Below are 55,780 nucleotides of genomic sequence, written 5' to 3' on the forward strand. Positions count from 1 at the left end.
AAGACGTTCGAGAACGAGAGCGGCGCGACGCTGCAGAAGTACGTCGACGAGGGCACGGTGAAGATCGCCTACCACCCGGTGGCCTATCTCGACCGCTTCTCGTCCGGCACGAAGTACTCCAGCCGGTCGTCGGCGGCGTCCGGGTGCGCGTCCGACGCCGGGAAGTTCCCCGAGTTCCTCACCGCGCTCTACGCGAACCAGCCCGAGGAGGGCGGCACCGGCCTGACCGACGCCACGATGGTGAGCCTCGCGACGAAAGCCGGCATCACCGGGGACACGTTCGAGAAGTGCGTCGACGACCAGAAGTACGCCGACTGGACGAAGTCGGTGACCGATGAGGCGTCCAAGGCCGGCGTCAACGGCACCCCGACCGTGAAGGTGAACGGAACCGCGCTCGAGAACCCGTCGAAGGCCGCGCTGACCGCGGCCATCGACGCCGCGAAGCGCTAGAGCGCCACCGACGGGTTGAAGCCGTAGGGCAGTTCGAGCCGGTGCTCGCGCATCAGCTCGGCGTCCATCAGGAGCTGCGGGGTGGGGGCGTCGGCGACGATGACCCCACCGTCCATCAGCACCGAGCGCGGGCAGAGTTCCAGCGCGTACGGCAGGTCGTGGGTGACCATCAGCAGCGTCACGTCGAGGCTCTGCAGGATCTGGGCGAGCTCCCGGCGGCTGGCCGGGTCGAGGTTGCTGGAGGGCTCGTCGAGCACGAGGATCTCCGGGCGCATCGCGAGCACGGTGGCCACGGCGACGCGTCGGCGCTGGCCGAAGCTCAGGTGATGGGGTGCGCGGTCGGCGAACTCCTGCATGCCGACGGCGGTGAGCGCCTCGGTGACGCGCTCGTGGAGCGCGGCGCCGCGCAGGCCCAGGTTCGCCGGCCCGAACGCCACGTCCTCGGCGACGGAGGGCATGAACAGCTGGTCGTCGGGGTCCTGGAAGACGATCCCGACGCGGCGGCGGATCTCGGTCAGGTTCTCCTTCGCCACCGGCAGTCCGGCGACCGTGACGCTGCCCGCTCCGGCCAGGTGAATGCCGTTCAGGTGCAGCACCAGCGTCGTTTTGCCGGCGCCGTTGGGGCCGAGCAGCGCGACGCGCTCGCCTCGCTTCAGGGTCAGGTCGACGCCGAACAAGGCTTGCCTGCCGTCGGGATACGCGAAGGCCACGCCTTCCACTGCCAGCGTTACGTCGTCAGCCACGCCGTAACGCTAACCGCCGCGGCCGCGGCCGGGATCGTCAGCGCGGTGGCCCACTGCCGGGCCGGTGGCCGCGCGGTGGCGCCCATCGGCAGCGCGCCGGTGTACCCCCGCGACAGCATCGCGACGTAGACCCGTTCGCCGCGTTCGTACGACCGCAGGAACAGGCTGCCGATCGACGTGGCGAACGCACGCACCTGCCAGAGGAACCGCGGGTCGTGGCAGCGGGAGAGGCGGGCGATACGCATCGCCCTGGCGTTGCCGATGATCACGTCGGCGTAGCGGAGCATGAACGTGGCGATCTGCACGATCGGGGCCGGCGTACGCAGGCGTTGGAGCCCGAGCAGGAGGTCGCGTCCGTTCGTCGTGGCGGCGAGCAGCAGCGACGCGAAAACGCCGAGCGTGCCCTTCGCGACGATGTTCCAGCCCGCCCAGAGGCCCGGTTCGCTGAGGCTCAGCCCCGCGACGTGGACGTGTGGGCCGCCCTCGAGGAACGGCAGCACCACGGCGAGGACGACGAACGGCGTCTCGATGAGGCCGCGCGTGGCCAGCCAACCGGCCGGGACCCGCGCGGTGGCGGCCACCCCGGCGAGCAGCAGGGCGTAGAGCCCGAACGCCCAGATCGCCTCCCGCGGGGTGGCGACGACGCTCACCACGAACGCCAGCGCCGCGACGATCTTCACCTCGGAGGGCATCCGGTGCAGCGGGGACGCCCCGGGGAGGTGCAGTGGATGGCTGTGCCCGGCTCCCACGTCTAGTCCTTCGTGGCCGGGTCGCGGCGGCGGAGCACCCAGAAGAGGCCGCCGCCGATCCCGGCGACGAGCAGCACCCCGGCGACACCGGACAGCCCGGTCGAGACGACCGGGTTGTCGATGCCGCGGATGCCGTAGTCGGCGAGCGGCGAGTCGGCGAGGTCGTGGTCCTCGGCCGACTTCGCCAGGCAGTCCCCGCCGGTGATCTCGTCGTCGGCGTTGAACGTGCAGCCCTCCCTGGCGGTGGCGTCCAGCCCGTCCGGCTTCGACGACGCCGCCGAGCTGACGACGCCGGCCAGCAGCAACGCCACCAGCAGCCCGAGCGCGAGGAAGACGGCCAACCGCACGCGTTTCATGTGTTACTCCCCGCGGTGATCAGGAGCGGCTTCTCGCGGTACCGGCGCAGTGCGTAGACCAGGTCGGGGCGCACCGCCGCGACGGTCGCGACCGTGGTCGCGGTGATCAGTCCCTCGCCGATGCCGATCAGCAGGTGGACGCCGGCCATCGTGGCCGAGATCGGCCCGAGCGCCTTGTCCACCTCGCCGCCGAGCGCGTACTCGAACACGAAGCCCTGCGACGCCACGACCACCGAGATCGTCGCGGCCAGGAACGACGCCACCACGATGCCGACCCGGCTCTTCGGCAGCACCCGCAGCGCCAGCGCGACGACCCCGTACGCGACGAGCGTCGTGATGATCGCCATGTTCGTGATGTTGAGGCCCAGCGCGGAGAGCCCGCCGTCGGCGAAGAGCAGTGCCTGCACCAACAGCACGGTGGCGACGCAGAGCGCGCCCACCCACGGCCCGACCAGGATCACCGCGAGCGCACCGCCGAGCAGGTGCCCGCTGACCCCCGGCAGCACCGGGAAGTTGAGCATCTGCACCGCGAAGATGAACGCGGCCACCAGACCGGCCATCGGCGCCAGCCGGTCGTCGAGGTCACGGCGGGCTCTGACCAGGCATAACGCGATCCAGCCCACGGCGACGACGCCGAAGAGCGCCGATACCGGCAAGTTGACGATGCCGTCGGAGACGTGCATCGCGACGGGTGTGCCCGCTGGCTCCACCGCTCCCCCTCGCTTGACCGATACAACTCATCACGCATCATCCCCGCTCTTGCAACTAACCTGCAATAGCCAACGCCGAGCGCCGCGCGCCCGGGGTGGGCACGGCTTAGGCTCTGGGCATGACTGCCGCGCCCCGCCTCGCCCCTGGCGACCCCGCCCCCGACTTCGAGCTCACCGACGACCACGGCAACCCGGTGCACCTCGCCGACCTGCGCGGTCAGCGCGTGATCCTGTACGCCTACCCGTCAGCGATGACGCCCGGCTGCACCAAGCAGGCCTGCGACTTCCGCGACTCGCTCGACTCGCTGAAGGCCGCCGGCCTCGCGGTCATCGGCATCTCCCCCGACAAGCCGGAGAAGCTCGCCAAGTTCCGCGAGAAGGAGTCGCTCACGTTCCCGCTGGTGTCCGACCCGGACAAGAGCGTCCTGAGCTCCTACGGCGCCTTCGGCGAGAAGACGATGTACGGCAAGACCGTCACCGGCGTCATCCGCTCGACGTTCGTGATCGACGCCGACGGCAAGATCGAGAAGGCGCAGTACAACGTGAAGGCCACCGGCCACGTGGCGAAGCTCCGCCGCGACCTCGGCCTGGACTGACGGGTCGGCCGGGCTCGACGTGCCCGCACCCGGCGGCGTGCGTACGATGTCAGCCGAGCGGGAGTGGCGGAAAGGCTAGACGCGCCGGGTTTAGGTCCCGGTGTCCGCAAGGACATGTGGGTTCGACTCCCACCTCCCGCACCGTCACCGTTCCGCGCCGCCGGCGACCAGTTCCTCCTCGACGAACGTGGGTCGGGCCAGCGTGACCGCCGGGACGGCCGCGACCAGGGCGACCGCGAGCAGGAACAGCAGCGGCAGGGTCCAGCCGTCGCTCGCGTCGTGCAGCAGCCCCACCACCAGCGGGCCGAGCGCGCCGAGCGCGTACGCGACCCCCTGGGCGAAGCCGCTCAGCGCGACCGTGCCGCCCTGGGTGCGGGTGCGGACGTTGAAGAGCACGAGGCTCACCGGGAACAGGATCGAACCGGAGCCGACGAGCAGCACCCAGAGCAGCGTGAGCGTCGCGGGCGCGAGCAGCAGGCCGAGGTAGCCGAGCACGAAGCTCGCGACGCCGGTGGCGATCAGCCAGCCGACGTTGAGCCGCGCGACGAGCAGGGGCGCGACGAGCGCACCCGGCAGGCTGACGAGGCCGGTGACGGCGAGCAGCACACCGGCCTCGGTCGGCGTCGAACCGGCGACGTCGCCGAGGATCTCGGGCAGCCACGCGAACGCCGCATAGGTGCAGATCGTGCTGGTGGAGAACACGACTGTGATCGAGCGGGCCACGCGTGAGCGCCACAGGCGCGCGACCAGGGCGGTCGGCGCGGACTCCGCGTCCGGGACGGGCTGCCTGCGTGTGCGCGCGAGCAGGACGAGCCACGGAACGAGCGCGACCACCGAGGTCGCCGACCAGACGCCGAGCGAGAACCGCCAGCCGATCCGCTCGGCGACCGGAGCGGCGAGCGCCGCGGGCACGGCCGTGCTGACGCCGACGATGCAGACGTAGACGGCGGTGAGCAGCGCCACCCGGTCGGGGAAGTAGCGCCGCACGATCGGCGGCAGCAGCACGTTGCCGACGCCGGTGCCGGCGAGCGCGACGACACTGCCGCCGAGCAGCACCGCGAAGCTCGGGGCGAACGCGCGCACGAGGTGGCCCAGGGTCATGAGCACCAGCGCGAGCACGATGCCACCGTCGAGCCCGATGCCGCGGGCGATCCGCGGCGCGACGAACCCGGACACCGCGAGCAGGATCGGCGGCAACGTACCGAGCAGCCCGACGCCGATGTCGGAGATCGGGACCTCCACCCGGATGTCGCCGAGGATCGGCGAGATCGCCGCGACCGCCAGCCGCAGAGTGAACGCGACGAGCACGATGCCCAGCAGCGCGGCCACGCGCCCCGCCCACAGCGGGAGAGCGCGGGGCTCGCTCAGCGCTTGCGCTTACTCGAGTACGTCACGGCCGCGATGATGCCGGCGACACCGCCGCCCAGCACGAGTAAGCAGCACAGCAACGAGAGAACGTGCCACGGCTTGATTCCACCCATGGATCGAGAACCTACTCGGGCGGGTGGGGCCAGATGAAAGCGATGGCCGCCACCGTGACGCCCGCCGCCAACAGCAGGATGGCCAGCGACGTCACGCGCCACGGTGTCGTCTCCTGCACGCGTCCTCGGAAAGCGCCCTGGAGCAGCGCTAACACCAGCAGCGCCAGGCCTCCCACCGCCATGCCGGCGCTGAGCCAGTACAGCACCGTCCGCAGGCCGTCCGACATCGGGTCTCCCTCCGCAGCCGGTGCCATTGTGACCGCTGGGCATGGAGAGCAAACGGGCGCCCTCCGGTGAGTCAGGTGTCCTCGGAGCGGCCGGCGAAGGCGGCGCTGCGTTCGCGTCCGTCGGCGGAGCCGCTGAAGACCCGGGCGTCGTCGGGCGCGTCGGCGACCGCGCCGGGCCCGAGTTCCCGCCCGTTGAGGTTCTCGACCTTGTCGATGCGCACACCCGGGATCCCGGTGACGTCCGCACGCGTCCGCGGCAGCGCCTGCGGGTGGTTCTCGCGCAGCCACTGCACCAACCGCTCACGCACGTGGCAGCGCAGGTCGAACAGCGTGGGCGCGTCCCGCGCGGTCACCAGCGCACGGACGCGGACCAGGCCGCCGATCGCGTCGGTCACCTGGAACACGCAGGCGCGCCCGTCCCACAGGTCGGTGCCCTCGCAGACGTGTCGCAGCTCGCGACGCATGTCCTCGGTGGGCACGGCCCAGTCGACGTCGATCTCGACCGCGCCGAGCAGCGCGGACTCGTTGCGGGTCCAGTTCTGGAACGGCTTGGTGGTGAAGTACGAGGTCGGCAACGTCAGCCGCCGGTCGTCCCAGAGATGCAGCACGACGTAGCTGAGCGTGATGTCCTCGACGCGGCCCCACTCGCCCTCCACGACCACGACGTCGTCGATGCGCAGCTCGTCGCTGAAGGCCAGCTGCACACCGGCGAACACGTTGCCGAGCACCGACTGGGCGGCCAGCGCCGCGACGACACCGGCGATACCGGCGGAGGCCAGCAGCGACGCGCCGGCGGCCCGCGCGGTCGGGAACGTCACCAGCACGGCGCCGAGCGCGACGACGACCACCACCGCGACCGTGACCCGCCGCACGACCATGATCTGGGTGTGCACGCGGCGGTTGCGTTTGTTGTTCTCCACGTCGGTGCGGAACCGCGACAGCGCCGCGTCCTCCAGGATCACCAGCAGCGCGCCGACGACCCAGGCGACCGACGCGATCACCAGCACCGTGACCGCGTGCAGCAGCGGCCCGCGCCAGTCACCGCCGGTGGTGGTGGCGTGCAGCGAAGCCTGCACGGCGAGCACGGCCGCCAGGCACTGCACCGGCCGGTGCAGCCGGGCGGCGATCTGCTCGAACAACTGCGCACGCCGGCCCAGCCGGCGCGCCACGACGTGAAGGATCTGGACGACGACGAGCGCGACAAGCACGCTCACGGCCGCGGTCACCAGGGTGACGACGGCATCGGGCAGCTCGTCGAACACGAACGAACTCCAATCGGGGTCGACTACTCCCCTGAGTAACCCCGATCGGAATTGCTGAAAAGTGACGAACGCGTCAAGCCGAGGTCAACGAGGTGGCGAGCACCTCGGCCAGGGCCCGGAACGCCTTTCCCCGGTGGCTGATCGCGTCCTTGTCGGCCGGCGTCATCTCGGCGCTGGTCAGCACCGACCCCGACGGAACGAAGATCGGGTCGTACCCGAACCCGTTGGTTCCCCGCGGCTGGCGGATCAGCGAGCCTTCCATGCGCCCCTCGACGACGTGTTCCTCGCCACCGGGCAGCACGAGCGCGGCCGCGCACACGAACGCCGCGCCCAGCCTCGTGTCGGGCAGGTCCTCGACCTGCTCCAGCACCAGCCGCAGGTTCCGCTCGTCGCTCTTGGGCTTGCCGGCCCAGCGCGCCGAGAGCACGCCGGGCATTCCGTTGAGCGCGTCGACCGCGATGCCCGAGTCGTCGGCGATCGCCGGCAGGCCCGACACCTCGGCCGCCTCGCGCGCCTTGAGCAGGGCGTTCTCCGCGAACGTGGCGCCGTCCTCGACGGTCTCCGGATAGGGCGGCACCTCGTCGAGGCCGACGACCTCGACCTGCGGTACCGCCACCGCGAGAATCCGCCGCAGCTCCGCGATCTTCTTCGCGTTGCGGCTGGCCAGCACCACTCGCGTCAGGCTCACGAATCCAACGCCTTCTGCTGCAGCGCGGCCAGCTCGGCGCACCCCGCCATCGCGAGGTCGAGCAGCGCGTCCAGCTGGTCCCGGCCGAACGTGATCGCCTCGCCGGTGCCCTGCACCTCGACGAACTCACCGGAGCCGGTGCAGACCACGTTCATGTCGACGCCGGCCTTGACGTCCTCGTCGTAGTTGAGGTCGAGGCGGGGCTCGCCGTCGATGATGCCGACGCTGACCGCCGAGACCGAGTTCTTCAACGCCTTCTTGGGCGAGGCCGCCAGCGCGTGCCGCGACGCCAGCCACTGCACCGCGTCGGCCAGGGCCACGTACGCGCCGGTGATGGCCGCGGTGCGGGTGCCGCCGTCGGCCTGCAGCACGTCGCAGTCGAGCGTGATCGTGTTCTCGCCCAGCGCCTTGAGGTCGAGGCAGGCCCGCAAGGACCGCCCGATCAGCCGGGAGATCTCGTGGGTGCGGCCGCCGATGCGGCCCTTCACCGATTCGCGGTCGCCGCGGGTGTGGGTGGCCCGCGGGAGCATCGCGTACTCGGCGGTGACCCAGCCCAGGCCGCTGCCCTTGCGCCAGCGCGGCACGCCCTCGACCACGCTCGCCGTGCAGAGCACCCGGGTACGGCCGAACTCGACGAGCACCGAGCCCTCGGCATGGTCGGACCAACCACGTTCGAACGAGACCGGGCGGAGCGCGTCGGCGACGCGACCGTCGGGCCGGTTGCCGATCGTGAACACGGTGGAGGAGTCCGTCATGGGCGGCAGCCTATCCCCCGTTCGGGTACCCCGGCTCGCCCCCGTCACGGCGACGCGAACGCACCGCCGAGAAGAACTCGCGCGCCGCCAGGCCGAGCAGATGGGGCACCAGGTCCGTGCCCCGGTCGATCACCCACCCGGTGCCCTTGGTGGCCAGCCACCAGACGTGCTCGAACGGCCGGGTGGGCCGCCCGCCGCCCGGCTCCGCGGACGGCATCCGCTCCACCGGAACGCCACGGGCGATCAACGCACCGGCGAATTCACGCGCCACCACCCGGTGTCCGCGCTCGTTCGGGTGCAGCCGGTCCACGTGCCAGGCCGCCCGGTCGGCGACCGCCGGGTGGTCGGCCAGGTCGACGTGGACCGTGCGGTGGCGTTCGGCCACGGACTGCACCGCGGCGTTGAGTTCGAGCGTGCGCCGGCCGAGCGGGCGGCGCAGCGCCCCGGGTAACCGCAGCATCCGGCCCGGGTCGGGCATCCGCGCGGTCAGCACGACGGCGCCGGACGCGCACAGCGACCCGACGACGCGGTCGAGCCGGGCCTCGATCGCGCCGGCGTCGAACCCGGGCCGCAGCACGTCGTTCACGCCGACCACCACGCTCGCGACGGTCGGCCGGAACGCCAGCGCCGAGGGCAACTGCTCGTCGAGCACCCGGGCCGTCGTGGCCCCGCTGGCGGCGTAGTTGACGAACGCCGAGGAGGACCAGCCCTCGGCGAGCAACGCCGCCCACCCACGCCACCCGCCGCCGGGCAGCGGATCACCCAAGCCCTCGGTCACCGAGTCGCCGAGGGCCGCGAAGCGAACGTCGGCGACCACGACTCCACACCCCCTTCCAGCCCGTGGGCGGCGAGCATTCCGCTCACCGCCGTCGGCCAGTCGAAGCGCTGCGCCCGGAACCGCGCGGCGGCCCGCCGATCAGCCTCCGGGCGGGCGGCCAGCTCCAGCACCGCCTCGGCGAAGCGGACGCCGGTGCCGTTGGGGACCGCCACCCCGGCGTCGCCGACGACCTCGCCGAGCGCACCGTCCCCGGCCGCGACGACCGGTGTCCCGCAGGCCATCGCCTCCAGCGCCGCCAGGCCGAACGTCTCCGCGGGGCCGGGCGCCAGCACGGCGTCGGCGGTGGCCAGCAGCCGCGCGACGAAGTCCCGGTCGGGCACGAACCCGAGGAAGTTCACCGGCAGGCCACGGGCGCGCCGCTCCAGCGCTGGCCGTCGCGGCCCGTCCCCCACCACGACCAGCACCGCGGGGACGCCACGCGCACGCAGCGCCGCCAGCGCGTCCACCGAGTGCTCGACTTTCTTCTCCGGCGACAGGCGCCCACAGTGGACCAGCAGCAGCTCGCCGGGGCGGGCCAGCGTGGCCCGCAGCGACACCGAGCGCAGGTCGGGCCGGAACCGCTCCAGATCGACGCCGAGCGGCACCGTGACCAGGCTGGTCGCGCCGATCCGACGGAACTCGGCGGCCGCGAACCCGGTGGTGGCGACCACGGTGTCGTAGGTGGTGACGGTGCGCTCGTTCAACGCGTCGGCGATCCGGCGCACCGGGGCCCACCGCGGCAGGGCCATGCCGAGCAACGCGGTCGCGTTCTCGTGCGACACCATCAGCGACGGCACGCCGCGCCGCCGGGCCCAGGCACCGGTCCAGCGCAGCGTCGTGCGGTCGGAGACCTCGAGGCGGTCCGGGCGCAGGTCGTCGAGCACCGCGACCAGGCGTCGCCGCCCCAGGACGACGCGGTAGCCCCCCATCCACGGCACGGTCGGACCGGGCAGCGTGATCACCCGGCCCTGCGGGGTGTCCTCGTCGGTGAAGCGTGGCCCCGGCACGATCAGCACCGGGTCGTGGCCCTCGGCCCGGTACCCCCGGCCGAGTTCGTAGAGCGCGGTTCGCAGTCCACCCGACCGCGGTCCGACAAAATTCGCCAGTCGGACGATCCTCACGCGGCGCGCTCCACCGGGGCGGTCGCCGACGAACCCCGCACGACGTCCCGGTAGTGGCCGATCAGCGCGTCGCCGACCGCGGCCCAGCTGCGACCGGCCACCGCCGCCCGCCCGGCCGCCCCGAACTCCCGGCGCAGCGACGCGTCCGCGACCAGCTCGCGGACCGCGGCCAGGAACGCACCGGGGTCGTCCGGCGTCACCAGGTAGCCGGTCACGCCCGAGCGCACCAGGTCCACCGGCCCACCGGCGGCGGGCGCCACCACCGGCACACCGGAGGCCATCGCCTCCTGCACGGTCTGGCAGAACGTCTCGTGGGCGCCCGTGTGCACGAACACGTCGAGGCCGGCGAACGCGGTCGCCAGGTCCTCGCCCACGACCTCGCCGAGGAAGTGCGCGTGCGGGAGCTGCCGCTCCAGCGCGGCACGCGCCGGCCCGTCGCCGATGATCACGACCTTCACGCCCGGCAACTGCGAGACCGGCTCCAGCAGATCCACCCGCTTCTCCGGCGCCAACCGCCCCACGTAGCCGACGACGACCTCGTCGGTGCCGAACCGGCCGGGCGCCCGCTTCGCCGGGTCGAAGCGCACCGCGTCCACGCCCCGGGGCCAGAGCTGCACCGGACCGATGCCGTGGGCGGCGAGCTCGGTCGCGGTGGCGCTGGAGGGCGCGAGCGTCCGCGCGGTCACCCCGTGCACCCGGCGCAACCACCGCCACGCGGCCGCGCGTCCGGCTCCGAGCTTGTAGAAACCGGCGAAGCCGGGCACGTCGGTCTGGTAGATCGCCACGGCCGGCAAGCCCAGCCGGGCCGCGGCGAACGCACCCTGCGCGGCCAGCGCGAACGGCGACGCCAGGTGGACGACGTCCGGCCGGAAGCGGCGCAGCGCGGCGGTCACCCGCCGGGTGGGCAACCCGACCCGGAAACTCGGGTAGCCGGGCAGCCCGACGCTCGGCACCCGGACGACGGGGATGTCGGGCAGGGCCGCGTGTGGCTCGCCCAGCGAGGTGGGTGCCACGACCATCGGCTCGTGCCCACGGGCGAGCAGATGCTCGACCGTGCGCAGCACCGAGTGGGCGACCCCGTTGACGTCCGGCGGATACGACTCCGTGATGATCGCGACACGCATGCAAGTCAGGGTGGGGAGCGTGGCTTTTCCCCTGGTCACCTCCGGATGGCCGGGAGGGGAACTACCGGCCAAAGGTGTCCTCCGACGACCAAGTCGGCTACCTTCTGTGCGCTACGACCGGCGACGAGGCAGGATGGCTCCCACCGGGTTGTCGCTGTGATCGCCCGGACAGCGGAGGTGACGTGCCAACCGACACGCTCAGGTTGGGTGCCGACCTGACGGTGACTACCTTGTGTGACGCCGCCGGAACGTTCCCCGAACCACTCGAGGACGCTTTCCCCGACGCGGGGAACACCGGCCGGTGGCCCATGCATGTGCATTGCCATCTGGTCCGCACACCGACCAGGACGGTGCTCGTCGACGCCGGAATCGGCCCGGACTGGGCTCCGGCCGGCGAATGGTTCGGCCGGCCCGGGCGCCTGCCCGAGGAGCTGGCCGCTCTCGGCGTGGAGCCGGAGGAGATCACCGACGTGATCCTCACCCACCTCCACCCCGACCACATCGGCTGGGTGGTGGCCGACGAGGACGACCCGAAGCCGTACTTCGTCAACGCGCGCCACGTCGTGCAGAACGCGGAGCTGAAGTGGCTGCGTGACTCCGGCGAGGAGTACGAGGACCTGTACGACTCGCACATCAAGCCGCTCGTCGACGCCCAGTTGCTGGTCGAGGTGACCGGCGCGGCGACGCTCGACGAGCGTCTGGACCTGGTGCTCGCGCCCGGGCACACGCCCGGTCACCAGTGCCTGCTGGTCGACGCGCCCGACCGGCCGCTGCTGATCACCGGGGACGCGTTCGTGCACCGCGGGCAGATGACCACCGCCGGGCTGGCCTACCGCTACGAGGAAGCCACCGACGACGCCGCGAAGACGCGCCGCCGGCTGCTCTCGGTGGCCGCCGAGCGTGGTGTGCTGCTGGCCCCGTGCCACCTCGACGAAGGTGTCGTGCTGGTCGAGTCGGCCAGCGAGGACTCGTTCCGCACGACCGCGATGGCCCGCTGCCCGAATTCCGTGGCGTAGCCGCCGCCGAATTCGGGCGATGCCCGCTGCCCCCATTTCGGCAAGTCGCACAGCCCCTGCGGGCGCGGAGTTCAGATCTCGTACTCCGCGCCCGCGTAGGCCAGTTCGATCGGGCCCGCGAACGACCGCCGGGCCTCTTCCAGCGACTGCTGCGGGTCGCCCCAGGCCTTCACGAAGTGCGTGAGCACCAGCCGCCGCGCGTGCGCCTGAGTGGCGTACTCGCCGGCTTCGAAGCCGGTCAGGTGCAGGTCCGGCGGGTGCGGCTTGTCTTCTAAATAGGACGCCTCGCAGAGGAACAGGTCGACGTCGCGGGCCAGCTTGACCAGCGCGTCGGTGCGACCGGTGTCGGCCGAGTACGCCATCGCGGTGTCGCCGTGCTCGATGCGTACGCCGAACGTCTCCACCGGGTGGTTGACGCGGGCGACCTCCACCGTGAACGGGCCGACCGCGAACCGCCCCGGCTGGAGCGTCTTCACGTCGTAGACGTCCTCGACGCTGCCGCCGACGCCCTCCTCCGGGCCGTAGATCGCCGCGATCCGCTCCCCGGCGCCGGCCGGGCCGTAGAGGGGCAGCGGCGGGTGCTTGCCGTCCGGGTCGTACCGGCGGACCACCATGTACACGCAGGCGTCCGTGATGTGGTCGCAGTGCAGGTGCGACAGCACGATCGCGTCGATGCCGTGCAGGCCGGCCGGGTGCCGCTGGAGCGCGCCCATCGCCCCGTTGCCGAAGTCGAGCAGCAACCGGAAACCGTCGGCTTCGACGATGTACGACGAGCACGGTGAATCCGGGCCGGGAAAGCTGCCCGCACAGCCAAGGACGGAAATCTTCATCCGGCCACCTCCAACGATGCGGCTGCAGGCAGCGTAAGGGACGACACCACGGAGGCTTCCGGCCCCAGGAACCGGCGGCCGAGGCGCGCGAACGGCTCGGGATCACCGGTCGCCAGGAACCGGTGGCGGGGCGGCCCCGCGTCGTCACCGCGGAGCAGGTCGTGTTCGGTGAGGGCCCGGTACACGTCCTTCGCGGTCTCGTCCGCGCTCGACACCAGCGTGACTCCGTCCCCCATCACCAGACTGATCACTCCGGTCAACAACGGGTAGTGTGTGCACCCCAGCACGAGCGTGTCGACCTCGGCACGCTGCAGCGGTTCCAAATACGCCTGCGCGAGGCCGAGCAGTTGCCGCCCGCTGGTGACACCGCGCTCGACGAACGAGACGAACTCCGGGCAGGCGACGCCGGTGACGGTGACCCCGGGCGCCGCCGCGAACATGTCCTGGTACGCGCCGCTGGTGATCGTCGCTCGGGTGCCGATCACGCCCACCCGGCCGTTGCGGGTGGCCGCGGCCGCCCGCCGTACCGCGGGCAGCACGACCTCCACCACCGGCACGCGGTAGCGCTCCCGAGCATCGCGCAGGCAGGCCGCCGACGCACTGTTGCACGCGATGACCAGCATCTTCACGTCCTGCTCGACCAGGTGGTCGAGCACTTCCAACGCGAACCGGCGTACCTGCGCGATCGGACGCGGCCCGTACGGCACGTGCGCGGTGTCGCCGACGTAGACCAGCTGCTCGTTCGGCAGCTGGTCGAGCACCGCACGCGCCACCGTGAGTCCGCCGACCCCTGAGTCGAAAATCCCGATTGGCGCGTCTGTCACGTCGGCGAGACTAACCGGCAGGGGTGGTGGTCTGTCTGTCCGGAAGCTAACTCGACAGCCGATGTCGTGACTCTCACGTACCGAGAGCGACGACGGTCACCGTGCGGTGGCCAGACTCAGCCCGAACAGACCGTCGTCGTCGGTCCACCAGCGGGTGAGCCCGAAACCGGCGGCGTCGAGTTCGGCCGCCACCCGCTCGCGGCGGAACTTGGCCGAGATCTCGGTGCGGATCTCCTCCCCGCGGTCGAGGTCGACGGTCAGGTCGAGGGCCGGGATGCGCACCCGCATCGCCTCCTGCGCCCGCAGCCGCATCTCGATGCGTTCGAGCTCGGCGTCCCAGCGGGCGACGTGATCGAACGCCTCCGGCCGGAAGTCGGCCCCGAGCTCGGTGTTGAGGACGTTCAGCACGTTCCGGTTGAACTCCGCGGTGACGCCCCGCGCGTCGTCGTAGGCGGGCACCAGCACGTCCGGGGACTTCACCAGGTCGGTGCCGAGCAGCAGGGTCTCCCCCGGGCGCAGGGCCGCCCGGACTTCGGCCAGGAACGCGGCCGGGTCCAGGTTGCCGATCGTGCCGCCGAGCAGCGCGAACATCCGGTGCCCGGCGCGGGGCAGCAGGCCGAGGTGCCGGTTGAAGTCGGCCACGACCGCGTGCACGGCCAGGCCGGGGTACTCCCACAGCAGGTTCGCGCTGGCGGTGCGCAGCGCGCCGTCGGAGACGTCGACCGGAACGTAGGTCCGCAGCGAACCGGTCGCGCGCAGGGCGTCGACCAGGAGGTGCGTTTTTTCGGCCGAGCCGGCGCCGAGTTCGACCAGGCTCGTCGCCGCCGAGACCTCGGCGATCTCGGCGGCCCTGGCCCGCAGGATCGAGCGCTCGGCCCGCGTCGGGTAGTACTCCGGCAGGCGGGTGATCTCGTCGAACAGCACGCTGCCCCGGTCGTCGTAGAACCAGCGCGGCGGCAGCCACTTCGGCGCCGCGGTCAGTCCGGTGACGACGTCCTGGCGCAGCGTGCGGGCGATGAAGTCGGCGGGCAGGTGGTTCTCGACGGTGAGAGTGGCAGCGACCATCAGGCGACCTCCACGGCTAGTTCTTCGATGGTGACGGCATCGGACGTGGCGACGAGCAGGGAGTTGTCCGGCACGTGGTGCCAGCCGGGTTCGTCGTCGGTGGGCTCGGACGCGACCAGCACCCCGGCCGGCGACGCCCGGCGCCAGCTCAGCGTGTCGCCCCGGACCGTGGCCGCGATCGTGGTGCCGTCGGTGGCCAGCAGGTTCAACCGGGCGCCCTGGACGTCGACCGCGGCGGCCGTCTCGGCCAGCGCGACCGGCAGCGGCACGCCGGACGCCAGCCGGAACCGGGCGTAGGCCCAGAGCAGGGCCGAGTCGGTGGGCGCCTCCAGACCGACCAGGTACTCGGGCGGGAGTGCCGCCGCGAGCCGGTGCAGCGACCCCGGCCATCCGGGTACCGCGCCGTTGTGGCTGAACAACCACGTGTCCGACGCGAAGGGCGCGGCCGCGGCCTCGGCGAACCCCATCCCCTCGGTGCCGGAGCGCACGGCCGCGAGCACCGCGCCGGACCGGACGACCCGGGCGAGGTCCAGCAGGTTCGGATCACCCCAGATCGGCCGGTCCCGGCGGTAGCGGGCCGGGACCGGGTCGCCGGGCGCGTACCAGCCGACGCCGAAACCGTCGGCGTTGACGGTTCCGTGCCGCTGCCGCCGGGGCGCCCAGGACTGGCGGTACAGGCCGTGTTCCGGGGCGATCAGCAGGTCGTGGAGCGTGCGGGCGGGGCCGAGGTAGGCGAGGTGCCTACACATCGCGTGCGCACCGGAAGCCGGCGAAGATCTGCCGACGGATCGGGTAGTCCCAGTTGCGGAACGTGGCCCTGACCGCGGTCTGGTCGGCGGCCCACGACCCGCCACGCAGCACCTTGTACTCCGGGCCGAAGAACACCTCGGAGTACTCGGGGTACGGGAACATCGTGAACCCGGGGTACGGGGTGAAGTCGCTCGACGTCCACTCCCAGACGTCACCCATCAGGCCGCGGACGCCGAGCGGCGACGTGCCCTTCGGGTAGGCCCCGACCGGCGCCGGCTGGAGGTACGTGCCGCCGAGGTTCGCGTGCTCGGGCCGTGGGTCCTCGTCGCCCCAGGGGAAACGTTGGCTGCGGCCGGTCGCCGGGTCGAAGCGGGCCGCCATCTCCCACTCGGCCTCGGTGGGCAGGCGCTTGCCGGCCCAGCGCGCGTAGGCGTCGGCCTCGTACCAGCAGACGTGCTGGACGGGCTCCTCGGGCGGGATCGGCTCGACGTGACCGAAGCGGGTGCGGTGGCCGTTCTCCCAGAACTGGGGGGCTTCCAGGCCGGCGGCCACCCGGTGCGCCCAGCCGTCCGGCGTCCACCAGCGCTCGTCGTCGTAGCCGCCGGCCTCGACGAACGCCGCGTACTGCGCGTTGGTGACCGGGTCGGTGTCGATCCAGAACGGTTCGACGCCGACGGCGTGGGCCGGCCGTTCGTTGTCCAGCGCCCACGGCTCGAGGTCGGTGCCCATCAGGAACATGCCGCCGGGGACGTGGACCTCCGGAGCGTCCGGCGCGGTGCCCGGAGGCGGCTCCGGCGCGTCCAGCACCGGGGCGCCGACCCGCAGCTGATGGGTGGCGAGCATCGTCTCGACGTGCTGCTGCTCGTGCTGGACGATCATGCCGAACGCGAACCCGGCCTCGACCAGGCGGCGGCCCTCCAGCGGGGTGCGTTCGAGCACGTCCAACGCCTTGTCGCGCACGGTCCGCACGTAGGCGCGGGCTTCCTCGGGGCCCAGCAGCGGCAGCGACGGCCGGTCGGCGCGCTTGGTCTGGAAAGCGTCGTAGATGGCGTCGATGTCCGGCCGCACCGGGTCGCGCCCGCCGACGTCGCGCACCAGCCAGAGTTCCTCCTGGCTGCCGATGTGGGCGTAGTCCCAGACCAGCGGCGACATCAGCGGCGAGTGCTGGCGCACCAGCTCCTCGTGCTCGATGTCGGTGAGCCGCCTGCTGCGGCCGCGTGCCCGTTCGAGCTCGGCCGCGATCCGGGCCCGCAGCTGCTCCGGCGAATGACGAAGTTCCTCGATCGAAGTCATGAGCGCTCCAGGTCGAAGCTGTGGGCGAAGTCGTCGAGTTGGTCGTCGGCGGGGGTGCGGCCGCGGAACGTGTGGCGCTCGGCGAACCGGGTCATCGTGCGGACGGCGGTGGCCGGTACCCCGGCCGACTCGGCGTTCTCCAGCGCAAGCGTCATCACGTCCGACGCCGCCCTGGCCAGGTTCTCGTCGGTGAGGCCGTCGCGGGCGGCCCTGGCCCAGGCCCCCGGCCAGGAGGGTTCGCCGGTGCGCTCCACCGCGGCGAGCGCGGCGTCGCGGACCGGGGCCGACGAGAGCAGCGTCCAGAGCACCGCCGGTGGCACCCGCCAGTCGTCGCCGGCCTGGGCGTCGAGGTAGCGGACCTCCAGGAAGCCCTTCGCACGCACCGGCGGGAACAGCGTGCTGAGGTGGTACTCGAGGTCGGCGTAGGTGGCGGGCCGGTCGAGGGCGCCGTCGAGCCAGTCGGCGAACGTGACACCGGGCGGGGCGTCCCAGCGGTCGGTGTGGTTGGGCAGGCAGAGCAGACCGGCGTCGAGCGCGGCGGCCGCGTAGGCCGCGCGGGGGTCGTTCCGCGCGTCGACCGCGGTGGTCCGCCCCGGGTCGAGCGTGATCCAGACCCGCTGCCGGGTGGAGTACCAGCCGGTGGGCACGCCCGCGTGGATCGGCGAGTTCGCGAACAGCGCGACGAGCGTGGGGCCGACCGCGTGCAGCAGCCGCCAGCGGTCGGCCATCGCGTGCTCGCCGTCCTCGGTGCCGGCGTCCACCGAGAGCTGCACCGACGCGGTGGAGCCCATCATCAGGCGGCCGGCGGCACCGCCCCGGTCGAAGTAGCGCTCCATGGCGGCGTAACGCGGTTTCTGCACGATCCGGGTGGCGGGCCGGTGGGCGTCGATGCCCGAGTGGCCGACCGTGAGGCCGTAGCGGGCCAGCGCGCCGCGGACGGCGTCGGCGTCGGTGCCGGCGGCGGCCAGGCAGTCGGCGAACGTGCCCCACGCCTGCGTGGAGAGTTCGACCTGTCCGCCGGGCTCGACCGTGACCGTGGATCCGGCGGGGAGCGGCCGGCCGAGGGCCGTCGGATCGGCGGCCGGCGAGGTGAGGATGGGAGGGCTCCAGCTTCCGAGTGCGGAAGCGAGCCGCTCGACCGGGAGAATCGCAGTGGGATCGTTGATGTCGTGGACCAGGCGTTCGAGCTCGATACCGGCCAGCCGTGGCGGCCCGATCTTGAAACAGATCTTCGCGATGAACGCCTCAGCGTCGGCGCGGGTACGGATCGGCTCGTCGAGCGGTTCGTCGACCGCCGTAGTCGCCGTCCGGCCCGGTGTGACCGTCGTTTCCGACACGTTGCCACCTCCATGTCGCACTCTTCGGGCTTCACAGGGCCCGACTCGCCATGGTTACTCGGAAAAGCCGAAGCCGCATCTGCTCCGATGCGAAAGGCAGGTGTACAAAACCGCGCGCTTCGCACCCGGGGCTGCGTATGCTCCCGGCGTACGTGACGTAAGTGATGGACGTTGTTGACACTGAGAGTTGTCAACTGAAGACGCGGAGCAGTGATGGCTCGCGGTCGACACCGCAGTGAGCAAGTGAGCCGCCGTTCGGCGGCCGAGCGAATCACCACCACAGGCGTTCGGCGGAGTAAAGCCATCGCACCGTGGGTGATCGTAGCGATCGTTCTGGCGACCGTGGTCAGCGGAACTACTTTCGGTTACTTATGGGTGACTGCCCGCTGCGGCGGAGCGCCCGTGGAGCTGGCGATCGCGGCCTCGCCCGACCAGGCGCCGGTCGTCGAGAAGCTGGCCGCGAAGTGGCAGGAGGACGCGCCGGAGATCGACGGCCGGTGCGCCGAGGTCAGCGTGCGCGCGGCGCAGTCGGCCGAGGTGGCGCAGTCGCTGACCCCGAACTGGAAAGCCGACTCCGACGTTCCCCGGGTGGACGTCTGGATGCCCGACTCCTCGATCTGGATCAAGAGCGCGGCGGCCCGGCCGGACGTCAAGCCGATGGTCTCGAACACGCCGACGGTCGTCGCGAAGTCACCGGTGGTGATGGCGCTGCCGAAGCCGATGGCCGAGGCGCAGGGCTGGCCCGACAAGGTGATCTCGTGGGCCGAGCTGGCCAAGACCCGCGTCGCCGGCACCACCTGGGCCCGGTTCAAGCACCCGGAGTGGCAGCAGATCAAGATCGGCATCGGTGACCCGCGGGCGTCGTTCCCGGCGCTCGGCACGCTGCTCTCGGTGGCCGACACCGACGGCGACAACTCGGTCACCGAGGCCGAGCTCAGCAACGCGCTCGTGCTCGCCCGTGCGTCGACCGTCGAGGCGGCCACCAGCGACACGTTCCTCGCGCGGATGCGTCAGGTGACGAACGCGCAGGCCGGCCTGATCAACGCCGGTCCGTTCCCGGCCACCGAGGCCCAGGTGGCCGCGTACGACAACGCGAAGCCCAAGGTGCCGCTGGTCGCGATCAACCCCGAAGAGGGCACGGTCTTCGCCGACTACCAGTACCAGGTGCTCAAGGCCGACTGGGTCGACTCGGTGCGGCAGAAGGTGGCCGCCGAGTTCCTGCGGTACCTGCAGAGCGAGGACTCCAAGAAGGCGTACGGCGCGGCCGGTTTCCGTGACGCGCAGCTCTCCACCCAGTACGCGGTCGGGCTCGACACCGACCTCGGCATGGGAAGCCTGCCCTCGGCCGCACGTGACCTCCCCGACATCAAGTCGATCTCGCAGACCGTGGGTTACTGGACCGCGCTGCAGCGCAAGGCGAACCTGCTCGCGGTCATCGACAGCTCCGGATCGATGGCCGACCCCGCGCCGGACGGCAACGGCACCCGCATGCAGGTCGTGCAGCAGGCGTGTCTGCGCGCCACCGCGCTGTTCAACCCGCAGTCGAACGTCGGCACCTGGCGGTTCTCCACCGAGCTCGACGGTGACAAGGACTACCAGGAGATGGTGCCGATCGGGCCGGTCGGCGGCCAGCTGCCGGACGGGACGCCGCGCAAGGACGCGCTCGAGGCGTCGATCTACAACAAGCTCGTGCCCGAGGGCGCGACCGGGCTGTACGACACCCTGCTCGCGGCGTACAAGTTCATGCAGAACCACTGGCAGGCCGACAACCGGCTCAACCTGCTCGTGATGATGACCGACGGGGAGAACCAGGACCCGAACGGCATCACGCAGCAGCAGCTGATCCAGCAGCTGCGCGCCGTCGCGAACCCCGACAAGCCGATCCAGGTGCTGATCATCGGTTACGGGCCGGACGCGAACCTCGGTGAGCTCACCACGATCACCAAGGCGGTGGGCGGCCAGGCGTACCCGGCACGCACCGGCGCCGACATCGAGAAGGTCTTCCTCGCGACCCTGATCGGCCGCGAGTCCTGACCCACACCGAAGCCCCCCCGTGCGTCGGCACGGGGGGCTTCGTCGTTCCCTACTTGATCTCGGTGCGCAGGACGCGGATCAGGCCGGCCGTGAGCGGGAGGAGCACCCAGAGCGCGGCGGAGACTCCCAGGCGCGCCCACTCGTCGCCCCCCATCGACGTGGTGAGCAGCGGCGCCGTCGTCGTGCTCAGGTCGAGCCACCCGGCCGCGTCCTTCAGGACCGCGACCGTGCCGCCGATCACCGACCACACCGTCGGGATGATGAAGTACAGGACGATCGCCAGGCCCGATGCCAGCAGCAGCGCCCCGAACGCGATGCCCAGCAGCATGTTGAGCAACTGGAACAGGAACGCGTAGAGGATCGTGTCGAGGCCCAGGTTCCAGCCGCCGCCCCGGTTGAGCAGCTCGGCCGCCAGGTTGCCGGCCAGCGCCACCACGATCGTCACCGCTACCGACATCACCGTGATCGCGACCGCAGCCAGCAGCTTCGCGGTGATCACCCGGCTGCGGCGCGGCACCAGCGCGAACGTCGTCAGTACGGTCTTCTGACCCCACTCGCTGGTGACCGAGAGGATCCCCAGCACCGGGAGCAGCAGGCTCACCCCGCCGGTGGCGAACGCGAGGAACTGCTCGGCGTTCCGGGTGTCCGACGGCCCGGCGAACACCCGCACGGTCACCAGCCCCACCACGACGAGCGCGATGCTGGCCAGCAGCCACCGCCCGGCCCTGGTGTCGGACATCTTGCGCAGCTCGACGAGCGTCAACCGCCCCAGCGACGGCGCCGCCGGTACGTTCCGCTGATGCGTGGAAACCTGCTCGGCGATCGTGGTCATGCCGCCACTCCCTCGTGGTGCGCAGCGGTGAGCTGCAGGAACATCTCTTCCAAGCCGTTGCCGTCGGCGGCCTTCAACTCGGTCAGGATCAGCCCCGACGCCGCCGCGACCCGGCCGACCGTCTCGGTGTCCGCGTCGACCGAGAAGCTGCCGTCGGCGGCCGGCGTCGCCGACAGACCCGCGGACTGCAGCGCGGTGCCCAGCACGGCCGAGCTCGTCGCACGCACCCGCACCCCGGCGACGCTGAGCAGGTCGGCCTTGCTGCCCTGGGCCACGACCCGGCCCCGGCCGATCACGACCAGGTGGTCGGCGATCACCTCGACCTCACGCAGCAGGTGCGAGGAGAGCAGCACCGTTCCGCCCCGGTCGGCGAACTCACGCAGCAGACCGCGCATCCAGAAGATGCCCTCGGGGTCCAGACCGTTGGCCGGCTCGTCCAGGATCAGCACCGCCGGGTCGCCGAGCAGCGCGTGGGCCAGCCCCAGCCGCTGCCGCATGCCGAGCGAGTAGTCCCCGACCCGGCGCTTGGCCGCCTCCGGGGGCAGGCCCACCCGGTCGAGCAGCCCCAGCACCCGCTTCCGGTCGACGCCGAGCACCCGTGCGGACACCGCGAGCGTCTCGAACCCCGTGCGCCCGGCGTGCTGGGCACTCGCGTCCAGGAGGACGCCGACTTCGCGGCCGGGGTTGGGCAGGTCGCGGTAGGGCAGGCCGTTGACCGTCGACGTGCCGTGCGTGGGTGGGGTGAACCCGCAGATCATGCGCATCGTCGTCGACTTGCCCGCCCCGTTCGGGCCGAGGAAGCCGGTCACACTGCCCGGCTCGCAGCGGAACGAGACGTCGTCGACTGCCTTGTGGGCGCCGTAGGTTTTCGTCAGTCGGTCAGCAACGATCATGGGTAAGAGCGTCGCCGCGGCGGGGGTCCGGTCGCTTCCGGCGGAAGGCTACGGGCCGTCGCGGAAGTCGCGGGCCGGATCTACTTAGGGTCCGGTGGGCCATCGACTTTGGTTGGTACCCGGCCGGGCGCGATGCCCGTAACCTGGGCATATGGCTCTGCTGAACCCGGAGTCCGACGAGCGGGAGGCCAACCGGTCGCGGCGCGATCTCGTGGTCGACGTGATCTGTCTGCTGGCTTCGCTCGCGTTCCCGGTCGGGTTCTGGATCGCGCTGGCGCTCGGCCACGACGTGGCGCAGAAGCCGATGCAGCGGGTCGACCTGGTGCTGGCCACGCTGGCGGCCCCGCTGGTCTGGTGGCGGCGACGGTGGCCGATGACGACGTCGATCGTCGTCTCGGTGATCGCCTCGGTCTCCACGCTGGCCGCCGTCCCGCAGGGCATCACGTTGATCACGGTGGCGATCCGCTGCCGTCCGCGGCTCGTGGTGCTCGCCACCGCGGTCTTCGTCGTCACCGGCGCGGTCTACAGCATCGTGCAGCCGAACCCGACGCTGCCGATGTGGGCCGCGGTGCTGGCCATCGTCCTGATCGCCGGCATCCTGGTGGCCTGGGGCAGCTTCATCAAGGCTCGGAGGGCGCTCGTCGACTCGCTCCGGGACCGCGCCCGCCGCGCGGAGGACGAGCAGAGTCTGCGCGTCGAGCAGGCCAGGCAGCTCGAGCGCACCCGCATCGCGCGGGAGATGCACGACGTGCTCGCCCACCGGATCTCGCTGCTCAGCCTCCACGCGGGTGCGCTGGAGTTCCGGCCCGACGCACCGCCGGACGAGATCGCGAAGGCCGCTGGGGTGATCCGCACCAGCGCGCACCAGGCACTGCAGGAACTCCGGGACGTCATCGGGGTGCTGCGCGCCCCGAACGGCGCCGAGCCCGACCGCGACCGGCCCCAGCCGACGCTCGGCGACGTGCCCGCGCTGGTCAGCGAGGCGCGCCGGGCCGGGGGCACGATCGACCTGGAGGTCCGGGTGGACGACCCGTCGGCGGTACCCGCGGTCGTCGGCCGGACCGCGTACCGGATCGTGCAGGAGGGGCTGACGAACGCGCGGAAACACGCGCGCGGTGCCGCGGTGCGGGTCACGGTGAGCGGCGACCAGGACGACGGTCTCACCGTCGAGGTACGCAACTGGCTTCCGCTGCGGGCCGAGACGTCACCGATCCCCGGCGCCGGAACCGGGATCGTGGGGCTCGGTGAACGGGTCGGGCTGGCCGGGGGGCGGTTGGAACACGGTCCCTCCACCGCGGGCGACTTCCGGCTGAAAGCATGGTTGCCGTGGACGACGTGACGCGGGTGCTGATCGTGGACGACGATCCGTTGGTGCGAGCCGGGCTGACGATGATCCTGTCCGGCACCGACGACCTCCGGGTGGTGGGTGAGGCCGCCGACGGGGCCGAGGTGCCGGCCGCGGTCGGGGCGTACTCGCCCGACGTGGTGCTGATGGACATCCGGATGCCGTCGGTGGACGGGCTGGCCGCGACCGAGGCACTGCGGCGGCGCCCGGATCCGCCCGAGGTGATCGTGCTGACCACGTTCGACGCGGACGAGTACGTGCTGCGCGCGCTGCGTGCCGGCGCCGGCGGGTTCCTGCTCAAGGACACGCCGCCGGCCGAGATCGTCCGGGCGATCCGGACCGTCGCGGCCGGCGACCCGATGCTGTCACCGGCCGTGACGCGTCAGCTCATCGCGCACGTCTCCGAGGCCGGGGTGGACGCCCGGAAAGCGCGGGCGGTCGCGTTGCTGGCGCAGTTGAGCCCGCGGGAGCTGGAGGTCGCCGAGGCGGTCGGGCAGGGCGCGTCGAACGCGGAGATCGCGACGTCGCTGTTCATGAGCGTGGCCACCGTGAAGGCGCACGTGTCGCGCATCCTGACCCGCCTGGAGCTCAACAACCGGGTGCAGCTGGCGCTGCTGGCCCACGACGCGGGCTCGTAGCGGGTTCTCGGGGCTACGACGGGTTTCCGGGGCTTCGGCCGAGCGGCTGGGCCCGGAAACCCGTCGTAGGCCCGGTTGCCCGCAGGCGCGCGGCCAGGCGCTGGGCGGCGGCCCCGGGGTCGTCGGCCTCGGTGATCGCGCGCACGACCACGACGCGGGTGGCGCCGGCCTCGAGCACCTCGGGGAGGCGGGCCTCGTCGATGCCGCCGATCGCGAACCAGGGTCGTTCGGTGCCGCGCACGTGGCGCACCAGGTCGAGGCCCGCGGCGGGGCGGCCCGGCTTGGTGGGGGTCGGCCAGCACGGGCCGGCGCAGAAGTAGTCGACGCCGGCCTGGGTGGCGGCGGCGTCGGCCTGCGCGGGGGTGTGGGTCGAGCGTCCGATCAGGACGTCGTTCCCGAGGATGCGCCGGGCCGTTCCGACCGGCAGGTCGCCCTGGCCCAGGTGCAGCACGTCGGCCTCGGCGGCCAGCGCGACGTCGGCCCGGTCGTTGACCGCGAGCAGCGCGCCGTGGCGTTCGCAGGCGGCCTTGAGCAGCGCGAGGCGTTCGAGCTCGTAGCGGGCCTCGATGCCCTTCGCACGCAGCTGGATGACGTCGACGCCGCCGGCGAGCGCGGCGTCGGCGAACTCCGCCAGGTCGGGGCGGTCGGGCGTGCACAGATACAGCCGCGCGTCCGCGAGCCGTCGCCTGCGGTTCACTCGTACACCGGCGGGGACGAGGCCTGCGCGTACCAGCGGCGGGGAACCCGGCCGGCCCGGTAGGCCAGGCGCCCGCTCTCGACGGCGAGGCGCATCGCGGTCGCCATCGCGACCGGGTCACGGGCACCGGTGACCGCGGTGGCGAGCAGCACCCCGTCGCAGCCCAGCTCCATCGCCTGCACCGCGTCGCTCGCGGTGCCGATCCCCGCGTCGAGGATCACCGGCACCGTCGCCTCCTCGACGATCAGCGCGATGTTGTGCGGGTTGCGGATGCCCAGCCCGGACCCGATCGGCGACCCCAGCGGCATCACCGCGGCGCACCCCACCTCGGCCAGCCGCCGCGCCAGCACCGGGTCGTCGTTGGTGTACGGCAGCACCGTGAACCCGGCCCCGACCAGCTGCTCGGCCGCGGTGAGCAGCTCCACCGGGTCGGGCAGGAGCGTCCGGTCGTCGGCGACGACCTCGAGCTTGATCCAGTCGGTCTCCAACGCCTCGCGCGCCAGCTCCGCGGTAAGCACCGCCTCGGACGCGGTGCGGCACCCCGCGGTGTTCGGGAGCGGCTCGATGCCGTACTCCTTGAGCAGCGGGAACACGCCCATCCCGGAGACCGCGTCCACGCGGCGCATCGCGACCGTGGTGAGTACCGTCCCGGAGGCGCGTAACGCCTCGCCGAGCACCGCGAGGTTGACCGATCCGCCTCCGGTGCCCATCACGAGCCGGGACGCCAGCGGCCTCCCGGCGATGACCAGTGCGTCCGTAGCCGCTGCTTTAGCCACCCTGCACCGCCATGAGGACCTCCACCTCGTCGCCGTCGGTCAGCTGCGCACCGGCCCAGCCACCGCGCGGTACCACTTCGCCGTTGACCGCCACCGCGACGCCGCGAGGGCTGAGCGTGAGCTGCTGGACGAGCACCGCGACGGTCGTGGGATCGGATACTTCGACCTCTCGGCCGTTCACCCGTAACGTCGTCATCATCCGTACCCTTTGAAGTCCGGTTTGGATCATCGAGTTCTGGTCGCGCTGAACCGGCCGGGCGCGAACGCCGGGTCCGCGGTTCCGCCGTTCACCAGCCGGGCGACGAGCGTGGCGGTCAACGGGGCCAGCAGAATGCCGTTGCGGCCGTGCCCGGTCGCCACGATCGTGTCGTCGCCGACGTGCCCGACGACCGGCGCGCCGTCCGGGCTCATCGGCCGGAGCCCGGCCGACGTCTCGGCCAGCGCGTACTCGTCGATCGCCGGGAGAACTCTGCGGGCGTCGGTGAGGAGCCGGTGCACGCCGCCGGCGGTGACCGTGCGGTCGAAGCCGACCTCGTCCTGGGTGGCGCCGACGACGAGCTCGCCGGTGGCGCGGGGCACCAGGTACACGCCCCGGCCGTCGACCAGGGCACGGACGGTCCGGGTCAGCACCGGAGTGGATCTCCGCGCGGCCAGCCGCAGGTTCTCACCACGCACCGGCCGGACCAGCCCGTCGAGCTGCGGGGCCAGCCGCGGTGTCCAGGCTCCGGCCGCCAGCACCGTGACGTCCCGCTCGTACCCGTCGGTCCCGGCCGGAGCCGGGGGGAACGCGGTGGTCACGTGGGTGACGCCGGCGGCGTCGGTCGCGGCGCGCAGGGCACGCAGGAGCGCGCGGTTGTCGACGCTGTGGTCGCCGGGCACGTCCAGGCCGGCGCGGACGCCCGGCGCCAGCGCGGGTTCGAGGCGGCGGCAGGCGGAGCCGGTGAGCCGCTCGACGTCGATCTCGAGCGCGGCCAGGCGGGCGGCCAGTTCGTCGAGCGCGACGACGTCGTCGGCGGTGTAGCCGACCACCAGGGTTCCGTTCGTGCGGTAACCCGGGTCGACGCCGGTGGCGGCGAGTGCCGCGGCGAACTCCGGCCAGGCGTCGACCGCGGCGCGACCGGCGGCGAGGAGCGCGGGTTCGGTCGGGTGCGCCTCGGTGATCGGCGCGAGCATGCCCGCGCCGACGAGGCTCGCGCCGCGGCTCTGGTCGGGCTCGAACACGGTCACCCGGGCACCGTCGCGGACCAGCGCCCAGGCGCAGGAGAGCCCGATCACTCCCCCACCGACCACCGCCACCCGAACCGCACTCACGACGCACCGACCGCGGCCGGAGCCGCACCCGCCTCCGACCCCGGGCCAGCGGGACCGGGAGGGGCCACCGGGTCGGAGGCGGGTGGGTGGCCGACGGGGCCGTGGCCGGAGCCGACCGAGTAGCTGGTCGCGACCGCCCTGGTCACGTACCGCTTGGCCGCGGCGACCGCGTCGGGCAGCGAATCGCCGCCGGCCAGCCGCGCGGTGATCGCGGCCGCGAGCGTGTCACCGCTGCCGTGGGTGTTGCCGGTGTCGATGCGCGCGGCGTCGAGCCAGAGCTCCGTCGTCCCGTCGGTGAGCAGGTCCCGGCTGCGCGGGCCGTCGCCGTGCCCGCCCTTCACCAGCGCGTACGCGGGACCGAGGGCGAGCAGCGCACGCGCGGCGTCACGCTGGTCGCGCGTCCCGACCAGCAACGCGGTCTCGTCCAGGTTCGGCGTCACGACCGTCGCCGCCGCGAACAGCCCGCGCAGCGCGCTCAGTGCGTCGGCACGCAGCAGCGGATCACCGTGCATCGACGCGCACACCGGATCGAGCACCAGCGGGACCGACCCGCCGCGCCCGATCCCGTGCCGCCGGAACGCCGCCCCGATCGCCTCGATGATCGGCGCCGACGCGAGCATGCCGGTCTTCACCGCACCCGGCCGCATGTCCTCGACGACCACCCGGATCTGGTCCGCCACCAGCGGCGGCGGGATCTCGTGGACCCCGGTCACGCCGACCGTGTTCTGCACGGTCACCGCCGTCACCGCGCTGGTGCCGTGCACACCGAACGCCGCGAACGTGTGCAGGTCGGCCTGCAACCCCGCACCGCCGCCGGAGTCCGATCCGGCGACGGTGAGCGCGACCACCGGGTTCACGGCTGGGCCACGGGCAGGTAGATCCGGTTGCCCGCCGCCCGGAACTCCGCCGACTTCTCGGCCATGCCGGGGGCGGCACGCAGGTCGTGGCTGATGCGCATGCTGCAGAACTTCGGCCCGCACATCGAGCAGAAATGCGCGGTCTTCGCCGGGGCCGCGGGCAGCGTCTCGTCGTGGAACGACTGGGCGGTCTCCGGGTCGAGCGCCAGCGCGAACTGGTCCGCCCAGCGGAACTCGAACCGCGCGTCGGACAGCTGATCGTCGTGCGCCTGCGCGCCGGGATGTCCTTTCGCGACGTCCGCCGCGTGCGCGGCGATCTTGTACGCGATCACGCCCGCCTTGACGTCGTCGCGGTCGGGCAGCCCCAGGTGCTCCTTCGGGGTGACGTAACAGAGCATCGCGGTGCCGTGCCACGCGATCATCGCGGCCCCGATCGCCGACGTGATGTGGTCGTACCCCGGCGCGACGTCGGTGGCCAGCGGCCCGAGCGTGTAGAACGGCGCGTCGTCGCACCACTCCTGCTGCAACCGCACGTTCTCGGCGATCTTGTCCATCGGCACGTGCCCGGGGCCCTCGATCATGGTCTGCACACCATGGTCCTTCGCGACCTTCGTCAGCTCGCCGAGCGTCCGGAGTTCGGCCAGTTGGGCGTCGTCGTTGGCGTCGTACACCGAGCCGGGCCGCAGCCCGTCACCGAGCGAGAACGTCACGTCGTACGTCCGCAGGATCTCGCACAGCTCGGCGAAGTGCGTGTAGAGGAAGTTCTCCCGGTGGTGCGCCAGGCACCAGGCCGCGAGGATCGACCCGCCGCGCGACACGATCCCGGTCTTCCGGCCGACGGTGAGCGGGATGTACGCCATCCGCACACCGGCGTGCACGGTCATGTAGTCGACGCCCTGCTCGCATTGCTCGACCACGACGTCACGGTAGATCTCCCAGGTCAACGCGGTCGGGTCGCCGTTCACCCGCTCCAGGGCCTGGTAGATCGGCACGGTGCCGATCGGCACCGGCGAGTTCCGCAGGATCCACTCGCGGGTCTCGTGGATGCGTGGGCCGGTGGAGAGGTCCATGACCGTGTCGGCACCCCACCGGGTGGCCCACACCATTTTCTCGACCTCTTCGGCCGGCGACGACGTCACCGCCGACGTGCCGATGTTCGCGTTGATCTTCACCAGGAACCGCTTGCCGATGATCATCGGCTCGGACTCGGGGTGGTTGACGTTCGCGGGTATCACCGCGCGGCCGGCTGCGACCTCGCTCCGTACCAGCTCGGCCGGGAGGTTCTCGCGGGCGGCGACGTACGCCATCTCGGGCGTGATCTCGCCGGCCCGCGCGGCCAGCAGTTGCGTCGGGTGGGTGCGGGTGCGGTCCCGTTTCGGCAGACCGTTCTCGAGGTCGGGGTGGAAGTCGGTCTCGGTGTACGGGCCGGAGGTGTCGTAGCGTTCGACGACCTGGCCGTTGGTGAGTTCGATCTCGCGGACCGGGACGCGCAGTGCGCCCCGGTACGCCTTGCGGCTACCCGGAAGAGGACCGGTCGAGACAACATCGCTCATGAGAGAGCTCCCTACGCCGGCATTACCCGGTCAGGTTCGAGCGGTCGGCGGCACCGTCCTTCTCGGACAGCCGCCCTCTCAGCCCGCTTTCGGCGCGAGCTCCCGCGTACAGTGACGCGGCCACCATAACGCCGCTTCCCCGCGAACCGGAACAGGTACGAGCCGTTGCATTCTGGGCACCCTGTGCTATCACGCCCGCGCGTGGAGCGGCGTCACGACCACCGCGACGGCGGCGGCGAGCGCGGCCGAGGCGAACGCGACCGGGTAGCCGGCGTGGGTGACGACCGCGCCCAGGACCGGGGCGGTCAGCGCGGCCACGCCGTTCTGGCCGGTGCCGTGGATGCCGAGCGCCCGGCCCGCCCAGCCCGGCCCGGCGTACTCGGCCACCGCCGTGAACGACAACCCGTTCGTCGACACCGAGACGACCGCCGCCGCGACCAGCGCCACCACCGCGACGCCCGGCACTCCGGCGGCCCCCGCGGCGAGCAACGCCAGCACCACCGCCGTCGTCCCGGCGAGGATCCGCATCGGACCGGTGCGTGAGCCGGCCCGGTCCGACCACCACCCGGCGAGCAGCCGCGCGGCCGCCCCACCGAACGCGGCGACGGCCAGCAGCCGGCCCGCCGTCGCCGCGTCCCAGCCGGACGAGTCGACCAGGAACACCAACCCGAACGTCGCCACCGCGAACTGCGGGAACACCAGCAGCGCCCCGGCGCCGTAGAGCCGCCACAGCACCGGCGCCCGGTACGGGTTCCCGTTCCCGGTCGCGCCTCCGGCCGCCGCGGAGCGGGCCGGATCACGCACCACGACCGCGACCAGGGCCGCGGTGGCGAGACACCCGGCCGCCAGGAACGTCAACGCGCCGGCCCGGCTGAGCACCGGGACCACGACGGCGGCCACCGCGACGCCGAGCGGCTGGGCCATCTGCCGGATCCCCATCGCGAGCCCCCGCTCGGCGGCCCCGAACCAGCCCAGGATCAGCCGTCCGCTCGCGGCGTTGACCGACCCCGCCGCGGCACCGGCCAGGACCAGGCACGCACCCAGCGCGACCGGCCCGGACACGACCGACGCCCCGAGCAGCACCACGCCGGCACCGCCCAGCCCCAACGCGATGACGCCCCGCTCGCCGTACCGATCGGCCAGCGCGCCCCAGCCCACGAGCGTCGCCAGCAGGCCGAAGATCGGGCACGCCACCAGCGTGGCGGCCTGGGTCAGCGAGAGGCCGTCGGCCCGGAGCCGCGGGAGGAGGTACGGCAACCCGTAGAGGAACGCGCACCCGGCCGTCATGCCGGCCACGCCCACCGCCAACACCACCCAGCGACGTCTCGATTCCATATTTCGAGACTAGCGTCCCAATTGATGGGACAGTCGCCAGGTGGCACACTTGACGCATGCAGGTCGAGCCCGTGACGCTGACGACCCCCCGGACGATCCGGCGGGCGATCATGACCCAGTGGTGGCGGGATCTGGCGTTCCTGCACTGGCCGGTCGAGCCCGACGTCGTCGCACCGCTGCTCCCGCCGGGCACGCGGCCGGACACGCTCGGCGGCGTGACCTACGTGGGGCTGATCGGGTTCACGATGGACCGCGTGGGGCTCCGCGTCGGGGTGCCGTACCTCGGGCGTTTCGCCGAGACCAACGTGCGGCTCTACTCGATCGACGCGGCCGGCCGCCGGGGCGTGGTGTTCCGCTCGCTGGACGCCGCGCGGCTACTGCCCGTGGTCGTCGGGCGCACGCTCTTCGGGCTCAACTACGTCTGGTCGACGATGAGCGTCCGCCGGCGTCCGGACGGCGCCTACACGTACCGCAGCGTCCGACGCTGGCCGGGCGCGGGCCCCGAGTCGGCGTTCACCGTGGTCCCGGGCGATCCCGCGCCACCGGACCCGCTGAACGACTTCCTCACCGCGCGGTGGGGTCTGCACACCGTGCTGCGCGGGAAGACGATCTACCTCCCGAACGAACACCCCGCCTGGCCGCTACGCAGCGCAACCCTGGTCGACCTGGACGAAACCCTTCTCCGCTCCGCCGGCCTCCCCGCCCTGCCGGGCCCACCCCCGAGCGTCCTCTTCTCCCAAGGCGTCCCCGTGCGCTTCGGCCCACCCCGGTAGTTGCATGTCGAGCGCCGCCAGGCGCGACTCGCTTGAACCTGGAGCCCGCCCACTAGGCCCAGAGTTGGCCCTCGAGAGCGGCTTCGGCTTCGGCCAGGGTGCCGGCGTAGGCGCCGGTGGAGAGGTACTTCCAGCCGCCGTCGCAGACCACGAAGACGATGTCGGCGCGCTGTTCGGCTTTCACGGCCTTGTGCGCGGTGGCCAGCGCCGCGTGCAGGATCGCCCCGGTGGACAGGCCGGCGAAGATGCCTTCCACTTCGATGAGCTGCCGGGTGCGCAGCAGCGCGTCGCGCGGCCCCACCGAGAAACGGGTGGTGAGCACGCTGGCGTCGTACAGCTCGGGCACGAAGCCCTCGTCGATGTTCCGCAGCCCGTAGACGAGCTCGCCGTACCGCGGCTCGGCCGCGATGATCTGCACGTCGGGCACCTTCTCGCGCAGGTACCGCCCGGTTCCCATCAGCGTGCCGGTGGTGCCGAGGCCGGCGACGAAGTGCGTGATCGTCGGGCAGTCGCGCAGGATCTCCGGGCCGGTGGTCTCGTAGTGGGCGCGCGCGTTGGCCGGGTTCCCGTACTGGTAGAGCATTTTCCAGTCGGGGTGTTCCTCGGCCAGTTGCTTGGCCATCGCGACGGCCTGGTTGGAGCCGCCCGCGGCCGGCGACGAGATGATCTCGGCCCCGTACATCCCGAGCAGCTGACGGCGCTCGATCGACGTGTTCTCCGGCATCACGCAGATCAGCCGGTAGCCCTTGAGTTTGGCCGCCATCGCCAGCGAGATGCCGGTGTTGCCGCTCGTCGGCTCGAGGATCGTGTCGCCGGGGCGCAGCCGCCCCTCCTTCTCGGCCTCGGTGATCATGTAGATCGCCGGGCGGTCCTTCACCGAACCGGTCGGGTTGCGGTCCTCCAGCTTCGCCCAGAGGCGGACGTTCTCACTGGGAGAGAGCCGGGGTAGGCCGACCAGCGGCGTGTCACCGAGTGCGTCGAGCAAAGAGTCGTACCGGGTCATGTCGGCCCCCTTCGGACGGCGCGGGGGCCGTGGGCCCCCGCGAACGAGACTCAGCCGCCGGCCACCGCAGGGAGGACGGTTACCTCGTCGCCGTCCTTCAAACCGGTCTCGAGCGCACCGGTGAACCGCACGTCCTCGTCGTTGACGTAGACGTTGACGAACCGGTGCAGCGAACCCTCGTCGGTGACCAGGCGCCCACGCAGGCCCGGGTACTTGCCGTCGAGGTCGCCGATGAGCGCCTCGAGCGTGCTGCCCTCGCCCTGCACGAGCTTCTCGCCACCGGTGTAGGTGCGCAAAATGGTCGGAATGCGAACGTCAATGGCCATGGAACACTCCTGGAAATAGCTGAACGGGAAGCCGGAAGTCAGCGAAGACGACAGTCGTAAACCACTTCGACCGGCGTGTGCGCGAACAGATACGACTGCGTCGGCGTCATGCGATTTCCACCGGTTCCTCCGTCACCACACCGTCGACGATGCGGAACGAACGGAACTCGACCCGGTCTTCTTCGCGTGTCGACACCAGCACGTAGTGCGCGCCGGGCTCGTTCGCGTACGAGATGTCGGTACGCGACGGGTACGCCTCGGTGGCGGTGTGCGAGTGGTAGATGACGACGGGCTCTTCGTCCCGATCGTCGAGATCCCGGTACAGCTTCAACAGATCCGTGGAGTCGAACTCGTAGAACGTGGGCGACCGCGCCGCGTTGAGCATCGGGATGAACCGAACGGGCTGATCGCTACCGGCCGGACCGGCCACCACACCGCACGCCTCGTCGGGGTGGTCGCGGCGGGCGTGCGCCACGATGGCGTCATGGATGGCCCGGTCGAGTTTCAACACGCCCACCAGCGTACCCAGCGCATCCGACGGAAAAGTGGTGAGCTGCGCTACTCCGGATCGAGCGCGTCGACCAGACTGGCCTGCAATCCGGTCAGGAACTGATAAAGCGACAGGCCCAGCACCCGCGCCCCGGTCGGATCGGCGCCCGCGGCGGCGTCCAGCTCGGCCAGCGGATCGGTGTCGCCCTCGATCTCCAGCGCGGTGCCGAGCATGAGCCGGGCGTCGTTCAGCGCCAGCAGCCACGCCTCGGCGCGGTCGGCGTCCAGGCGGATCTCCCCGCCCTCGAACGGAAGGTCGTCGAGGATGACACCGGCGTTGCCGATCTTCTCCTCACGCAACGACGACTCGGTGAGGCTGCGGAGTTCGGCGGCCGACTCCGGGTCGTCGCGGTACCCGTCGGGAAAGAGCCGGGCCAGCACCGGATCGAGGCTCGGGCCGGCGACGCCGTCCTCGACCAGCTCGATCTCGAGGTCCTCGGGTTCCGGCTCGATCTTGTCGAAATCGTCGAAGACGTCGAACGGCTCGCGGGGCGCCTCGGAGGCGCGGCCGAGCGACCCCGGCCCCAGGTCGAGGCTCATGACCCCGCGCCGGTCACCGGCCTGGATCAGCCCGGCGACCTGCGCGACGACCAACCCGACCGCCTGCGCCTCTTCGGCGCTCAGGCGGAGCGTCAGGGAGCTGTCCGAACGTGTGAAGCCATAGGTCATGTCAATCCTGCTGCAGCGTGGCCCAGAGCCCGTGCGAATGCAGCCGGGCGACGTCGAGCTCCATCTTTTCGCGGGAGCCGGTGGAGACGACTGCACGGCCTTTCTGGTGGACGTCGAGCATGAGCTGGGTGGCTTTGGGCTTGTCGTAGCCGAAGAGCTTCTGGAAGACGTAGGTCACGTACGACATGAGGTTGACCGGATCGTCCCAGACGACAGTGACCCACGGCTTCTGCTGCGCGGGCCTTTCTGCGGTGCTCGGCGTCTCCGCCGGAGCGACCAGAGGAGCGGTCATGAACCCCATCGTGCCATCGCTGGAGGTTCTCGCAACAACCCCGGGCAACAAGTATTCGATGAGCTGCTCGTACGCTGGTGGGCATGGGGACAGCACTGCTGACCGACCACTACGAGCTCACGATGCTGGCCTCGGCGCTGCGCGACGGCTCGGCCCACCGTGAGTGCGTGTTCGAGGTGTTCGCGCGCCGGTTGCCGAAAGAACGGCGCTTCGGCGTCGTCGGCGGCACCGGTCGTGTCCTGGACGCCCTGGTCGACTTCCGGTTCGACGCCGACGACCTCGAGTTCCTGCGCAGCGCCGGCGCGGTCGACGACGACACCGCCGCGTGGCTCGCGGACTACCGCTTCAGCGGCGACATCGACGGTTACCCCGAGGGTGAACTGTACTTCCCCGGGTCGCCGATCCTCACCGTCCGCGGCACGTTCGCCGAGGCCGTGCTGCTGGAGACGCTCGCGCTCTCGATCCTCAACCACGACTCGGCGATCGCCACCGCGGCCGCCCGGATGGTGATCGCGGCCAGCGACCGGCCGCTGATCGAGATGGGTTCGCGACGCACGCACGAGGAGGCCGCCGTGGCGTCGGCCCGCGCCGCCTACCTGGCCGGGTTCACCGCCACGTCGAACCTCGAGGCCGGCCGCCGCTACCGCATCCCCACCACCGGCACCAGCGCGCACGCGTTCACGCTGCTGCACGACACCGAGAAGGCCGCGTTCACCGGCCAGCTCGCCGCGCTCGGCGTCGGCACCACGATGCTCGTCGACACCTACGACATCACCGCCGGTATCCGCACGGCGATCGAGGTCGCCGGCCCGGAGCTGGGCGCGGTGCGCATCGACTCCGGGGACCTCGGCGTGCTCGCCGTCCAGGCCCGCCAGCAGCTGGACTCGCTCGGCGCGACCGGCACGCGGATCGTCGTCTCCGGTGATCTGGACGAGTACTCGATCGCCGCGCTGGCGGTCGCTCCGGTCGACGTCTACGGCGCTGGTACGTCGGTCGTCACCGGCTCGGGCGCGCCGACCGCGGGCATGGTCTACAAGCTGGTCGAGGTCGAGGGCCGGCCGGTGGCCAAGCGCAGCGAGAACAAGGCCTCGCGCGGCGGACGCAAGACCGCGGTGCGCCGCTACCGGTCCACCGGCACGGCGGTCGAGGAAGTGGTCTCGCTCTCCACGCCGCAGCTGGGCGAACACGACCGCCCGCTCCAGATTCCGCTGGTGCGTGCCGGTGTCCGCACCGCCGGGGCCCCGGACCTGCTCGCCTCCCGGGACCACCTGGAGAAGGCGCTCGTGACGCTCCCGTGGGAGGGCCTGAGCCTGTCCGCGGGTGACCCTGCCATCCCGGTCATTTTCAGTTAGGGGTATCCGATGGCCCGTGCGTTGATCGTCGTCGACGTCCAGAACGACTTCTGCGAGGGCGGTTCGCTCGCCGTCACCGGTGGCGCCGGGGTCGCGACCGCCATCTCCGCCGCGCTGGCCGCCGACGCCCGGCAGTGGGACCGGGTCGTCGCCACCCGCGACCACCACATCGACCCGGGCCACCACTTCTCCGAGAACCCCGACTTCGTCGACACCTGGCCGGCCCACACGGTCGTGGGCACCGGCGGTGTCGAGCTGCACCCGAACTTCGACACCGGGCGGGTCGAGGCGATCTTCGACAAGGGCGAGTACGCGGCGGCCTACTCCGGCTTCGAGGGCCTCTCCGAGGGCAAGGCCCTCACCGACTGGCTCCGCGAGCACGACGTGACCGAAGTGGACGTCGTCGGCATCGCGACCGACCACTGCGTCCGGGCCACCGCGCTGGACGCCGCACGCAACGGCTTCGCCACCACCGTCCTGCTCGACCTGACGGCCGGTGTCGCCGCCCCCACCACGCAGCGCGCGCTCACCGAGCTGGAGCAGGCCGGCGTCACGCTCGTGGGTGAGCCGGTCGTGTCTTAGGGAACACGGTGTAGGTCAGCGCGACGATGCCCCAGATGACCACGATCTTCGGCAGCGCGGACAGCGTCCCGCCGAGCGCCTCGGTGCGCTCGGCGTCGTCGACCAGGCGGATCGCGCCGAACAGCAGCGCGCCGGAGATCCCGCACGCGATCACCGCACGCAACCACAGCTTCCACTCGTACACCGCCCGCTGAGTGCCGTACCTGGGCGGCTTCGTGGGCACCGGACCGCCGGCGAAGCGGTGCGCGAACCGTTCGTCGGCCCAGCGCACCAGCGTCGGGCCGAACGCCACCGAGAACCCGATGTACAGCGCGGCCAGCCCGTGCGACCAGTCGGCCGTCGCGCCCCCGCGCAGGTCGACAACGGCCGCGACGAGCGCCACCAGGTCGACGAACGCGGTCGCGACCAGCAGCGCCGCACCCAGCCGCTTGCGCCGCAGCAGATATCTGGCCGCGAGCCCGGCGCCGAGCACGACCCAGAACCCGATTTCGCACGCGATGATGACGGCAACCATGCTTCTCAGCGTCCCGGCGCCGGCGCGCTGCGGCGTCGGCCCGCGTGACGAACTGCCCGTACGCCGTCCGATGCACGGTCCCGGGTGCGGTTCCTACATCCTTCGGCGGACGCCGGGCGAGCGCACACCGTAGGCACGGCCGAAGCGGCGGACGGCTACCCGTGGTCGAATCGAGCCATGCGGTGGCGTGATCTGGGGCTGGCGGTGGGCGCCTTCGTCGGCGGCCTCGTGCTGATCTGGCTCGGCTACCCGTTGAAGTCGTGGGTCGGCCTCGCCACCCTGGGCGCCGCCTCGTTCTCGGTGCTCATCCTGCGGCCCTTCCGGTGGGTCAGCCTGACCGTGGCTTACGTGGCCCTGACCGTCGACTGGATCGTCGGCACGCCCGGCCTGGTGCCGATCTTCGTGCTCGCCAACGCCCTCTGGGAGATCACCGAGAAGGGCTCGGCCCGGGTCGGTCGCGCGTTGATGATCAGCTCGGTCACGACCGTGCTGATCTTCTCGGTGGTCGGGCTGGTCAAAGCGCAGGAGCTCGACGGTGTGCTGCTGGGCGTGCAGGCGGCGCTCTTCACCGTCGTACCGGTGGACACCGCGATGACCGTGCGGCGGCACCGCCAGACCGCGGCGGCCGAGCGGGAACGGGCGAGCGCCGAGCGGGAACGCGCGGAGCAGACCGCGCGGCTGGCCGAGCTCGACCAGCGGGCCGCGGTGGCGGCCGAACGGACCCGGGTGGCGCGTGACCTGCACGACCTCGTCGCGAACGATCTGAGCGTGATCGCGCTGCACTCCACCGCCGCGCTGGCCCGGGACGACCACGGCGACACGACCCGACGATCGCTCGAGCTGATCCGCAAGCACAGCGTCGACGGGCTGGCCGAGATGCGTCACCTGATCGACGTGCTGCGGGCCGACGAGGGCGCCGACTCGCCCGCCGAGGCCCGCCTGGACCAGCTCGCCGCGCTCGTCGACCGGGTGCGTGAGGCCGGCACCCCGGCGACGCTGACCGTGGACGGGGAAGCCCGGCCGCTGTCGTCGGCGGTGGAGCTCGCCGGGTACCGGATCCTGCAGGAGGCCCTCACGAACGCCGGACGCCACGCCCCCGGTCAGCCGGTGGAGGCGATCGTGCGGTACTGCCCGGACGTGCTGACGCTCACCGTCGAGAACCCGCTGCCGGACACCGCCGACGCGTTCCCGCTGGTCGGCGGCGCAGGGCTGGTGGGCATGGCCGAGCGGGCCGCGCTCGTGGGCGGCTCGCTCGACGCGGGCCCGCAGGAAGGACGGTGGCGTGTGCACGCCTCGATTCCGCTGTGACCGTGCGGGTGCTGGTCGCGGACGACCAGGCGGCGGTGCGGACCGGGTTGGTGCTGATCCTGTCGTCGGCGCCGGACATCGAGGTCGTCGGGGAGGCCGGGGACGGTCAGGAGGCGGTGGAGCTGGCCCGTGCGCTGCGCCCCGACGTCGTCGTGATGGACGTGCGGATGCCGAAGCTGGACGGGATCGGCGCGACCGCGGCACTGGCCGCCGACGGCGTGGCCGACGTGCTGGTACTGACGACGTTCGACCTGGACGAGTACGTGTTCGGAGCGCTGCGTGCCGGGGCGGCCGGTTTCCTGCTCAAGGACACCGAGGCGGCCGACCTGATCGCCGCGGTACGGCTCGTCGCCGCCGGTGAGGGCATGGTCGCGCCGCGGGTCACCCGCCGGCTCATCGACGCGTTCGCGCGCGGCACGGTCGCTCGTCCGGCCCCGCCGCCGGAGCTGGAGAAGCTGACGCCGCGCGAGCGCGAGGTGCTCGACTGCCTGGGCCGCGGCCTGTCGAACGCGGAGATCGCGGCGGCCCTGGACATGGCCGAGGCGACCACCAAGACCCACGTCAGCCGCATCCTGGCCAAACTGCGCCTACGCAGCCGCACCCAGGCCGCCGTCCTGGCCCGCGAGCTTTAGCTCTCGTCGACCTCGTCGACCTCGTCGATCTCCTCGCGGGAGACGCCGAGGAAGAACAGGACCGCGTCGAGGTAGGGCTGGTTGAGTGCGGTGTCGGCGACCTCGCGCAGCGCCGGCTTCGCGTTGAACGCGATGCCGAGCCCGGCCGCGCTGATCATGTCGATGTCGTTGGCTCCGTCGCCGACCGCGACGGTCTGGGCCATCGGCACGCCGGCGGCCGCGGCGAACTTGGCGAGCGCGGTGGCCTTGCCCGGCCGGTCCACGATGTCGCCGATGACCCGCCCGGTGAGGACGCCGTCGATCACCTCGAGCGTGTTCGCGGCCGCGTAGTCGAGCCCGAGCAGGTCGACGAGATGGTCGGTGACCTGCGTGAAGCCGCCGGAGACGATGCCGCAGAGAAAGCCCATGCGCTTGAGCGTGCGCACCAGCGTGCGTGCGCCGGGCGTCAGCTTCACCTCGTTGCGGACCTTCTCCAGCACGATCGCGTCGAGGCCGGCCAAGGCGTGCACACGCTGGTGCAGCGAGTCGGCGAAGTCGAGTTCGCCACGCATCGCGGCCGCCGTCACCGCCGCGACCTCGGCTTCGGCCTCCGGGCCGGCGTGCGCGGCGAGCATCTCGATCACCTCGCCGGTGATCAGCGTCGAGTCGACGTCGAACACGACCAGCCGCTTCGCGCGCCGGGCGAGCCCGCTGCGCTCCACCGCGACGTCGATGCGGTGCGCGGTGGCCACCGTGGAGAGCGCGGTGCGCAGCGGGGCGCTCTCCACGCCGGAGACACGCAGCTCGAGGCTCGTGACCGGGTACTTGGAGAGGCGCGTGATCGCGTCGATGTTGCCGCCCAGGTCGCTGATGCCGGACGCGATCGACGCCACCGCGGACGCGGTGAGGGGACGGCCGAGCACCGTGACGTGATGGGGCTTCTCCTGGCGACGGGTCATCGGCGCGTCGGCGGTCGGCGCGAGCGCGACCTCGATCCAGACGCCGAGGGCCCGGCCGAGGTCGGACACGCTCCGTTTGACCGCGGGCAGTTCGTCGGCCGACGGCAGCTCGACCGAGACGCCGAGCAGCAGCTGGCCGCGGATCACGACCTGCTCGACGTCCCGGACCTCGAGGTCGAGGGTGGCCAGAGCGGAGAAGAGAGCGGCGGTGACGCCGGGGCGGTCGGCGCCGGTGACGGTGAGCAGTGCACGCGTGCTGTGAGTCATCGCTCCGGTTCCGCGGCTGGAGAAAATGCGGTGCGTTCACTCACCGTAGAACGCCCGCGCTCGTCCGGCCGAACCCGACCCCGCCCGTGTGAGCCACTGCACGCAAATGGCCGGCCCCTCGTCGGGACCGGCCATTCGGTGAGCGGTGTTACGCGTTCACGCTCGGCTGCTGCGGATTCTTGACCTCGTTGGCCCACGGCGCCAGGTGCGGGAACTTCACGTCGAACGCCGGGCGCTCCGAGCGGATGCGCGGCAGCTCGAGGAAGTTGTGCCGCGGCGGCGGGCAGGACGTGGCCCACTCGAGGCCACCCCCGTAGCCCCACGGGTCGTCGACGGTCACGACCCGGCCGAGCTTGTAGGACTTCCAGATGTTCCAGATGATCGGCAGCGTCGAGATGCCGAGGATGAACGCGCCGATCGTCGAGATCGTGTTCAGCGTGGTGAAGCCGTCGCTGGCCAGGTAGTCGGCGTAGCGGCGGGGCATGCCCTCGTTGCCGAGCCAGTGCTGCACCAGGAACGTGGTGTGGAACCCGATGAACGTGAGCCAGAAGTGCAGCTTGCCGAGGCGCTCGTCGAGCATCCGGCCGGTCATCTTCGGGAACCAGAAGTAGATCCCGGCGAACGCGGCGAACACGATCGTGCCGAAGAGCACGTAGTGGAAGTGCGCCACCACGAAGTAACTGTCCGAGACGTGGAAGTCCACCGGCGGGCTGGCCAGCAGAACACCGGTCAGGCCACCGAACAGGAACGTGACGAGGAAGCCGACCGCGAACAGCATCGGCGTCTCGAACGTCAGCTGGCCGCGCCACATGGTGCCGATCCAGTTGAAGAACTTCATACCGGTGGGCACCGCGATCAGGTACGACAGGAAGCTGAAGAACGGCAGGAGCACCGCGCCGGTGACGAACATGTGGTGCGCCCACACGGTCATCGACAGCGCCGCGATGGCCACCGTGGCGCCGACCAGACCCTTGTAACCGAACAGCGGCTTGCGGCTGAACACCGGGATGATCTCGGTGATGATGCCGAAGAACGGTAGGGCGAGGATGTAGACCTCTGGATGCCCGAAGAACCAGAACAGGTGCTGCCAGAGGATCGGACCGCCGGTGTCGGCGTCGTAGACGTGCGCCCCGAGGTGCCGGTCGGCCAGCAGGCCGAAGAACGCGGCGGTCAGGATCGGGAAGACCATCAGCACCAGGAGGCTGGTGACCAGCATGTTCCAGGTGAAGATCGGCATCCGGAACATCGTCATGCCCGGCGCGCGCATCGTCAGGATCGTCGTGATGATGTTGACCGCACCGAGGATCGTGCCCAGACCGGAGATCGCGAAGCCGACGATCCACAGGTCGGCGCCGGCGCCCGGCGAGTTGATCTGCGAGTTCAGCGGCGCGTAGGCGAACCAGCCGAAGTCGGCCGCGCCGCCCGGCGTCAGGAAGCCCGAGAGCACCATCAGACCGCCGAACGCGAAGGCCCAGTACGCGAACGCGTTCAACCGCGGGAACGACACGTCGGGCGCGCCGATCTGCAGCGGCACCAGGAAGTTCGCGAACGCGAAGCCCAGCGGCGTGCCGAAGAGCAGCAGCATCACCGAGCCGTGCATCGTGAACAGCTGGTTGTACTGCTCGTTCGACAGGAACTGCAGCCCCGGCCGGGCCAGCTCGGCGCGCATGAGCAGCGCCATCACGCCGGCCGCGGCGAAGAAGAAGAACGACGTGATCAGGTACATGATGCCGATTTGCTTCGCGTCGGTCGTCCGGATGATCCGGGCCAACGCGTTGCCCTTCACCGACTCGCGCACCGGCCATGGCCGGCTCACGATCGGTTCCGGTTCGATGCGTTCGGCTTCGATGGTCACAGCCGGACCCTCCTGGCAGATCGGCGTCGCTGGGCCTGGTGCTGGCCCGCGGCTGGCAAGCCTCGCGAGCAGAATAGTCCGTCTCCCGCGTCTGACACGGCGGGGGTCTACCTAGCGTCGTCGTGTCTGAAATATTCCGTTCCAGCCCTAGCGTCTCCCCGCTCACCCGCGACTTGCTCCGCAGACACCTCGACACCTGCACGAACCCGACCGGTGAACGGCGTCAACTACGGCGTAGTGGCGCCCTACCGAGTGCGACTTCGTCAAGCGGCTGGCCGAGCTCTCCTCGGAACGCGCGCCGCTGGTCGGTCACTCCGGGCAGGTTCACTCGGTCGCGTTCAGCCCGTCCGAGCCGTTACTGGCGACCGCGAGCTTCGATCGCACGGTCCGGATCTGGGACGTGGCCACCCGGACCCGGGTGGGTCCACCGCTCACCGGCCACGCGAACGAGGTCTGGTCGATCGTGTTCAGCCCCGATGGGTCGCTGCTCGCCTCCGGCAGCAAGGACAAGTCGGTGCGGGTCCACAAGGTGTTCTGAACCCGCGGTTCAGGGGGCGGAGGCTCGGATCGCCTCGATGAGGGGGGCCAGCCGGTGCCTCGGGGTCTCCATCAGCGTGCCGTCCGCCTCGATGCCCGCCGGTGCCGGGAGGTACTCGGCCACCCGTGCGGCGGCCTCCGGTTTCGCCCGGCCGGTATGGGTGGTCAGGGCGTCGCGCCAGACGTTGGTGAGGCGGCCGTGGGCACGGTCGAGGACGTGGCGGACCAGCCGGTCGCCCGGGTCGGTGGGGTCGGGGGCCGCCACCGCCTCGACGATCGCGGACGTCGGCCCCGGCGTGCTGCGGCGGAACCGCAGCGCCCATTTCGGCGCGACGAGCTCGGCGAGGGCCTGCTGGCCGGCCGCGTCGGCGAGGTCGGGATGGTTGTTGCCGACCGCGACGGCGAGCCGCCGGGCGTCGACCGCGAGCAGTATCCGCAGCAACCAGGACCCCGGGTCGGCCGAGGCGTCCACCGCGACCGCGCCGGCCCGGGCCGGGCCGGGCACCCCACCGGTCCAGAGCGCACCGAGCGCCCGCTCCCCGCTCAGCTCGGGCCCGCGCAGCGCCCCGGGGGTCGGCGCGGCCCCGAGCACCGGCAGCCGGTCGGGGCCCGCGGCGGCCGCCACCAGCGCGGTCGCGACCGCGGCCGGAGCGGCCGACGACGCCTCCGCGGACTGCTCACCGTGGGTGTAGATGGTGGGCTTGGCGCGCCCCTTCCGGTGCGCCTTGCTCGTGGGGAGAAGGAGGTAGAGGTCACTGGCGCTCCCGATCGCCTGCGCCCCGTCGTACCGGGAGAACGCCGGCCACTGCGCCTGCACGGCGAGCTCCAGTTCGCCGAACGTCCGCTGGACCGCCAGCCCCAGCGCGGGCGTGCGCGGCGAGTACCCGTAGGCGAGCAGGATGCGCCCGCCCGGCGTGAGCCCTTCGATCGCCCGTTCGAGGAACAGGCCGATCCCGTCGGGCGTGTAGGGCGGGTCGGTGAACGCGAGCGCGGCGCGCCCGGCCGCCGCGGCGGGCAGCCCGAACCGCAGGTCGCCGAAGACGCACCGGATGCCGAGCCCGAGCGAGTCGATGTACGCGAGCAGCCGCTCGTCGACGTCGACGACGGTCGCGGTGAGCGTCGGACGCAGCAGGCAGGTGGCGGCGGCGGTGAGGTCGTGGTCGCCGACGCAGAGCAGGTGGGCGCCGTCCAGGTCGAAGTGGGCGTCGAGCCAGAGCGCGCGGCGCACCGCGGTCTCCGGGGTCGCGGCCACGTGGTCGAGCGCCCGCCGCGGCGGCGGCGCCGACGCACGCACCCGGGTGACCTCGGCCAGCAGGTCGGGGACGGCGGCGAGGGCCGGACCGAGCGGGTCGGCGAGCCCGGTGGTCCGCCGGTCGAACCGCTGCCGGTACTCCGGGACCCGATCGGCCCGGATCCGCAGCGCCTCGCCGGGAGCGAGGTCCTCGCCGAGCGCGGCGAGCACCTCCTCCACCGTCCGGCGCGGCACCGCGAACGTCCGCACCAGGTCGGCGAGCGTCCATCCGCGCTCCCCGAGCGCGAGCACCACCTCGTGGACCGGCCGGCCGTGCTCCGAAATCACCTTCGCCACGGCGTCCGCACTCACCCGCGAAGGCTCGCACAGCCTCGCGCAGCGCGCCAAAAGCTACAATCCGCACTTAACCGTAAAAACCGACGTAACGGGGGGCGGCGTGACCGAACACGGTGTCCAGGAGATGCCCTCGGCGATCGTCGCGATCGACCCCGACGGCCGCATCACCCAGGCCAACTCCTCCGCCGAGGACCTGTTCGGCTACAGCTGGGACGAGCTGTCCCTCCGTCCGCTGGACGACCTGCTCCGCGAGCCCACCGAGCTGCCCGACGTCAGCGGCGACATCGAGCTGGCCTGCCGCCGCAAGGACGGCTCCGAGTTCCGCGCCGAGCTCTCGCTGACCCCGATGGACACCCCGGAGGGCCAACTCGTCTCGATCGCGATCCGGGACCTCGGGCAGCGCAACCGGGCCGTCGAGCGGATGCGCTGGCTCTCGGCGATCGTCGAGCACGCCCACTCCCCGATCGTCAGCGCCGACCTCGACGGGACGATCACGTCCTGGAACACCGCGGCGGAGCGGGTCTACGGCTGGACCGCGGACGCGATGATCGGCCGCCCGATCAGCACGTTCGTCGAGCCGGTGCACGCCGAGCTGGTCACCGAGACGCTGGCCAAGGTCCGCGAGGGCGAGACCGTGCACATCCCGGACGGCCAGATCGTCCGCGCGGACGGCCGGCGGGTGGCGGTGAGCGTCTCCGCGTCGCCGATCGTCGGGCCGAACGGCAGGGTCGCCGGAATCGCCTACGCCGCCCGCGACCTGTCCGCGTCCGAGCGCGCCGAAGCGAAGTTCCGCTGGCTGCTCAACGCGACGCCGCTCCCGATCGTCGGGGTGGACGTGAACGGCCGGATCCGGATGGCGAACACCGAGGCCGCACGCACGTTCGGTTATCTCGTCGACGACCTGGTCGGCGAACAGCTCGACACCCTGCTGCCGGACGCCCGGGACGCCGTGACCGCCGAGTCACGCCACGACCCGCGTGACCCGGTCGCCGAGCCGACCCGGCTGGCCGGGCACCGCAGGGACGGCAGCGTGTTCCCGGCCGAGATCCTGCTCTCCTCGCTGCTTACCGAGGACGGGCTGCTGATCGCGGTCACCGTGCACGACATCACCGCGCGGCTGGAGGGCGAGGCCGAACGCGTGCGGCTGGAGAACCAGCTGCAGCGCTCCCAGCGGCTGGACAGCCTCGGCCAGCTGGCCGGCGGCGTCGCGCACGACTTCAACAACGTGCTGGCGATCATCCTGGGCCACGCGTCGATCGCCGAGGAGGACCTGGCCGGGCTCGTACCCGGAAACGACCAGGGCCGGCTCGACGGGGCCCGCCGGGCCGTCGAGCAGATGCACCAGGCCGCCGAACGCGGCTCGCGCCTGACCAAACAGCTGCTCGCGTTCGGCCGGCGCGAGGTCGTGCGTCCGCAGGTGTTCCTGCTCAGCGACGTCATGGCCGACGTCGTCCGGCTGCTGTCGGGCACGCTCGGCGCCGACGTCCGGGTGTCGACGAGCAGCGACGCCGACCTGTGGCCGGTCACCGCCGACCCCGGACGGATCGAACAGGTGCTGGTCAACCTCGCGGTGAACGCCAGGGACGCGATGCCGCAGGGCGGGACGCTGCAGTTCGACGCGGTGAACGTCGCGCTCGACTCGGCGCAGGCCGCGCGGTACGGGCTCACCGACGGGCGGTACGTACAGCTGCGTGTCACCGACACCGGCACCGGGATGCCGCCGGAGGTGGCCGAGCGGGCGTTCGAGCCGTTCTACACCACCAAACCGGACGGCCAGGGCACCGGGCTCGGGCTGGCGTCGGTGTACGGAATCGTGTCGCAGGCCGCCGGCCACGTGTACCTGCGGTCCCGGCCGGGCTGGGGCACGTCGGTGACCGTGCTGCTGCCGGCGTCGTCCGGTGAGCCGTCGGTGCGTCCGGGGGCGCAGCACCCGGCGGCTCCGGTCGAGGCGACCGAGCCCGAACGCACGGTGCTCGTCGTCGACGACGAGCCCGACCTGCGCAAATCGATCGAGATCATCCTCGGGCGCGGCGGCTACGCGGTGCTGAGCGCGGGGTCGGGTGACGAGGCCGCCCAGCTGGCCAGCGCCTACCCGGGCTCGATCGACCTGCTGCTCACCGACGTCACGATGCCGGGGTTGTCGGGCCAGGAGGTGGCGCGCCGGCTGCGCGCCGACCGGCCGTCGATGCGGGTGCTGTTCATGTCCGGCTTCGCCCAGCCGTTGCTGACGTCCAAAGGAACGATCGGCCCGGACGTGACGCTGGTGGAGAAACCGTTCACCCGACGGAGCCTGCTGGCAAAAGTCGCCGAGGTCCTGGCCCCGGCCTAGGGCCTCCGCACCACCGCCAGGGCCCGTAGCGCGCACTCGAGTTCGAACCGCGAGTCGGGGTCGTGGAGCTGGTCGGAGAAGAGCGCCTCGAGCTGACGCAGGCGGTAGCGCACGGTCTGCGGGTGCACCTGGAGCCGCGAGGCCACCTCCGGGGCGCCGCCCCGGGTCTCCAGCCACGCGAGCAGCGTCTCGCTCAGCCGGGCCTGCTGTTTCACGGTGAGCTGACGCAGCGGCGCCAACCGGCGTTCGGCGAACACCTCGACCAGGGCCTCGTCGGCGAGCAGCAGCAACGTGGAGAGGTGATCCGCGCTGCGGACGACCTGCTGGGAGCTCAGCGCGCCGCGGCGCAGGAACGCGAGCGCGCGCCGCGCCCAGCGCAGTGACCGCAGCGCGTCGGGCACCGCCACCGGCAGGCCGATCGCCGCCCGGGACGGGTGCGGTACCGAGCGCAGCGCCGCTTCGATGCGCTCGAGCTGCGCTTCCGGGACCAGCAGGCAGGGTTCGCTGCCCTCCAGGTCGATCAGGACGGCCGGGCCGAGGTCGGGCAGCGTCAGCTCGCGGTCGTCCGCGCGCGGCTCCAGCGCGATCGCGACCAGCCGCTCGGGAACGGTCCACCGCGCGGTGCGCGCCAGGTCGGCGATCGCGGCCTCGGACGGCGGCGGGTCGGCGAGCAGCGTCTGCATCAGCTGGCGACGCCGACGCTCGCGGGCCCCGGCCGCGTGCGCCTGCGCCTCGGCGTACCCCTCGACCGAGAGCGCGGCGAGCTGGTCGACGTAGGCGATCACCGCCTCGCCCAGCTGGAAGAGCAGCGGAGCCGGGATCGAGAAGCGCAGCCCGGCGTCGGCCAGCCGGCGCCAGGCGACGCGTGCGCCGAGCCGGTACGCGGCCTGCAGCGCGTCCAGGCTGCGGCCCTGCTGGAACTCGCCGTAACCCAGCTTGCGGTGGACGGCGTCCCAGTCGTCGACGGTGAGGTTCGGGTCGCCGACCTTGTCGGCGAACTGGGTGAGCGCCCGCTCGACCCCGACCCGGATGACGTACTCGTAGGACTCGCCCATCGACCGGCCGAACTCGGGGATTCCCTCGCGGACGGCCTCGACGATCTCCTCGGCCAGCGTGCCGAGCTCGGGCTTGATCACGTCCGCCAGCTCGGACGGCAGACCGGCCCAGGGCTCGAACGCACCGGGGCGCACGGCTAACTGCGACATTCGGTCACCTCCAGCCGACCGGGCTGACCGCAGAACACACGGACAGTAATTCCCCAACTCTGCGGCAGACTATTAACGAAGCGTTGCAACTGTCAACCGACAGGTTACGCCGACACCACCGGAAATAGTCTCGGTACCATGAATTACCGAAGCGTTCACGTGTTCTCGGAAAATACTCTCCGTTAGGCCTTCCCGCGCTTTCTTCCTCCATTCAGATAACCATTGACGATGCCTCCGAACAGGGCACTTCGTGGCGATTTCTCTGGGAGAATATCGATAAGGAGGCCGCCCGATGCCCTCTCGTGTGGTGCTCGTGCCAATTGCGCTCGCAGCATTTGTCACGTCACTCGACAACACTGTCGTCAATGTCGCCCTACCGTCCATGCAGCGCGACTTGGCGCTCGGTGTCAGCGGCCTGCAATGGATCGCGACGAGCTATATCTTGGCGTTCTCCGCGCTCCTGCTGGCGGGTGGCCGACTCACCGATCTGTACGGGCGCCGTCGCGTGTTCCTGGTCGGCCTCGGCGTTTTTGTCGCCGCTTCGGCGCTGGCCGGCACGGCGACGTCCGGCGACTTCCTGATCACCACGCGCGTGCTGCAGGGCGTCGGTGCGGCGCTGGTGTTGCCGTCGACGCTGGCGGTGCTGGCGGCCGACGTGCCGCCGCTCTCGCGGCACCTCGGGGCGGGCGTGCTCACCGCGTCGATCGCCCTGTCGCTGGCGCTGGGCCCGGTGGTCGGCGGTGCGGTGGCCGAGCACTGGCACTGGAGTGGGATCTTCTACCTCAACGTCCCGCTCGGCCTGTTCACGATGGCGCTCGGGGCGCGCACGATCGGAGGCTCGCGGGCCAGCGGGCAACCGATCGACGTCGGTGGGGTGGTCACGTCGACGGCGGCGATGTTCGCGGGAACGTACGCGCTGATCGAGGGCAGCGTCATCGCCGGGGCGCTGGCGGTGCTGGGCGCGGCGTGCTTCGTCGTCGTGGAGCGGTTCGCGGCGGCGCCGATGGTGGACGTGCGGCTCTTCGCCGGGCGCGTGTTCAGTGGCGGAACGGCCGCGCAGGTGCTCTGGGGGCTCGGGATCAACGGCGTCTTCTTCTTCACCTCGCTGTTCCTGCAGGACGTGATGCGGCTCGGTCCGACGGCGGCCGGCGCGATGTTCGTCCCGCTGGCGGCGGCGCTCGTCGTGTGCGTGCCGGTGTCGGCGGCGCTGGCGGCGCGGACCGGTGTCCACCGGACGGTCGCGGGCGGCATGGCGCTGATCGCGGCCGGGCTGGTGTGGGTGTCGTTCGTCGGGCGGGGCGACGCGGCCTGGGAGCTGGTGCCGGGTCTGGTGCTGGTCGGCGTCGGGTCGGCGTTGACGACGCCGTTGACGTCGGCGGTGCTGGAGGTCGTGCCGCCGGCGTCGGCCGGGGTCGCGGCCGCGGTGGTCAGCGCGGCCAGGGAGGTCTCCGGCGTGCTGGGGATCGCGCTGGTGGGAGCCGTGGTCGCGGCCCGGTCGGCCGCCGCGGCGTCCGGTGGGGCCGCACCGGTCGACGCGTTCGCCAGCGGCTACACCGCCGGCCTCTGGTGCGCGGCCGCGCTCACGCTGCTGGGCGGCGCGATCAGCCTGCTCACCCTCCGCCCGGTGCTCGTGCCCGCTACACCCCGAGACCCGAGGCCAGGACTGGCCAGGAAGCGGTGAACTGCCGCTGCCAGTAGGGCCAGTCGTGGACGCCGGCGTTGCCGAGGTCGGTGGTGACCGAGATCCCGGCGGCCCTCAGCCTCCCGGCCAACGCCTGGTTCGCGGGCGCGGCGACGCCTTCGATCAGCGACGCGTCGAGCGGGGCGTCACCGGCCTGGGACCGGCCGTTCCCGCACGAGAGGTAGAGCCGCATCCCGCGCAGCCGAGCGACGTTCGAGGACGGGTTGCGCGCCGCCCACCCGAGCGCGTTCCACACCGGCGAGCCCTACATCTGGAGCGGGTTCTCCCCGCCGCGCAGCACCATCGCGTCGACGCGCGCCGGTGCCGCCGGGACCACGAGCAGCGCCAGCCCCACCACGAGGGCCACGAACGCGCGCGTCACAGCGGCGTGTTCGGGTGCTTGCGTGCGGGGGACGCCTGGCGTTTCGTCCGCAGCATCCGTAGTGCCTTGGCGACCTCGGTGCGTGTCTCGGACGGGGCGATCACCGCGTCGACGTAACCGCGCTCCGCGGCCTCGTACGGTGTGCACTTCTCCGCCCGGTAGGCCGCCACCAACGCCGCGTGCAGCGACTCGACGTCGCCGGCCGCCACCGCCTCCTGCAGTTGCCGCCGGAACAGCACGCTCACCGCCGCCTCGCCGCCCATCACCGCGATCTCGGCCGTCGGCCAGGCCAGGTTCGCGTCGACCCGGTAGTGCTTGCAGCCCATCGACGCGTACCCACCGCCGTACGCTTTCCGGACGATCACGGTGACCATCGGCACGGTCGCGGTCGCGTAGGCGAACGAGAGCTTCACCCCGCGCCGGATGATGCCGCCCCGCTCCTGGGCCAGGCCCGGGAAGTACCCCGGCACGTCGACGAGCGTCAGGACCGGGATGTTGAACGCGTCGCAGAACTGGATGAACCGCGCGCCCTTCTCCGACGCGTCGATGTCCAGCGCACCGGAGAGGTGCAGCGGCTGGTTGGCGACGACGCCGACCGTCCGGCCCTCGATCCGGGCCAGCCCCACCAGCAGGTTCGGCGCGAACGCGGCCTGCATCTCGAGGAACTCCCCGTCGTCGACGACGTGGCGGATGACCCCGCGCATGTCGTAGAGGCGGTTCGGCTCGTCCGGGATGATCTCGTTGAGCGCCAGGTCGTCCGCGCTGAGCTCGAGGCCGGCGCCGCCGAAGTCGGGTGGCTCGTCCAGGTTGTTCGACGGCAGGTACGACAGCAGGGCCTGCACCCAGTCGAGCGCGTCCTGCTCGTCGCTCGCGACGTAGTGCACGTTGCCGGCCGCCGCGTTGGCCGCCGGGCCGCCGAGCTCCTCGAACGAGACGTCCTCCCCGGTCACCGCACGGACCACGTCGGGGCCGGTGACGAACTGGTGGGAGGTGTTCTCGACCATCACGACGACGTCGGTGGCGGCCGGCCCGTACACCGCGCCACCCGCGCACGGCCCGAGGATCAGCGAGATCTGCGGCACCACACCGGACGCCAACGCGATGTGGTACCCGATCTCGCCGTACGCGGCCAGCGACGCCACACCCTCCTGGATCCGCGCCCCGCCGGAGTCGTTGAGGCCGACGATCGGGCAACCGACCTCGATCGCCCGCTGCATGACCTTCACGATCTTCTGGCCGACACGTTCCCCGACACTCCCGCCGAACACCGTGAAGTCCTGCGCGTACACACAGACCGGGCGTCCATCGACCAGGCCGTACCCGGTGACGACGCCGTCGCCGTAGGCCTCCCGGGTGTCGTCGCCGTACGCGCCGGCGCCGTGCCGAACCAACTCGTCCACCTCGACGAACGAGCCGGGGTCGAGGAACGCGTCGACGCGTTCGCGGGCGGTGAGTTTGCCTTTGGCGTGCTGCTTGTCGACCGCGTCGCGCGCGCCCAGCCGGGCCACCTCACGCCGGCGCGCCAGCTCCGCGATCTTCGCCGCGGTGCCCGGCGCGGTTCTGGGCAGGTCAGTCGTGGTCATCGAGGACTCCGTCCAGGTGGCTCGCCAGCACGTCGAGGTTGGGGCGGTCGATGAGCGACAAGTGGTCACCGGGAAGCGGAACCACTTCCAGGTCCGAGCACCACTGGTCGAAGCCGAGCGCCTCGTCGGTGCGGAGGTACCGCGGGTCCTGCGCGGCGATGACGTCCGCCGCCTCGGTCGCGCGGTAGAGGATCACCCGGCCGTCGTACGGCTTGATCTCGTACCGCTCGGCCACCCGCATGTCGAGATAGGAGTCGCGCTGGTGCTGCAGGACGCCCTTGCTCAGGCCGAGACCGGCGTCGGCCATCAGCTTCGTCAACAGGTCGGTCTGGCCGATGTCGTCCAGCCCGAACAGCTCGTCGTAGGGGATGTCGATGCGGATGCCGTAGGTGTCGTGCAGGTAGCCGAGGAACACCATCAGCCGGTCGGTGATGCGCTCCTGCTCGGACTTCGACGGGTCCGGCGGCAGCGGCACGATCGTGTCGATCACCGCGACGAACTCCACATCCGCGCCGGCAGCACGCAGCTGCTGGGCCATCTCGTAGGCCACGCACCCGCCGAGCGACCAGCCACCGAGCCGGTACGGGCCGTGCGGCTGGAGCTCGCGGATCAGCTCCAGGTAGCGGCCGGCCTTCGCCTCGATCGTCGTGAGCTCGTCGATGCGCTCCAGGCCGTAGACCGGCTGCTCGGGGTGCAGCAGCCCGGCGAGTTCCTGGTAGACGCCGGCCGGGCCACCGGCCGGGTGCGCCAGGAAGAGCGGGCGACGACGCCCCTCGGCCCGTAACGGCCTGACCACGGACGTGGCGCCCTCGTAGAACGGGCGCACCAGGTCGGCGATCGCGGCGATCGTGGGGGTGGCGAACAAGGTCCCGGTGTCGTGCGTCAGGCCGGGTACCCGTTCACGCAGCTGAGCACGGAGCCGTTCGCGGGTGACGTGGTCGAGGTCCAGGGGCCGGTCGACGTCGACCTTGGTGTCCAGGATCCGCTGCACCAGCCGCTCGGTGTGGTCCCGCCCGGCCAGCGGTGTCTTCCTGGGTGGCGGCACCTGGACGCGTGGTTCGAAGCCGAGTTCCCGGCCGATGTGGGTGACGAAGTCGTCGAGGCTCGCACCCTGCAGGAGCATCCGGACCGGGAGCTGGACGCCGAAGTCGGCCTCGACGGCGTTCCTGGCCCGCACCGCCATCAGCGAGTCGAGGCCCAGCTCGGTGAGCGGCACGCCCGGGTCCAGCTCGTCGGGCCGGAAGCCCATGATGCCGCCGACCCGGGTGTGGAGCCGGTCGATCAGCTGCGTCCAGTCCTCGGCGACGCCGCTCCAGCCGTCGGGCGTCGGCTCGTCCGGTACCAGGTGGGCGAAGTACGGGATCTTCGCGACGCGCGGGAACAGCGCCAGCACCTGGGCCGCGTTGAGCCTGGTCACACCGGTGACGGTGCGGCTCGAGGCGAGGAGCGCGGCCAACGCCTCCATTCCCTCGGCCGGGGTGATCGGCTCGAGCAGCGGGTTCGTCGTGTCCCTGGCCCCGCCGACCTGCGACCAGGCGCCCCACTGGATGCTCGTCGCCGGTAGCCCTCGGCCGCGACGCCACTGCGCGAACCCGTCCAGCCACGCGTTCGCGGTGGCGTAGCTGGCCTGGCCGGGCGAGCCGAGCAGCCCGGCGGCCGACGAGTAGAGCAGGAACCAGTCGAGCCGATGGTCGACGGTCGCGTCGTGGAGGCGGCGGGCGCCGGTGACCTTGGGCCTCCACACCCGGTGGAGCGAGTCCGGGTCGAGGGTGCCGATCGTCTGGTCGGCGAGCGTTCCGGCCGCGTGGACCACGCCGTGCAACGGCGTTCCGTGCGCGGTCGCCACGTCCACCATCTCCGCGGCGACGCCGGGCTCGGCGATGTCGCCGGGAACGACCTCGATCTCGGCGCCGGTTTCCCGGAGCCGCTCCACCGTGGCCGCCACCCCGGCCGGGGCCGCGCTGCGCCGCCCGTTCAGCACGACGCGCCGGGCACCGCGCTCGACCAGCCATTCCGCGAGCAGCAGGCCCAGCCCACCGAGCCCACCCGAGATCACGTAGCTACCCGGGCGCACCAGCGTTCCGGCCGGGGCCGGGACGGGAACCCGGGTGAGGCGGGCGGCCCAGCGGTGGGGGCCGCGGCGGGCCACCTCGGTGTCGGGGGCGGCGGCGACGAGTTCGTCGACGAGCGAGTCGGCGGAGTCGGCGTCGACGAACGTCGCGGCGAGTTCCGGATGCTCGACGCCCAGTACCCGGATCAACGCGCGGAGGGCCTCCGCCCCCGGGTCGGCGACCTCGTCCTCGGCGACCGCGGCCGCCCGCACGGTGGAGGTCCACAAGCGAACGGGAGAGACCCGGTCGCCGAGCGTCCGTGCGGTGCCGGCCACCGTCGTCACGAGCCGTTCGGCCTCGGCCGGCTCCGCACCGGGCGCGCGCGGGTCGATCACCAGCACGTCGGTGGCCTCGGCACCGTCGTCGACCACCCGCTGACCGGCGACGGCCAAGAGGCGCGTCACCCGATCGGCGTGGGCGCCGTGGCCGAGCACCAGCCAGCGCCGGGCGGAGCGTTCCGCCGGTTCGCGCGGCGCGGGTTCCCAGACCGCGGCGAACAGTGTGTCGCCGAGCGGCACCGGCACCGATCGGCGATCCGCGCGCCGCAGGTAGACGTCGCGGATCTCGGCGACCAACGCACCGGCCCGATCGCGGACGAGCACGGTGCCGAGAGCGTCGTTCTCCCCCTGCGGCGTGAGCGTCGCCTCGGCGAACACCTCGCCGGGCAGCGGCCCCGCGGTCCGGAGCGCGCCGATGCCCGCGGGCAGGTGGATCGAGTCGTCCGGTCGCTCGTGGGCCAGCGCCGCCACCGCCAGCGTCTGGAGCAGCGCGTCGAGCTGGGCCGGGTGCAGGTGGAATCCCGCCGCCCCGCCCGCCGCGGCGGGCAGCACCACCCGACCCGCCGCCCCGCCCGCGCCGTCCCGGAGAACCGCGTCCACCAGGCCGCGGAAGGCCGGGCCGTACGACCGCCCGGCCAGCGGCACCCGCGAGTAGAGATCGACCGCCTCGCCCGCGACGTCGGACGGGGACACATCGGACGGGGACACGTCGGACGGGGACACGTCGGACGGTGGGGTCGCCGTGGTGGAGACCGTGGCGGTCGCGTGGCGGAGCCAGTCGTTCGACGCCGCCCGGAACCAGAACTCGACGGCTCCGGCGTCGGTCAGCGTGATCGTCAGTTCGGTGCTGGGGCCCAGGGGCAGGATCCGCTCCAGCTCGAGATCGGTGAGCGCGAGCTGCGCGACCGGCACGCCGAAGCCGACGCACCCGGCGGCCAGAGCGAGTTCGGCGAACGCCGCGCCGGGCAGCACGACCACGCCGTGCACGCGGTGGTCCGCGAGCCATCCGGCCACGTCGGTGCCCACCGTGGCGCGGAACACGTGCCGGCCCGGCTGCTCCACGTGCGATCCCAGCAGCGGGTGCGGCCCCGCCCGGCGCGGGCGGGTGTCCACCCAGTGCCGCTGGTGCCGCCACGGCGTCGTGGGCAGGTCCACCAGGTGGCCGTGTGGCACGCGCAGCTCCACCGGTACGCCGTGGACGTGCAGGGTCGCGAGGTTCGTCGCGAAGGTGAGTGCGTCGTCGGTGTCGCGCCGGAGCGTCCAGGCGAGCACCGGTGCGGTGACCCCGGCCGCGGTCAGGGTACGGGCGGTCGGCACGGTGGCGATCGGGTGCGGCGAGATCTCCACGAACACCGTGTGCCCGTCCTCGGCGGCGGCCGCGACCGCCTGGGTGAAGCGCACCGGGTGTCGCACGTTCGCGGCCCAGTACCCGGCGTCGAACCCGGGGGCCTCGCGCGGATCGGCCAGCACCGTGCCGTAGACCGGCGTGCGCGGCGCCCGGCTGCCGATACCGGCCAGGCCGGCGCGGAAGTCGTCCAGGATCACGTCGATGACCGGGGAGTGCGCGGCGCCTTTGACGTCGATCACCCGGGCCGCGCGGCCGAGCGACTCCACGTGCGCGACCAGCGCCGCCAGTTGCTCGCTGTCCCCGGCGACCGTGCACTGGTCGGGGGACGCGTAGACGGCCACCCCGACGCCGGGGAAGCGCGGTGCGAGCGCGTCGACCTCGTCGGCGGTGAGGTCGACGACCGCCGTGCCGCCGAGGTCACCGCCCCGGGCCAGGATGCGGTGCCCGGCCTCGACCAGCAGCCGCGAGCGCACCGAGATCACCCGGACGCCGTCCTCGGGTGAGAGCGCGCCCGCCACCACCGCGGCGGTGATCTCGCCCATCGAGTGTCCGATGACCGCGGCCGGTTCGACACCGTGTGCACGCCAGAGCGCGGTCAGCGCGAGTTGGAGCCCGAACGTCGCGATCTGGATCGTCGCCAGGTCGCGGGGCTTCTCGCCGGCCTCGACGAGCGCGGTCAGCGAGAACCCGGCGTGCGTGACGAAGTGCGGATCGAGCGCGCGGACCGCGTCGGCGAAGACCGGTTCCTCACGGTGGAGGCGCTGCCCCATCCCGGCCCAGTGCGACCCGTACCCGGAGAACACCCACACCGGTCCCCGCACCGGCGGCGCCGCCCGCTCCGGCCCGGTCACCGCACCCGGCCACTCCTCCCCCGCGGCCACCCGGCGCAACGCCTCCACCGCCGCGCCGGTCGGATCCCCGTCCCGGACCACCACCGCGGCACGCGAGCGGCCCACCTCCCGGTGGTGGGCCAGCGTGGACGCCACGTCGGCCAGCGCCACGTCCCGGCCCGCCAACCACTCCGCCAGCGCCGCCGCCGCGCTCCGCACCCGCTCCGGCGAGCGGCCCGACAGCGGCAGCACCAGCACCGACCCGCGTGCCCTCCGACGCGGCGGGGTCGACCGGTACTCCTCCAGCACCACGTGCGCGTTCGTCCCGCCGAACCCGAACGCCGACACCCCCGCCCGCGCGACCCCGCTGTACCGCGGCCACG

Annotated in this window: 54 protein-coding genes, 1 tRNA gene, 1 pseudogene and 1 riboswitch (1 of these 57 cut by a window edge); of the genes and pseudogenes, 16 read left to right on the top strand and 40 right to left on the bottom strand. The window is 72.1% G+C overall.

Annotated elements, in window-relative coordinates:
- Window positions 1-450, top strand: a 450-nt coding sequence (locus ABD437_RS04195) for a DsbA family protein (protein WP_344647405.1), incomplete at its 5' end; no start/stop codon positions are given.
- Here ABD437_RS04195 and ABD437_RS04200 read toward each other — a convergent pair.
- From ABD437_RS04200 to ABD437_RS04215, 4 genes are read right to left on the bottom strand one after another with little or no spacing between them, the layout of a single operon-like run.
- The gene (locus tag ABD437_RS04200) at window positions 447-1,193 is read right to left on the bottom strand and encodes an energy-coupling factor ABC transporter ATP-binding protein (RefSeq protein WP_344647406.1); all 747 of its coding nucleotides are present in this window, start codon (window positions 1,191-1,193) and stop codon (window positions 447-449) included. The two genes, ABD437_RS04195 and ABD437_RS04200, sit on opposite strands and share 4 nt — an antisense overlap.
- Window positions 1,178-1,942: a cobalt ECF transporter T component CbiQ gene (gene cbiQ, locus ABD437_RS04205; RefSeq protein WP_344647407.1), complete on the bottom strand. Its 765-nt coding sequence runs from the start codon at window positions 1,940-1,942 to the stop codon at window positions 1,178-1,180. Before cbiQ ends, ABD437_RS04200 begins: the two co-directional genes overlap by 16 nt.
- A 2-nt stretch (window positions 1,943-1,944) precedes the next feature.
- A complete protein-coding gene (locus tag ABD437_RS04210) occupies window positions 1,945-2,298 on the bottom strand; it encodes a PDGLE domain-containing protein (protein ID WP_344647408.1) in 354 nt (117 codons plus the stop codon).
- Window positions 2,295-2,981, bottom strand: coding sequence for an energy-coupling factor ABC transporter permease (locus ABD437_RS04215; protein ID WP_344647526.1), 687 nt, complete (start codon window positions 2,979-2,981; stop codon window positions 2,295-2,297). The genes ABD437_RS04210 and ABD437_RS04215 overlap by 4 nt, the downstream gene beginning before the upstream one ends.
- Before the next feature lie 146 nt (window positions 2,982-3,127).
- Between ABD437_RS04215 and bcp the strand changes: the two genes are divergently transcribed.
- Window positions 3,128-3,604 (top strand): thioredoxin-dependent thiol peroxidase, encoded by a 477-nt coding sequence (gene bcp, locus ABD437_RS04220; RefSeq protein WP_344647409.1) that lies wholly within the window; start codon window positions 3,128-3,130, stop codon window positions 3,602-3,604.
- 57 nt (window positions 3,605-3,661) lie between these two features.
- Window positions 3,662-3,745 (top strand) — tRNA-Leu (locus tag ABD437_RS04225).
- Between the two features lie 3 nt (window positions 3,746-3,748).
- Here ABD437_RS04225 and ABD437_RS04230 read toward each other — a convergent pair.
- From ABD437_RS04230 to ABD437_RS04265, 8 genes are all read right to left on the bottom strand, one after another.
- Window positions 3,749-4,933, bottom strand: coding sequence for an MFS transporter (locus ABD437_RS04230; protein WP_344647410.1), 1,185 nt, complete (start codon window positions 4,931-4,933; stop codon window positions 3,749-3,751).
- 163 nt (window positions 4,934-5,096) lie between these two features.
- The gene (locus ABD437_RS04235) at window positions 5,097-5,312 is read right to left on the bottom strand and encodes a hypothetical protein (RefSeq protein ID WP_344647411.1); all 216 of its coding nucleotides are present in this window, start codon (window positions 5,310-5,312) and stop codon (window positions 5,097-5,099) included.
- A gap of 71 nt (window positions 5,313-5,383) precedes the next feature.
- Window positions 5,384-6,574, bottom strand: coding sequence for a mechanosensitive ion channel family protein (locus ABD437_RS04240; protein ID WP_425558089.1), 1,191 nt, complete (start codon window positions 6,572-6,574; stop codon window positions 5,384-5,386).
- A gap of 73 nt (window positions 6,575-6,647) precedes the next feature.
- The gene (gene rdgB / locus ABD437_RS04245) at window positions 6,648-7,256 is read right to left on the bottom strand and encodes an RdgB/HAM1 family non-canonical purine NTP pyrophosphatase (protein WP_344647528.1); all 609 of its coding nucleotides are present in this window, start codon (window positions 7,254-7,256) and stop codon (window positions 6,648-6,650) included.
- 2 nt (window positions 7,257-7,258) lie between these two features.
- Window positions 7,259-8,017, bottom strand: a complete 759-nt coding sequence (gene rph / locus ABD437_RS04250) for a ribonuclease PH (RefSeq protein WP_344647412.1) — start codon at window positions 8,015-8,017, stop codon at window positions 7,259-7,261.
- Window positions 8,018-8,027: 10 nt separating this feature from the next.
- Window positions 8,028-8,834 carry an SGNH/GDSL hydrolase family protein gene (locus ABD437_RS04255; RefSeq protein WP_344647413.1) on the bottom strand — a complete coding sequence of 269 codons (807 nt, stop codon included), beginning with the start codon at window positions 8,832-8,834 and terminating at the stop codon, window positions 8,028-8,030.
- Complete coding sequence (locus ABD437_RS04260; RefSeq protein ID WP_344647414.1) at window positions 8,792-9,955, bottom strand: glycosyltransferase; 1,164 nt, start codon at window positions 9,953-9,955, stop codon at window positions 8,792-8,794. The genes ABD437_RS04255 and ABD437_RS04260 overlap by 43 nt, the downstream gene beginning before the upstream one ends.
- Entirely contained in the window at window positions 9,952-11,079 is a 1,128-nt protein-coding gene (locus ABD437_RS04265) for a glycosyltransferase family 4 protein (RefSeq protein ID WP_344647415.1), read from the bottom strand. Before ABD437_RS04265 ends, ABD437_RS04260 begins: the two co-directional genes overlap by 4 nt.
- A gap of 308 nt (window positions 11,080-11,387) precedes the next feature.
- On the opposite strand from ABD437_RS04265, the gene ABD437_RS04270 reads away from it, so the two are divergent.
- A complete protein-coding gene (locus ABD437_RS04270; RefSeq protein ID WP_344647416.1) occupies window positions 11,388-12,095 on the top strand; it encodes an MBL fold metallo-hydrolase in 708 nt (235 codons plus the stop codon).
- A 71-nt stretch (window positions 12,096-12,166) separates the two neighbouring features.
- Here ABD437_RS04270 and ABD437_RS04275 read toward each other — a convergent pair whose 3' ends face one another.
- From ABD437_RS04275 to egtA, 6 genes are all read right to left on the bottom strand, one after another.
- Window positions 12,167-12,925 (bottom strand): MBL fold metallo-hydrolase, encoded by a 759-nt coding sequence (locus ABD437_RS04275; RefSeq protein WP_344647417.1) that lies wholly within the window; start codon window positions 12,923-12,925, stop codon window positions 12,167-12,169.
- Window positions 12,922-13,749, bottom strand: a complete 828-nt coding sequence (gene murI, locus ABD437_RS04280) for a glutamate racemase (protein ID WP_035848917.1) — start codon at window positions 13,747-13,749, stop codon at window positions 12,922-12,924. Before murI ends, ABD437_RS04275 begins: the two co-directional genes overlap by 4 nt.
- A gap of 96 nt (window positions 13,750-13,845) precedes the next feature.
- Complete coding sequence (egtD, locus tag ABD437_RS04285) at window positions 13,846-14,814, bottom strand: L-histidine N(alpha)-methyltransferase (RefSeq protein WP_344647418.1); 969 nt, start codon at window positions 14,812-14,814, stop codon at window positions 13,846-13,848.
- Entirely contained in the window at window positions 14,814-15,563 is a 750-nt protein-coding gene (gene egtC, locus ABD437_RS04290; protein WP_344647419.1) for an ergothioneine biosynthesis protein EgtC, read from the bottom strand. The genes egtD and egtC overlap by 1 nt, the downstream gene beginning before the upstream one ends.
- Window positions 15,556-16,857, bottom strand: a complete 1,302-nt coding sequence (gene egtB / locus ABD437_RS04295) for an ergothioneine biosynthesis protein EgtB (RefSeq protein WP_344647420.1) — start codon at window positions 16,855-16,857, stop codon at window positions 15,556-15,558. Before egtB ends, egtC begins: the two co-directional genes overlap by 8 nt.
- Window positions 16,854-18,194, bottom strand: a complete 1,341-nt coding sequence (egtA, locus tag ABD437_RS04300) for an ergothioneine biosynthesis glutamate--cysteine ligase EgtA (RefSeq protein WP_344647421.1) — start codon at window positions 18,192-18,194, stop codon at window positions 16,854-16,856. The genes egtB and egtA overlap by 4 nt, the downstream gene beginning before the upstream one ends.
- A gap of 402 nt (window positions 18,195-18,596) precedes the next feature.
- Between egtA and ABD437_RS04305 the strand changes: the two genes are divergently transcribed.
- Window positions 18,597-20,228 carry a substrate-binding and VWA domain-containing protein gene (locus ABD437_RS04305; RefSeq protein ID WP_344647422.1) on the top strand — a complete coding sequence of 544 codons (1,632 nt, stop codon included), beginning with the start codon at window positions 18,597-18,599 and terminating at the stop codon, window positions 20,226-20,228.
- A 49-nt stretch (window positions 20,229-20,277) separates the two neighbouring features.
- Here ABD437_RS04305 and ABD437_RS04310 read toward each other — a convergent pair whose 3' ends face one another.
- Together ABD437_RS04310 and ABD437_RS04315 are read right to left on the bottom strand one after the other, a co-directional pair.
- The gene (locus tag ABD437_RS04310) at window positions 20,278-21,060 is read right to left on the bottom strand and encodes an ABC transporter permease (protein WP_344647423.1); all 783 of its coding nucleotides are present in this window, start codon (window positions 21,058-21,060) and stop codon (window positions 20,278-20,280) included.
- Window positions 21,057-21,953: an ABC transporter ATP-binding protein gene (locus ABD437_RS04315; protein ID WP_344647424.1), complete on the bottom strand. Its 897-nt coding sequence runs from the start codon at window positions 21,951-21,953 to the stop codon at window positions 21,057-21,059. The genes ABD437_RS04310 and ABD437_RS04315 overlap by 4 nt, the downstream gene beginning before the upstream one ends.
- A 151-nt stretch (window positions 21,954-22,104) precedes the next feature.
- Here ABD437_RS04315 and ABD437_RS04320 point away from each other — a divergent pair, with 151 nt between their 5' ends.
- Complete coding sequence (locus tag ABD437_RS04320; protein ID WP_344647425.1) at window positions 22,105-23,292, top strand: sensor histidine kinase; 1,188 nt, start codon at window positions 22,105-22,107, stop codon at window positions 23,290-23,292.
- On the top strand, window positions 23,271-23,936 hold the full coding sequence (locus tag ABD437_RS04325) for a response regulator (RefSeq protein WP_344647426.1): 666 nt from the start codon (window positions 23,271-23,273) through the stop codon (window positions 23,934-23,936). Before ABD437_RS04320 ends, ABD437_RS04325 begins: the two co-directional genes overlap by 22 nt.
- Window positions 23,937-23,949: 13 nt before the next feature.
- Here the strand turns inward: ABD437_RS04325 and thiE are convergent, their stop codons facing one another.
- The 7 genes from thiE to ABD437_RS04360 all read right to left on the bottom strand — a co-directional run bounded on the left by thiE (window position 23,950) and on the right by ABD437_RS04360 (window position 30,465).
- Window positions 23,950-24,633 carry a thiamine phosphate synthase gene (gene thiE, locus ABD437_RS04330; protein WP_344647427.1) on the bottom strand — a complete coding sequence of 228 codons (684 nt, stop codon included), beginning with the start codon at window positions 24,631-24,633 and terminating at the stop codon, window positions 23,950-23,952.
- Entirely contained in the window at window positions 24,630-25,343 is a 714-nt protein-coding gene (gene thiG, locus ABD437_RS04335) for a thiazole synthase (RefSeq protein WP_425558091.1), read from the bottom strand. Before thiG ends, thiE begins: the two co-directional genes overlap by 4 nt.
- Before the next feature lie 58 nt (window positions 25,344-25,401).
- On the bottom strand, window positions 25,402-25,605 hold the full coding sequence (gene thiS, locus ABD437_RS04340) for a sulfur carrier protein ThiS (RefSeq protein WP_344647429.1): 204 nt from the start codon (window positions 25,603-25,605) through the stop codon (window positions 25,402-25,404).
- A gap of 29 nt (window positions 25,606-25,634) precedes the next feature.
- Window positions 25,635-26,720 carry a glycine oxidase ThiO gene (thiO, locus tag ABD437_RS04345; RefSeq protein ID WP_344647430.1) on the bottom strand — a complete coding sequence of 362 codons (1,086 nt, stop codon included), beginning with the start codon at window positions 26,718-26,720 and terminating at the stop codon, window positions 25,635-25,637.
- Window positions 26,717-27,577, bottom strand: coding sequence for a bifunctional hydroxymethylpyrimidine kinase/phosphomethylpyrimidine kinase (gene thiD, locus ABD437_RS04350; protein ID WP_344647431.1), 861 nt, complete (start codon window positions 27,575-27,577; stop codon window positions 26,717-26,719). Before thiD ends, thiO begins: the two co-directional genes overlap by 4 nt.
- Window positions 27,574-29,130, bottom strand: a complete 1,557-nt coding sequence (gene thiC, locus ABD437_RS04355) for a phosphomethylpyrimidine synthase ThiC (RefSeq protein WP_344647432.1) — start codon at window positions 29,128-29,130, stop codon at window positions 27,574-27,576. Before thiC ends, thiD begins: the two co-directional genes overlap by 4 nt.
- Window positions 29,122-29,246: riboswitch (TPP riboswitch) on the bottom strand. (Overlaps the previous gene by 9 nt.)
- A gap of 73 nt (window positions 29,247-29,319) precedes the next feature.
- Entirely contained in the window at window positions 29,320-30,465 is a 1,146-nt protein-coding gene (locus tag ABD437_RS04360; protein ID WP_344647433.1) for an MFS transporter, read from the bottom strand.
- A gap of 56 nt (window positions 30,466-30,521) precedes the next feature.
- On the opposite strand from ABD437_RS04360, the gene ABD437_RS04365 reads away from it, so the two are divergent.
- The gene (locus ABD437_RS04365; RefSeq protein WP_344647434.1) at window positions 30,522-31,238 is read left to right on the top strand and encodes a YqjF family protein; all 717 of its coding nucleotides are present in this window, start codon (window positions 30,522-30,524) and stop codon (window positions 31,236-31,238) included.
- A 52-nt stretch (window positions 31,239-31,290) separates the two neighbouring features.
- On the opposite strand, the gene ABD437_RS04370 is transcribed toward ABD437_RS04365, so the two are convergent.
- The 5 genes from ABD437_RS04370 to clpS form a co-directional block, all read right to left on the bottom strand.
- Window positions 31,291-32,241 carry a PLP-dependent cysteine synthase family protein gene (locus tag ABD437_RS04370; protein WP_344647435.1) on the bottom strand — a complete coding sequence of 317 codons (951 nt, stop codon included), beginning with the start codon at window positions 32,239-32,241 and terminating at the stop codon, window positions 31,291-31,293.
- Window positions 32,242-32,291: 50 nt separating this feature from the next.
- Complete coding sequence (locus tag ABD437_RS04375; protein ID WP_344647436.1) at window positions 32,292-32,567, bottom strand: MoaD family protein; 276 nt, start codon at window positions 32,565-32,567, stop codon at window positions 32,292-32,294.
- 106 nt (window positions 32,568-32,673) lie between these two features.
- Complete coding sequence (locus ABD437_RS04380; protein ID WP_344647437.1) at window positions 32,674-33,078, bottom strand: M67 family metallopeptidase; 405 nt, start codon at window positions 33,076-33,078, stop codon at window positions 32,674-32,676.
- A gap of 47 nt (window positions 33,079-33,125) precedes the next feature.
- Window positions 33,126-33,785 (bottom strand): DUF2017 family protein, encoded by a 660-nt coding sequence (locus ABD437_RS04385; RefSeq protein WP_344647438.1) that lies wholly within the window; start codon window positions 33,783-33,785, stop codon window positions 33,126-33,128.
- Between the two features lies 1 nt (window position 33,786).
- Complete coding sequence (gene clpS, locus ABD437_RS04390) at window positions 33,787-34,077, bottom strand: ATP-dependent Clp protease adapter ClpS (protein ID WP_344647439.1); 291 nt, start codon at window positions 34,075-34,077, stop codon at window positions 33,787-33,789.
- Window positions 34,078-34,160: 83 nt separating this feature from the next.
- Here clpS and ABD437_RS04395 point away from each other — a divergent pair, with 83 nt between their 5' ends.
- A complete protein-coding gene (locus ABD437_RS04395) occupies window positions 34,161-35,429 on the top strand; it encodes a nicotinate phosphoribosyltransferase (RefSeq protein ID WP_344647440.1) in 1,269 nt (422 codons plus the stop codon).
- A gap of 9 nt (window positions 35,430-35,438) precedes the next feature.
- The gene (locus ABD437_RS04400; protein WP_344647441.1) at window positions 35,439-36,011 is read left to right on the top strand and encodes an isochorismatase family protein; all 573 of its coding nucleotides are present in this window, start codon (window positions 35,439-35,441) and stop codon (window positions 36,009-36,011) included.
- Here ABD437_RS04400 and ABD437_RS04405 read toward each other — a convergent pair.
- Window positions 35,980-36,525 (bottom strand): hypothetical protein, encoded by a 546-nt coding sequence (locus ABD437_RS04405; RefSeq protein WP_344647442.1) that lies wholly within the window; start codon window positions 36,523-36,525, stop codon window positions 35,980-35,982. The genes ABD437_RS04400 and ABD437_RS04405 overlap by 32 nt on opposite strands.
- 177 nt (window positions 36,526-36,702) lie before the next feature.
- Between ABD437_RS04405 and ABD437_RS04410 the strand changes: the two genes are divergently transcribed.
- A complete protein-coding gene (locus tag ABD437_RS04410; protein ID WP_344647443.1) occupies window positions 36,703-37,833 on the top strand; it encodes a sensor histidine kinase in 1,131 nt (376 codons plus the stop codon).
- Window positions 37,830-38,465, top strand: coding sequence for a response regulator (locus tag ABD437_RS04415; RefSeq protein ID WP_344647444.1), 636 nt, complete (start codon window positions 37,830-37,832; stop codon window positions 38,463-38,465). Before ABD437_RS04410 ends, ABD437_RS04415 begins: the two co-directional genes overlap by 4 nt.
- Here the strand turns inward: ABD437_RS04415 and serB are convergent.
- The gene (gene serB / locus ABD437_RS04420; RefSeq protein WP_344647445.1) at window positions 38,462-39,670 is read right to left on the bottom strand and encodes a phosphoserine phosphatase SerB; all 1,209 of its coding nucleotides are present in this window, start codon (window positions 39,668-39,670) and stop codon (window positions 38,462-38,464) included. The genes ABD437_RS04415 and serB overlap by 4 nt on opposite strands.
- Window positions 39,671-39,818: 148 nt before the next feature.
- Entirely contained in the window at window positions 39,819-41,519 is a 1,701-nt protein-coding gene (gene ctaD / locus ABD437_RS04425; RefSeq protein WP_486304005.1) for an aa3-type cytochrome oxidase subunit I, read from the bottom strand.
- A gap of 307 nt (window positions 41,520-41,826) precedes the next feature.
- Here ctaD and ABD437_RS04430 point away from each other — a divergent pair.
- Both ABD437_RS04430 and ABD437_RS04435 read left to right on the top strand, forming a co-directional pair.
- Window positions 41,827-41,913: pseudogene (locus ABD437_RS04430) on the top strand (hypothetical protein); the annotation flags it as partial.
- Window positions 41,914-41,925: 12 nt separating this feature from the next.
- Complete coding sequence (locus ABD437_RS04435; protein WP_344647447.1) at window positions 41,926-42,063, top strand: WD40 repeat domain-containing protein; 138 nt, start codon at window positions 41,926-41,928, stop codon at window positions 42,061-42,063.
- A 9-nt stretch (window positions 42,064-42,072) separates the two neighbouring features.
- Here the strand turns inward: ABD437_RS04435 and ABD437_RS04440 are convergent, their stop codons facing one another.
- Window positions 42,073-43,665 (bottom strand): bis-aminopropyl spermidine synthase family protein, encoded by a 1,593-nt coding sequence (locus ABD437_RS04440; protein WP_344647448.1) that lies wholly within the window; start codon window positions 43,663-43,665, stop codon window positions 42,073-42,075.
- Window positions 43,666-43,750: 85 nt separating this feature from the next.
- On the opposite strand from ABD437_RS04440, the gene ABD437_RS04445 reads away from it, so the two are divergent.
- Entirely contained in the window at window positions 43,751-45,979 is a 2,229-nt protein-coding gene (locus ABD437_RS04445; protein ID WP_344647449.1) for a PAS domain-containing hybrid sensor histidine kinase/response regulator, read from the top strand.
- Here the strand turns inward: ABD437_RS04445 and ABD437_RS04450 are convergent.
- Window positions 45,976-47,184, bottom strand: coding sequence for a PucR family transcriptional regulator (locus ABD437_RS04450; RefSeq protein ID WP_344647450.1), 1,209 nt, complete (start codon window positions 47,182-47,184; stop codon window positions 45,976-45,978). The genes ABD437_RS04445 and ABD437_RS04450 overlap by 4 nt on opposite strands.
- Before the next feature lie 292 nt (window positions 47,185-47,476).
- On the opposite strand from ABD437_RS04450, the gene ABD437_RS04455 reads away from it, so the two are divergent.
- Window positions 47,477-48,865 carry an MFS transporter gene (locus ABD437_RS04455; RefSeq protein WP_344647451.1) on the top strand — a complete coding sequence of 463 codons (1,389 nt, stop codon included), beginning with the start codon at window positions 47,477-47,479 and terminating at the stop codon, window positions 48,863-48,865.
- On the opposite strand, the gene ABD437_RS04460 is transcribed toward ABD437_RS04455, so the two are convergent.
- The 3 genes from ABD437_RS04460 to ABD437_RS04470 form a co-directional block, all read right to left on the bottom strand.
- A complete protein-coding gene (locus tag ABD437_RS04460; RefSeq protein WP_344647452.1) occupies window positions 48,822-49,121 on the bottom strand; it encodes an alpha/beta hydrolase in 300 nt (99 codons plus the stop codon). The genes ABD437_RS04455 and ABD437_RS04460 overlap by 44 nt on opposite strands.
- 122 nt (window positions 49,122-49,243) lie before the next feature.
- Entirely contained in the window at window positions 49,244-50,830 is a 1,587-nt protein-coding gene (locus tag ABD437_RS04465; protein WP_344647453.1) for an acyl-CoA carboxylase subunit beta, read from the bottom strand.
- Window positions 50,817-55,780 carry the 3' portion of an SDR family NAD(P)-dependent oxidoreductase gene (locus tag ABD437_RS04470; RefSeq protein ID WP_344647454.1) on the bottom strand. Its footprint extends 1,459 nt past the window's final position, so the window shows 4,964 of its 6,423 coding nt (coding positions 1,460-6,423); its start codon lies off the right edge, out of view — the gene reads right to left on this strand; it ends in the stop codon at window positions 50,817-50,819. The genes ABD437_RS04465 and ABD437_RS04470 overlap by 14 nt, the downstream gene beginning before the upstream one ends.

It is taken from the genome of Cryptosporangium japonicum (assembly GCF_039524755.1).
GTDB lineage: Bacteria > Actinomycetota > Actinomycetes > Mycobacteriales > Cryptosporangiaceae > Cryptosporangium > Cryptosporangium japonicum.

What these genes read in the sequence shown, in the direction of transcription:
- ABD437_RS04210 (WP_344647408.1), bottom strand. Translation starts at nt 2,298, where the DNA reads ATGAAACGCGTGCGGTTGGCCGTCTTCCTCGCGCTCGGGCTGCTGGTG.
- ABD437_RS04215 (WP_344647526.1), bottom strand. Translation starts at nt 2,981, where the DNA reads ATGCACGTCTCCGACGGCATCGTCAACTTGCCGGTATCGGCGCTCTTC.
- bcp (WP_344647409.1), top strand. Translation starts at nt 3,128, where the DNA reads ATGACTGCCGCGCCCCGCCTCGCCCCTGGCGACCCCGCCCCCGACTTC.
- ABD437_RS04235 (WP_344647411.1), bottom strand. Translation starts at nt 5,312, where the DNA reads ATGTCGGACGGCCTGCGGACGGTGCTGTACTGGCTCAGCGCCGGCATG.
- rph (WP_344647412.1), bottom strand. Translation starts at nt 8,017, where the DNA reads ATGACGGACTCCTCCACCGTGTTCACGATCGGCAACCGGCCCGACGGT.
- ABD437_RS04265 (WP_344647415.1), bottom strand. Translation starts at nt 11,079, where the DNA reads ATGCGTGTCGCGATCATCACGGAGTCGTATCCGCCGGACGTCAACGGG.
- ABD437_RS04270 (WP_344647416.1), top strand. Translation starts at nt 11,388, where the DNA reads ATGCATGTGCATTGCCATCTGGTCCGCACACCGACCAGGACGGTGCTC.
- ABD437_RS04275 (WP_344647417.1), bottom strand. Translation starts at nt 12,925, where the DNA reads ATGAAGATTTCCGTCCTTGGCTGTGCGGGCAGCTTTCCCGGCCCGGAT.
- egtD (WP_344647418.1), bottom strand. Translation starts at nt 14,814, where the DNA reads ATGGTCGCTGCCACTCTCACCGTCGAGAACCACCTGCCCGCCGACTTC.
- egtC (WP_344647419.1), bottom strand. Translation starts at nt 15,563, where the DNA reads ATGTGTAGGCACCTCGCCTACCTCGGCCCCGCCCGCACGCTCCACGAC.
- egtB (WP_344647420.1), bottom strand. Translation starts at nt 16,857, where the DNA reads ATGACTTCGATCGAGGAACTTCGTCATTCGCCGGAGCAGCTGCGGGCC.
- ABD437_RS04310 (WP_344647423.1), bottom strand. Translation starts at nt 21,060, where the DNA reads ATGACCACGATCGCCGAGCAGGTTTCCACGCATCAGCGGAACGTACCG.
- ABD437_RS04315 (WP_344647424.1), bottom strand. Translation starts at nt 21,953, where the DNA reads ATGATCGTTGCTGACCGACTGACGAAAACCTACGGCGCCCACAAGGCA.
- ABD437_RS04320 (WP_344647425.1), top strand. Translation starts at nt 22,105, where the DNA reads ATGGCTCTGCTGAACCCGGAGTCCGACGAGCGGGAGGCCAACCGGTCG.
- ABD437_RS04325 (WP_344647426.1), top strand. Translation starts at nt 23,271, where the DNA reads ATGGTTGCCGTGGACGACGTGACGCGGGTGCTGATCGTGGACGACGAT.
- thiG (WP_425558091.1), bottom strand. Translation starts at nt 25,343, where the DNA reads ATGGGCACCGGAGGCGGATCGGTCAACCTCGCGGTGCTCGGCGAGGCG.
- thiS (WP_344647429.1), bottom strand. Translation starts at nt 25,605, where the DNA reads ATGACGACGTTACGGGTGAACGGCCGAGAGGTCGAAGTATCCGATCCC.
- thiC (WP_344647432.1), bottom strand. Translation starts at nt 29,130, where the DNA reads ATGAGCGATGTTGTCTCGACCGGTCCTCTTCCGGGTAGCCGCAAGGCG.
- ABD437_RS04360 (WP_344647433.1), bottom strand. Translation starts at nt 30,465, where the DNA reads ATGGAATCGAGACGTCGCTGGGTGGTGTTGGCGGTGGGCGTGGCCGGC.
- ABD437_RS04365 (WP_344647434.1), top strand. Translation starts at nt 30,522, where the DNA reads ATGCAGGTCGAGCCCGTGACGCTGACGACCCCCCGGACGATCCGGCGG.
- ABD437_RS04370 (WP_344647435.1), bottom strand. Translation starts at nt 32,241, where the DNA reads ATGACCCGGTACGACTCTTTGCTCGACGCACTCGGTGACACGCCGCTG.
- ABD437_RS04375 (WP_344647436.1), bottom strand. Translation starts at nt 32,567, where the DNA reads ATGGCCATTGACGTTCGCATTCCGACCATTTTGCGCACCTACACCGGT.
- ABD437_RS04385 (WP_344647438.1), bottom strand. Translation starts at nt 33,785, where the DNA reads ATGACCTATGGCTTCACACGTTCGGACAGCTCCCTGACGCTCCGCCTG.
- clpS (WP_344647439.1), bottom strand. Translation starts at nt 34,077, where the DNA reads ATGACCGCTCCTCTGGTCGCTCCGGCGGAGACGCCGAGCACCGCAGAA.
- ABD437_RS04395 (WP_344647440.1), top strand. Translation starts at nt 34,161, where the DNA reads ATGGGGACAGCACTGCTGACCGACCACTACGAGCTCACGATGCTGGCC.
- ABD437_RS04400 (WP_344647441.1), top strand. Translation starts at nt 35,439, where the DNA reads ATGGCCCGTGCGTTGATCGTCGTCGACGTCCAGAACGACTTCTGCGAG.
- ABD437_RS04405 (WP_344647442.1), bottom strand. Translation starts at nt 36,525, where the DNA reads ATGGTTGCCGTCATCATCGCGTGCGAAATCGGGTTCTGGGTCGTGCTC.
- ABD437_RS04410 (WP_344647443.1), top strand. Translation starts at nt 36,703, where the DNA reads ATGCGGTGGCGTGATCTGGGGCTGGCGGTGGGCGCCTTCGTCGGCGGC.
- serB (WP_344647445.1), bottom strand. Translation starts at nt 39,670, where the DNA reads ATGACTCACAGCACGCGTGCACTGCTCACCGTCACCGGCGCCGACCGC.
- ABD437_RS04450 (WP_344647450.1), bottom strand. Translation starts at nt 47,184, where the DNA reads ATGTCGCAGTTAGCCGTGCGCCCCGGTGCGTTCGAGCCCTGGGCCGGT.
- ABD437_RS04455 (WP_344647451.1), top strand. Translation starts at nt 47,477, where the DNA reads ATGCCCTCTCGTGTGGTGCTCGTGCCAATTGCGCTCGCAGCATTTGTC.
- ABD437_RS04465 (WP_344647453.1), bottom strand. Translation starts at nt 50,830, where the DNA reads ATGACCACGACTGACCTGCCCAGAACCGCGCCGGGCACCGCGGCGAAG.